Consider the following 40491-nt stretch of genomic DNA (forward strand, 5'->3'; position numbering starts at 1 on the left):
CATACCTCGAGCGAACTACCAAAACCGGACCCTGACCAGCCACCTAACAAAGTCCTACTAGTGGCCCGCTCAAGGATCCGCACACCGCTATCGATCCATCCACGATCCGGCCGGGTGACTACTGGCCCTAGGCGACTGGCGGAGGCGTAATGTTGAAAGTATTGTGCGGCGATTCGGCAGGGGAGTTGGAGCTGTCTGGAACCCGATCCGAGCTGCTGGCCTTGAGTCGAAAGCTGCGGAGTGGCGAGGGAGAAACTCTGCTGTCGAAGGTCTCAAATCCGTTCCCTTACAGCAGATCGTTGTCGCGGATCGCGGTCTGTCAAGCAAGTGGGAAGATTATGATTTCTTCTTCCGGAGACGGTGAATCTCTGGACGTTGAAGGCAAACTGGAGTCCCTTCATCTCCTTGCTGATAATATCGAAGGATTCGCTTTGGAAGCGGATCAGGACGACCATCTTCATGTGGACTACTTTCCGGAACATGACTATCTGGCCGAGGGGTCAGGATCGCTGGTTGTCGCTATCGACAGTGATGCGACGCAGGCGTCCTGAAGTGGCTGGGTGCAACTGGGCCTTGAAGTGAAGTAATTGAGTCTCCATGAATTACCCAGCGGCCTCGCCGGATCTGTTTCCGGTGGGGCCGCTGGAGTGTCTGGCAGCCGTAGTTGACGGCAAAGTCAGTGCGGCACCAAACAGGCGGGTCGTCACCGTCGTCGGGCTTGGTGGCGGCCTAGGAGGGGTTGCCGAGCGTGCGGCTGAGGACGTCGATGCCGTCGCGCTGGAGGTGGAGCCGAACGTGGGCGTACACGGTCGTGGTGACCCCGACGTGAGCGCGGCCGAGGAGTTCCTTGATGACGGCGAGGTCGGTCGACACCCTGTGCCAGGAGGAGAGTCGCGGTTGAGTTGCGGAGGCCGTGGAATCGGATCTGACGGAGTTACGCAAGGCGGATGAGTGCCCTGAAGTGTCGGGTGCGGGTGCGGGTGGCGGGCTGGTCGGCGGGCCGGGGTGGATGCCCGCCCCCGGGGCGCCCAGTCACACCAGCCCCGCCGCCACCAGGAGCAGGCCGCCGCTCAGTACCGTGCACAGCGACAGACCTGCCTGGACCGGGCGGCCCGCCACCAGCGGGAACGCAACCGGGGCCGTAAGCAGCAGCGTCGTCAAGCCCGCGCCGCTGCCCGCGAGGCCGTTCGCGACGCAGGTGGGGTCGGGCCAGGGCCGCAGGGGGACTCCGGAGCCAACAGGGTGTGTTTCCCGGCCAGTTGGAGCCAGATCGCCGCCGACTCCGGTCGGTCGCTTCGAGAGTTCGGAAGGTACAGAGAGCGCCCAGGGTGGCGAGGACGCCCCCGGCCCGGACGCGCTCGCCTCGCTCGTCGTCGACACTCTGCTGGGCGGGCTCGGCCCCCGGGGCTGAGCCCGCGCGACGTCACGTGATCGCGCTGCCAGCCGTCCACTGCGCCCACGGCAGGTTCCAGCCGTTGAGGCCGTTGTCCGGGGCGACCGTGCCGCCGCCCGTCGAGTTGCGGACGATCACCACGTCGCCGAGCAGCGAGTTCGCGTAGAACCAGGCGCCGGAGGAGTCGGGGTCGCCGCCGCCCTGGGCGTCCTGGAGGCCTATGCAGCCGTGGCTGCTTGCGGTGGCGCCGAAGGTCGAGGGCGCGGCCCAGTAGTTGCCGTGGATGAACGTGCCCGAGTTGGTGAGCCGCTGGGCGTGCGGCACGTCGGGGATGTCGTACTCGTCGCCGAGGCCCACCGTGGTGCTGTTCATCTTCGTCTGCCGGTCCTGCTCGCTGATGACCATCGTGCCGTTGTACGTGGCGTACTTGGGCTGACCGGTGGAGACGGGCACCCGCTTCACCGTGGCGCCGCCGCGCTCCACGGTCATCTCCTGGGTGGCCGCGTCCACCGTGGAGATCTGCTCGCGGCCCACCGTGAAGGAGAAGGACTTGTCCTGAACTCCGTATATTCCCTTGGCCAGTTCGAGCCCGTCGAAGTCGAAGGCGACCGTGACCCTGGAGTCCGGCTTCCAGTAGTCCTGCGGGCGGAAGTCGATGCGGCGGTCGCCGAACCAGTGGCCCGCCGCCTGCTGGCCGCTGCTCGACGTGATCTTCACGGCGGACTCCGCGGCCCTGCGGTCGGTCACCGCCTTGTCGAACCTGAAGGAGATCTCCATGCCGACCCCGACCGTGGAGGCGTCCTCGGGGGTGTAGAACGCGACCGCCGAGTTGCTCTCGGAGACCGTCGTGAAGCGCGTGGTCGTGGTCGCCGCCCGCCCGTCCGGGTCCTTCGCCTCGGCGGTCAGCGTGTACGCCGTGCCGCGGGCCAGGTTCGCCGAGGGATGCCAGGCGGTGCGGGCCGGGGTCAGCGCGCCGGGTATCGCCTTGCCGCCTTGGGCCATGAGGGTGACCGAGGTGAAGGTGCCGTCCGTGACGCTCGCCCCGACGTCCTTGACGGTGATGCCGACATGGTCCGCGCCGTCCTTCGGCGTGGTGGTGATCCGCGCCTTCGACACCGTCGGGCTGGGGCTCGGGGACGCGTCCTTGCCGCCGCCCGAGGAGCAGCCGCCGAGCGCCAGCACGGCCGCCGCGAACAGGGCCAGGAGCGGTGCGAATCCGGGGCGGCGGGCCCGTATGCGCCCGCCGGCCGACGCGGATGCCGATGCGGAGGTCGCGGCGGATGCCGTCGCGGACCTCGGTGTGGGCTTCACCTTGGACGTCTCCCCTCCGGCAGCTGCCAGCCTGGGTGCCCGTTATGCGGGGTTATGCACCTTTCTTGTAGTGTGCGATAACGCCCTGTTTGTACGCATGCGGAACTCGGGGTCGTCGACGGACGGAGTCGAAGGATGACGTACGGACCCCGTTGGGGGCGAATACCCCGGATGGGCCGGCCCACCCGTCGGCGGGCCACCCATATACGCATGGTGCTCTGCTCGCTCGCCGGGGTGCTCCTGCTCGTGGGCGCCGCCGCCGCGTACACCTGGCACCGGCTGAGCGGCAACATCAACAGCGTCGAGCTCGGCTCGCTGCTCACCCCGGAGGCCTCGGCCACCTCCGACCTCAACATCCTGGTCGTCGGCTCCGATTCGCGGGCCGGGAAGAACGCCGCGCGGGCGGGCGGGGGCGAGGACGCCGGGCGCTCCGACACCACCCTGCTGCTCCACGTGTACGGCGGCCGCAAGAAGGCGGCGCTCGTCAGCATCCCGCGCGACACCATCGTCAACCGCCCCGCCTGCGCCACCGCATCCGGCCAGAACGTGCCGGGACGTGATCGGGTCATGTTCAACGCCGTGTACGAGATGGGCGGAGCCCCCTGCACGGTCGCCGCGGTCGAGGCGCTGAGCGGCGGGCTGCGGATCAACCACTACGTCGAGGTCGGCTTCAACGGCTTCGCCGAGCTGGTGGACGCGCTCGGCGGGGCCGACATCACCCTGGCCAAGCCCATCGACGACAAGCTGAGCGGGGTCCATCTCGGAGTCGGCAAACACCACTTGAACGGCCAGCAGTCCCTCGATCTCGTCCGCACCCGGCACGGCGTCGGAAACGGCAGCGACCTCGGCCGGATCCAGCTCCAGCACCAGTTCCTGACGGCGCTGATCGGCAGGATGGCCGGCCAGGACCTGCTCACCGACCCGGTCAGGCTCTTCGCCGTCGCCGACGCCGCGACGAAGTCCCTCACCACCGACTCCTCCCTCGCCCACGTCGACAGCCTCGCCTCGCTGGCGTACTCGATGAAGGGGATCGGCGCGAAGGACGTCCAGATGGTCACGCTTCCGGCCCAACTGGAGCAGGGCGACGAGGACCGCCTCGTGCCGGACGCCGCCCGGGGCAGGATGCTCTGGGAAGCCCTGGAGGCCGACCGCCCGGTCCCGGAGGGCGCGCTCACCGGCACGGCGTCGGAACCGAACGGAATCGGCCAGGTGGTGACGCCGGGCTGACCCAGGGGTCCGTTGTGTTTTACACCGACCTTGACCGGGGCGGGGCAGCGGCATAGCGTCGTGGCCACGGAGACTGAGCAGGCGCTTAGGAGGGCGATCCGGTGGCGACGACTGGGGCGACGGGAGCGACGGGAGCGACGGGGGCGTCGGAGGAGCCAGGGGCTCGGGGGGCGCGAGGCGGTGGGACGCGACCGGCCGGGGCGCACATCGAGCCCGCTCGCGCCGAGGCGCTGCTCACCGCGCCCGGGGCGCCGTTCGCCGTTGTCCGCGGGGAGGCGGGCGCGCTCGAGTACGCCTCCGGGCCTCGCACCCTGCGGGAGTTCGTCGAGACGGTCTGGGCCTTCGGGGAGCAGCCCTTCCTGATCGCCGAGAGCGGCACGTACACCTACGCCGGATTCCTCGCCGCCTCCTGCGCGCTGGCCCGGCGCCTCACCGACGACTACGGGCTGCGCCCCGGCGACCGGGCCGTCATCGGCATGCGCAACCACCCCGAGTGGCAAGTCGCCTTCTGGGCAGTGCAGTTGGCGGGCCTGGTGGCCGTGCCGCTGAACGCGTGGTGGACCGCGGAGGAGTTCGCGTACGCCCTCGACGACTGCGCCCCGCGCGTGCTGCTCGTCGACGGCGAGCGCCTTGAGCGGGTGGCGGGCTGGGCCGCCACGCACGGCGTGCGCGGCATGGTCTTCCACGGCGAGGGTGAGCTGCCCGGCGGATTCGAGCGGTTCGACGACCTCTCCGAGCTCACCTCGCCCGACCCTTCCGCGGGGCCGCCCGACGTCGACATCGCGCCGGACGCCGACGCCACCATCATCTACACCTCCGGCACCACCGGCCGCCCCAAGGGGGCCGTCGCGACGCAGCTCGCGCAGTCCGGGGCGGTCATGAACCCCCGCTTCCAGGCGGCCATGTCGATGCTCGGCCGCGGCATCGTCCCAGGTCAGGGGCCCACCCCTGTCACCCTCATGACCTTCCCCTTCTTCCATGTCGCCGCCTTCACCTCGCTGTACGCGGCGATGGCCGCGGGCGGCACGCTCGTCCTGATGCGGAAGTGGGACGCGGGGCGGGCGCTCGGACTGATCCGGGAGCACGGGATCACGCATTACGCGGGGGTGCCTGCCACCGCCCTTCAGCTGCTTGCCGCCGCGGACGAGGCGGGGGATTCGCTGGAGAGCCTGACCGCGCTCAACACCGGGGGCGCGGCGGCTCCGCCCGGGCTCGTGGGCGGGCTCACCGCGCGGTACGGGTCCCGGATCGAGCCGCGCAACGGGTACGGGCTGACCGAGACCAGCGGGGGTGTCCTCGCCAACTTCGGTGCCGAGTACCGGAGTTGGCCCGACAGTGCAGGGCGGCCCACCCCCGTCACCGAGGTGCGGATCGCCGGGGCGGACGGTTCCGCGCTCGCCGACGGTGAGGTCGGGGAGCTGTGGCTGCGCGGGCAGTCGCTGGTCCGGGGGTACTGGGGTGATCCCGACGCCACTCGACTCGCCTTCCAGGACGGGTGGTTCAGGACGGGGGACCTCGCGGTGCTGTGCGACGGGCGGGTCGCGATCGTCGACCGGATCAAGGACATGGTGATCCGGGGTGGCGAGAACGTGTACTGCGTGGAGGTCGAGGGGGTCCTTCACGATCACCCCGAGGTGCTGGACGCGGCGGTGGTCGGGGTGCCGCATCCCGTGCTGGGGGAGGAGGTGGGGGCGGTGGTTCAGGTGCGGGGCGGGTCCGGGGTGACCGCGGATGCCCTGCGGGCGCATGTCGGGGCGGTGCTGGCCGGGTTCAAGGTGCCGGCGCGCATTGTCCTGCGCGAGGGGGCGTTGCCGCGGAACGCCACGGGGAAGGTGTTGAAGCGGGAGCTCCGGGGCGTTTTCCCCGCCCCGCCCCTTCCCTAGAGCCTCCGGCGGTTGGAGGGTGGGTTGCTCGCCGTTCCCGGGGGCTCCGCCCCCGGACCCCCGGTCGCGCCTTGAGGGCGCTCGTCCTCAAACGCCGGACGGGCTGGGGCGGGCTGAAGAGCTCTCAGGATCTCGTCACCCGTACGTGATAGTTCCCCATCCCGTCGACCCCCGTCACGGCTATCCGCACCCCGTTCTCCCGGTCCACGAACGTTTCTCCTGTCGTGTACGGGGCGTCCGACAGTTCCGCGTTGACGTTCGGGCTGCGGGTGCAGCCTCCTGTGGTGGGGTGGCTGTCCGAGACGTTCACCGGGCCCCTGCCCGTGTCGACCTTTGCGTCCACGCGGTAGATCAGGACCCCGGGTCTGCAGACCGCCTCGTCGTTGCCGGCCCGGGTGCGTACCTCTATCGCGTACCCGTTGTCCTTCGTCACCGGGACGAAGACCAGCTTCGGGCCGCCCTCCGTGGCCAGCGGGGTCAGGGCGTACTGGCTCGCGCCGCTGCCCGTCGCGCAGGACACCTGGCTGTTGTCGAGCCAGCCCAGCTTCCACTTGTGCCAGCCCAGCATGTCGTTGTTGGCACCCCAGTCCTCGGACATGATGTCCCAGTGCCCGACGGCCCCGCCGCCCTGCGGGGTGTAGAGGTCGGGCAGTCCGAAGACGTGGCCGTTCTCGTGCGGCAGCACCCGGTAGCCGGTCTCCCCGTACGAGCCGGACCCGTCGTCCTGGCGGCTGTAGACGAAGGAGGTGTTGGAGAGAGGGACGCCGTCCGCGTAGGGGGCGTCCTCGTTTCCCGAGAACGTCACCGAGAGGACGGTGTCGAGCGCCGACGGACCGGCGTTCGGGGTCACCAGCACGTTCACCAGGTCGTACTTCGAGAAGTTCACCCTCGAACCGGCCGCCGCGATCACGTCCTGGACCAGGCGGTGATAGCCGGGTTCATAGGGGGAGCCGCGCTCGATCCCGTACGCCGTGAAGGCCTTCGGCATCCTCAGCCAGTCCGGGATCGGGGCCTCGGGGCGGTAGTCGAGGCGGCCGTAGGAGGCGTTGCGGAACCAGTCGCTGGTCTGCGGGAAGAACTCCTTGTACCGGCTGAGCGCGGAGCCGGGGCCCACCGCGTCCGGGAAGTCGATCATGAGGGTGAGGGCCCGGACGATGCCGGTGGAGTGCGCGTAGCCGGGCGGGGTCGGAAGGCCTTCCGACATCTGCACGCCCAGTGCGGCCGGGATCCGGCAGGGGTCGAGCACGGACTCGCCGGGGGCGGCCACCGGGCCCGCGGAGGCGCGGGTGGCGAACGACAGCGTGGTGGAACCGGTGGTCAGCGTGGCGAGCGCGACCGAGGCGAGGGCGGCGCCGAGGAAGGTGGTCCGGCGCCGGCGGGGTATCCGGCGGCCTGGCGCCCGAGCCGGGCGGGACTGGCTGTCGTCCATGCGCACGCGCTCGCCTTCAGGGACGCGACAGCAGGCCGGATCCTGACTGTGCTCGTCTGATCACCCTGTGTCGGGCGTGTCGCGTGCGCGCGCTGAGTGGGCCAAATGTGGGTTTTTCCGCATATCTATGTGTGTGACTCAGGTCACATCCGTGTCGGGAAATAACCGGGGAAGGTTTCCCCGTTTGAACCTTCGTCCCCGCTAAACGGGGAATGCTTCCCCGCTTGGGTTCAGGTCCCCGGCGGACACGTACGACCAGCACGTCCGATCACTGACGACCAGCAAGTCACCGACGACCAGCAAGAAGGAGCAGAGCCGTGCAGACTGCCGCCGCCCCCGTCGCCGCAGCGCCGCGCCGTGCCCCGCGTCCGCGGGCCGACGCCCTGCGCAACCGGGAGCGGATCATCGCCGCCGCGCGCGAGATCTTCGTCGAGTGCGGTGCCGAGGTGCCGCTGGACGAGATCGCCCGCCGGGCCGGGGTCGGCAACGCCACGATCTACCGCCACTTCGCCGACCGCTCGGAGCTCATCACCAGCGTGGTGCTCCACGTCATGGACCGGGTCTCGGACCGGGCCGAGACGGCGGCCGCCGAGGAGGCGGATCCCTTCGAGGCCCTGCGCCGTTTCGTGCACGCGGCGGCCGACGAGCGGATCGGGGCGCTCTGCCCGATGCTCTCCGAGACCTTCGACCAGGACCAGGCGGAGCTGAACGCGGCCCGCGAGCGCCTCGAACGCGATGTCGAGGGGCTCATGGGGCGGGCCCGTGCGGCCGGCCGGCTCCGCACCGATGTCGCCGTCGGCGACCTCATGGTCGCCCTCTCCCAGCTGACCAGGCCGCTGCCCGGCACGCCCTGCCCGAACATCGACCAGTTCGTCCACCGCCACCTGCAGCTGTTCCTCGACGGGCTTCAGGCCCCGGCGCGGTCCGAGCTGCCGGGCAGTGCGGCGACCCTCGACGACCTCCGGCGGAGTTGATCGCCTCCCACTCTCAACTTCCCGTTCACGCCCTCAACTCACCGCTCGCCAAACCTGGTTGAGGCATCGTGCACACGTAGATCAAGCTAGTTTCCACACTTATCTCGGTAAATCCGCGTCCCAAGGTGGCTACCCCCATGTCAAAAACAGTCGGTCTGGACAAGACAGACCAGCTCTCCCTCGCTCCCGACCCCAGTCGCTGGAAGGCGCTCGCCTTCATAGCCCTGGCCCAGCTGATGGTCGTCCTCGACGCGACCATCGTGAACATCGCGCTGCCCTCCGCCCAGCACGCGCTGCACATCAGTGACGCCAACAAGCAGTGGGTCATCACGGCCTACGCCCTCGCGTTCGGCGGGCTGCTCCTGTTCGGCGGGCGCATCGCCGACCTGTGGGGCCGCAAGCGGACCTTCGTCGTCGGCCTGCTCGGCTTCGCCGCGGCCTCCGCGCTCGGCGGCGCCGCCACCGGCGAGGCCATGCTGCTCGGCTCGCGCGCGCTCCAGGGCGCCTTCGGCGCACTGCTCGCGCCGGCCGCCCTGTCGCTGCTCGCGGTGATGTTCACCGACGCCAAGGAGCGCGCCAAGGCGTTCGGCATCTACGGTGCGATCGCCGGTGGCGGTGGCGCGGTGGGCCTGATCCTCGGCGGCTTCCTCACCGAGTACCTGAACTGGCGCTGGACCTTCTTCGTGAACATCCCGTTCGCGATCGTCGCGGCCCTCGGCGCCTACCTCGTCATCCGTGAGCCCTCGGGCACCCGCAACCGCTCGCCGCTGGACGTGCCCGGCGTGATCCTGTCGACCACCGGTCTGGTCGCGCTCGTCTACGGCTTCACCCGCGCCGAGTCGGCCGGCTGGTCGGACGCGCTGACCATCTCGATGTTCGTCGCCTCGGCGGTGCTGCTCGCGGCCTTCGTGACCGTCGAGGCCAAGGTGCGCCACCCGCTGCTGCCCCTGCGCGTGGTCACCAACCGCAACCGCGGCGGCGTCTACCTCTCGCTCGGCCTCGCGGTCATCGCGATGTTCGGCCTGTTCCTCTTCCTGACCTACTACCTCCAGGTCGTGAAGGGCTTCTCGCCGGTCAAGACGGGCTTCGCGTTCCTGCCCATGATCGCGGGCATGATCACCGGCTCCACCCAGATCGGCGCCCGTCTGATGACCCGGGTCCCGCCGCGCCTGCTGATGGCCCCCGGCTTCCTGACCGCCGCCGTCGGCATGCTGCTCCTGACCCAGCTGGACATCGACACGTCGTACGCCGGCGTGATCCTGCCCGCGCAGATCCTGCTCGGCCTCGGCATGGGTACGGCGTTCATGCCCGCCATGTCGCTCGCCACCATCGGGGTCGAGCCCCGGGATGCCGGTGTCGCCTCCGCGATGGTCAACACCTCGCAGCAGGTCGGCGGCGCGATCGGCACCGCCCTGCTCAACACCATCGCCGCCTCGGCGACCACGGCCTACGTCACCGGCCACATGGCGCTCGGCGCCTCCAACCCGGAGCTCCTGAAGCTCCAGGCCATGGTGCACGGCTTCACCGCCGCCATCTGGTGGGCGGTCGGCATCCTGGCGGTCGCCGCCGCCATCGCCGCCACCCTCATCAACACCGGCCGCCCCGGCGGCAGTTCGGTCTCCGGTCTTGGCACCGGTGAGGACATCGAGGACGAGGTGCGCATCCCGGTGGTCGCCCACTGACCCCCCGGTAGCACCCCGGACGCACGACCTGCCCTGGCCCCGCTGATCTCAGCGGAGCCAGGGCAGGTCCGCTTTCGCGTCCGTGGGCTGGAGGCCCTGTGCCATCACCCGCATGATCTCGCCGAGCTGGTCCGCCTGCTCCGGGGTCAGCCGGTCGAACATCGCCTGCCGTACGGCGGCCACATGCCCCGGCGCGGTCCGCTCCAGGACCTCGTGACCCGCGTCCGTCAGGATCGCGAGCTGGCCCCGCTTGTCGGAGGGGCAGTCCTCGCGCTTGACCCAGCCGTTGTTCTCCAGGCGCGCGACGGCGTGCGAGAGCCGGGACCGGGTGATCTTCGAGTTCTTGGCCAGCTCGGTCATCCGCATCCGGTGCCGCGGGGCCTGTGAGAGCTGGACGAGCAGCCCGTAATAGATGTGCGGCATCCCGGCGTCGCGCTGGAGCTGTCGGTCGAGGTGGTCTTCGAGGAGGCGGGTGGCGTGGAGATAGGCGCGCCAGGTGCGCTGCTCCTCGTCGCTGAGCCAATGGGGTGCCGAGGTCATACATCTACTGTACGGACACTTCTTGAAAGTTGAACTAGATCGCGTTAGGGTGAGCAGCAGAGCTTGAGACTTCAAGCATGTCTGTCCGTCCCGTGCCCGGTCTCCGGGCCGGCCGACCGGACCGTCAGTGAGTGAGCCGGAGAGTCGTCATGACCGTCGCCCGCGCCGAGCGCATGCCCGCCCTGTACCTCTCCCACGGCGCCCCGCCGCTCGCCGACGACCCGCTGTGGCCGGGCGAGCTCGCGGCCTGGTCCGGCTCTCTGCCCCGGCCGACGTCGATCCTGATGGTCTCCGCCCACTGGGAAGAGGCCCCGCTCGCGCTCGGCGCCACCGAGACCGTGCCGCTCGTCCACGACTTCTGGGGCTTCCCCGAGCACTACTACCGGGTGCGGTACGCGGCGCCCGGCGCCCCTGGACTCGCCGACTCCGTACGCAAGTTGCTGCGCGCCCCCGGCATGCCCGTGCAGGACATCCCGGACCGCGGGCTCGATCACGGCGCCTACGTCCCGCTCGTCGAGATGTTCCCCGCCGCCGACATCCCGGTCCTCCAGGTCTCCCTGCCGACCCTCGACCCGCGCAAGCTGTACGACATCGGCCGCAAGCTCGCGCCGCTGCGCGACGAGGGCGTGCTGATCGTCGGCAGCGGCTTCTTCACCCACAACCTGGCGGCCCTGCGGCACCCCGGCGGCCAAGTGCCCGCCTGGTCGGCCGAGTTCGACGACTGGGGCGCCCGGGCGCTGGCCGCCGGCGACCTCGACGCGCTGCTCGACTTCGAGCACAAGGCACCCGCCGGGCAGCTCGCCCACCCCCGCACCGAGCACTTCGCCCCGCTGTTCGTGACGATGGGTGCGAGCGAGGGCGAGCCGGGCGGGGCTCGCAGCGTCATCGACGGGTTCTGGATGGGGCTCGCCAAGCGGTCGGTGCAGTACGGCTGAACGGGCGTGCGGGGCAAGGGAGTTGACCGCCACCGGACCCCTACGCCTCCCCGAGCTCCTTCTCGTACCAGGCCACGTCCCAGTAGCGGCCGAACTTGCGGCCCACCTCCCGGTACGTGCCGATGTGGGTGAAGCCGAAGCGTTCGTGCAGCCGGAGGGAGGCCTCGTTCGGCAGGGCGACCCCGGCGTACGCCCGGTGCACGTCCTCGCCCGCGAGCGCCTCGAAGAGCGAGCGGTACAGGAGGGTGCCCACGCCGCGGCCGGTCGCCTCCGGCGCGCAGTAGACGCTGACCTCCACGGAGGTCGCGTACGCGGGCTTCGGGCGGAACGGGCTGCTCGTCGCGTAGCCCAGGATGCCGTCCCGGCCGACAAAACGGTCATCGTGAGCAACCAGAAGGCGGTGCGGGCCGTCTTCAGGGTGGGAGTGCAGCCACGGACGGCGCTGTTCGGTGGTGAAGGCGGCCGTGTCGAATGTGATGGCGGTCTCACGGATGAAGTGGTTGTAAAGGTCCGTGAGGGCCTCCAGATCGGCTTCCACACCAGGCCTGACCTGCACCTCTGTACGTTCCTGCGGCACCTGAACCCCTCCCGTGGCGGCACAGGGTACTGCATGATCACGAAAATCGATGGGCGGGACGGGAATTCTGTCCGGATTCCAGCCGTTGTTTCCATCGGATGCAGGGCACCCGGGAGGGTGTCGCGACCCACTCAGTAAGGGAGCACGCATGGCAACCCGCGCCGTCGCCCGCCGACAGTCCGCCTCTGGCGGTTCGGAGTCGGGAAGCAGGGTCCGCGCAGTCAGCGGTGAGATCGCCGACCGCGACCTGGTCGGTATGTACCTCGACGAAATCGCGCGTACGCCGCTGCTCGACGCCGCCAAGGAGGTCGAGCTCTCGCAGACCATCGAGGCCGGTGTGTACGCACGCCAGATCCTCGACGCAGAGGTCGAGAGCAAGGCGGCCGGAGCCTCGCGCGAGGAGCTGGAGGCGCTGTACGCCGCCGGTGAGCGCGCCAAGGACCTCTTCATCCGATCCAACCTCCGCCTCGTCGTGGCCGTCGCCCGCCGCTACCCGAGGGCCGGCCTGCCGCTGCTCGACCTCATCCAGGAGGGCAACGCCGGCCTGGTGCGCGCGGTCGAGAAGTTCGACTACGCCAAGGGCTTCAAGTTCTCCACGTACGCGACCTGGTGGATCCGCCAGGCCATCACCCGCTCGATCGCCGACCAGTCCCGCACCATCCGCCTGCCCGTCCACCTGGTGGAGGAGCTGGGCCGCATCCGCCGGGTCCAGCGCGAGTTCAACCGGGAGAACGGGCGCGACCCCGAGCACACGGAGATCGCCGTCGAGCTGGGCACCACGCCCGAGCGAGTCGGTGACGTCCTGGACTGGGCGCGCGACCCGGTCTCGCTGAACATGCCGGTCGACGACCAGGGCGAGACCCAGTTCGGCGACCTGCTCGAAGACACCTCCGCCGTCTCCCCCGAGCAGTCCGTGCTCACGCTCCTTCGCAGCGAGGAGCTGGACGACCTGATCTGCAAGCTCGACGAGCGCACCGCCTCCATCATCAAGATGCGGTACGGCATCGACGACGGCCGCGAGCGTACGCTGACAGAGGTGGGCAAGGAGCACGGTCTGACCCGCGAGCGGATCCGCCAGATCGAGAAGCACGCCCTGCTCGAACTGAAGAAGATGGCCCGCGACACGGGCTTCGACGCGGCGGCCTAGGCCCCGCCCCCCCCAAGACGAGCTCCGGCACCTTCCCCCCCTGGTGCCGTGAGCTCCCGGCCCCGGCACCTCTCCCCCCCCTGGTGTCGGGGCCCCTCTCGTTCCCCTCATTCCCCCGGACCGGGCGCGGTCGCCCGCGTGAGGCGCTCGCCCAGATCGCGCAGATAGCCGGTCATCGCCTGCGGCCCGTTGACGGTGAACTCGCAGTCCACCAGGGCAAGCCGCAGCGCCACCCACTCGAGCGAGTCGGTGCACGAGGTGCGCAGCCGGCAGCGCCCGCCGTCCAGCGGCTCGGGAGCCCCCATCGACGAGGGCAGCCGGGCGGTCACGAAGTCGGCGGGCGCCTCGAAGGTGACGTCGACGTCCAGGACGGGCTGCAGCCGGTTCATCGAGTTGCGCACGAACTCGGCCGCGTTCGCCTCGGGCAGCTCGCGCGGCGCGAACCGGGCGCCGGTCGCGAACGGCTCGGCGACCCGGTCGACCCGGAACGTACGCCAGTCGCCGCGCTCCACGTCGTACGCCACCAAGTACCACCGGCGGCCTGTCGACACCAGGCGGTACGGCTCGACCAGGCGCTTGGTGGCCGTGCCGTCGCCGGAGACGTAGTCGAAGCGGAGGCGTTCCTGGCCGGTGACGGCCGAGGCGAGCGTGGTCAGGGTGCGCGGGTCGACGGTGGCGCCGTCGCCGCGCCAGGGCCCGGCCAGCGGCATCGTCGCCGCCTGGAGGCTCGCGACGCGGTGGCGCAGGCGCGAGGGCAGGACCTGCTCCAGCTTCGCCAGGGCCCTCACCGATGCCTCGTCCACGCCGTCCACCGCGTGGCCCGCGCCCGCGCGCAGGCCGACCGCGATGGCCACCGCCTCCTCGTCGTCCAGGACCAGCGGCGGCATCGCCTTGCCCGCGACGAGCCGGTAGCCGCCCTCGGCGCCGCGCGCCGCCTGCACCGGATAGCCGAGTTCGCGCAGCCGGTCGATGTCGCGCCGCACCGTGCGCCGGGAGACCCCGAGCCGGTCGGCGAGCTCGCCGCCGGGCCACTCGCGCGGGGTCTGGAGCAGGGAGAGCAGTTGCAGCAGCCGTGCCGGGGTATCGGTCATGTCATCCAGGATGCCCGGCCAAAGAGGACACGCTTTGACCTATAGGGGGTCTAACTTTCTTCTCATGACCTCCACCACGACCAGTAGCACCACCCCAGAGTCCGCGGCCACAGCCGCAGCAGACCGCCGCCGGTGGTTCGCCCTGGCCATCGTGATGACCGCGGCCTTCATGGACCTGGTCGACGTCACGATCGTCAACATCGCCATTCCGTCCATCCAGAAGGACACCGGGGCGAGCTTCTCCTCGATCCAGTGGATAACGGCCGGCTACGCGCTCGCGTTCGCCGCGGGCCTGATCACCGGCGGCCGCCTCGGCGACATCCACGGCCGCAAGAAGCTCTTCCTCATCGGCATCGGCGGCTTCACGCTCGCCTCCGCCCTGTGCGGCTTCGCCGCCAACCCCGAGATGCTGGTCGCCTCCCGCATCCTGCAGGGCGCGATGGCCGCCATGATGGTGCCGCAGGTCCTCTCGATCGTCCACGCCACCTTCCCGGCGCACGAACGCGGCAAGGTCTTCGGCCTGTTCGGCGCGGTCGTCGGGCTCGGCGCGGTCTCCGGGCCGCTGCTCGGCGCGCTGCTCACCGAGTGGAACCTGTTCGGCCTCGAATGGCGCCCGATCTTCCTGATCAACCTGCCGGTCGGCATCGCGGGCCTGGTCCTCGGCATCAAGTTCATCAGCGAGTCCAAGGCGCCCAAGGCCCTCAAGCTCGACCTCGTCGGCATGGTCCTGGTCACGCTCGGCCTCCTGATGCTGCTCTACCCGCTGACCCGCGGCCGTGAGCTCGGCTGGCCGCTGTGGGGCTACCTGTCGATGGCCGGCAGCGTCCTGGTCTTCGCCGGTCTCGTCGCGTACGAGCGGATGAAGGCGCGGCGCGACGGCTCCCCGCTCATAGAGCTGTCGCTGTTCAAGGTGAAGAGCTTCGCGGCGGGCATCGCCGTGCAGGCCACCTTCGGTGTCGGCCTCGGCATCTTCTTCCTCGTGTGGACGCTCTACATGCAGATCGGCCTCGGCTGGAGCGCCCTGCGCGCGGGCCTGACCGGTGTGCCGTTCTCGATCGCGGTGTCGGTCGCGGCCGGTATGTCCGTGCAGAAGCTCGTCCCGCGCTTCGGCCGCAAGGTCCTCCAGGCGGGCGCCCTGACCATGGTCGCCGGGCTCCTGATCTACATCTGGGAGGCCGACCGCTACGGCATGGGCATCGCCTCCTGGCAGATGGCGCTCCCGCTGGTCGTGATGGGTCTCGGCATGGGCCTGATCGTCGCCCCGCTCACCGACGCGGTGCTCTCCGAGGTCCCCAAGGAGCACTCGGGTTCCGCGTCCGGGCTGATCAACACGGTGCAGCAGATGGGCAACGCGCTCGGCCTCGGCCTGGTCTCCGTCGTGTTCTTCGGTTCGATCGGCGACGACCTCGTACCGCCGCAGCTGAACCGGGCCTTCGTGGACGGCTTCCAGCACTCGCTCTGGTACGTCGCCGGGGTTCTCGCGGTGATCTTCCTGGTCATGTTCGCGCTGCCCGCCAAGCCCCAGCAGCACGTCGAGGGCGCGGTGGACGAGGCCGAGCTCCTCGACCTGACGAAGGACGCGCAGCCGGTCGGCTGAGCCCGCCGAACGCCGCGATGGCCCGCACCCCTGGAGGGTGCGGGCCATCGTGCTGCCCGGGCCCGGGCCAGGTGGCTCCCGCACGCCGGGACCAAAGTCCGTTTGTGTCCGCCGAATGCCCGAATTGATTTACATGGCCGAGAACTGGCCGTACCGTGGCGGTGTAACCGCAGGTTCGGGCACGGAAACGGACGTAAACAGACATGTATGCACCGGAGCGGCAGCAGGAGATCCTGCGCATCGCGCGGGAGAGCGGACGCGTGGACGTGCTCTCGCTCGCCGAGACCTTCCAGGTCACCGCCGAGACCGTACGGCGCGATCTGAAGGCCCTCGACCGGGCCGGTCTGGTGCGCCGCGTGCACGGCGGGGCCATCCCGGCCGGGCGGCTCGACTTCGAGCCCGACCTCGCCGAGCGCGAGTCCACCGCCGCCGACGAGAAGGACCGCATCGCGCGGGCCGCGCTCGCCGAACTGCCCGCCGAGGGCAGCGTCATCCTCGACGCCGGATCCACCATCGCGCGCCTGGCCGCCGAGCTGCCCCTGGACAGCGGGCTCACCCTCGTCACCCACGCCCTGCCCGTCGCCGCCCGGCTCGCCGACCACCCCGCCATCGACCTCCACCTCGTCGGCGGCCGGGTCCGCCACCGCACCCGGGCCGCCGTGGACGCCTGGGCGCTGCGCGCCTACGGCGAGATCCGCGCCGACGTCGTCTTCCTCGGCACCAACGGGTTCTCCGCCGACCACGGCCTCACCACCCCCGACCTCGCCGAGGCCGCCGTCAAGCGGGCCGCGATCGGCGCCGCCCGGCGCGTGGTGCTGCTCGCAGACTCCGCCAAGCACGGCCAGGAGCACTTCGCCCGCTTCGGCGACATGGCCGACGTCGACCTCCTCATCACCGACCGCGGGCTCGCCCCCGACGACATCGCCGCCATCGAGGCCGCCGGCACGGACGTGATCACCGTATGAACATCCTCACCGTCACCCCCAACCCCAGCCTCGACCGCACCTACGAGGTCCCCGGGCTCGTGCGCGGCGAAGTGCTGCGCGCCACCGGCGAGCGCGTCGACCCCGGCGGCAAGGGCGTCAACGTCTCCCGCGCCGTGGCCGCCGCCGGACACCGCACGGTCGCCGTCATGCCGCTCGGCGGCGCCCCGGGCGCCCTTGTCCAGGAACTCCTCGGCGCCGAGGGCATCGAGGTCGCCCCCGTCCCCGTCGCGGGCCACACCCGCTCCAACATCTCGGTCGCCGAACCCGACGGCACCCTCACCAAGATCAACGCGCCGGGGCCCCAACTGACCGCCGCCGAGAGCGAGTCGCTGCTCGACACCGTGCGCAAGCACTCCGGCCGTGCCGACTGGATCGCCTGCTGCGGCAGCCTCCCGCGCGGCCTCGCACCCCAGTGGTACGCCGACCTCGTCGCCCGCGCGCACGCCGCCGGAGCCAAGGTCGCCCTCGACACCTCGGGCCCCTCCCTCATCGCCGCGCTGCGCGAACGCCCCGACGTGGTCAAGCCCAACGCCGAGGAACTCGCCCAGGCCGTCGGCCGCCCCCTCGCCACCGTCGGCGACGCGGTCAAGGCGGCCGAGGAAGTACGGGAGCTGGGGGCGGCGGCCGTCCTCGCCAGCCTCGGCGCCGACGGCCAGCTCCTGGTCACCGCGTCCGGTACGTACTTCGCCTCCGCGCCCGTCGCGACCGTACGCAGCAACGTGGGAGCCGGTGACGCCTCGCTCGCCGGGTTCCTCGCGGCGGGCGGCGAAGGCCCCCGGGCGCTGGCCGCCGCCGTCGCCCACGGCGCGGCCGCGGTCCAGCTGCCCGGCAGCGTGATGCCGACCCCCGGCGACCTCGACCCGGCGGCCGTCACCGTCACCGACGCCGTCCCGCTGGACCGCCCGCTCACGGAACCGGCGCCATGACCCCCGTCCCCGCCCCTCACCGCCCGCAAAGGAGCCCGCGATGAGCCAGATGATCACCGCGGAACTGGTCGACCTCCACCTCGACCTGGCCGCCGACTCCAAGGAAGCCGCCGCCCGCACGCTCGCCGAGCGGATGGCCGCCCTCGGCCGCATCACCGACCTCGACGGCTTCCTCGCCGACGTGGCGGCCCGCGAGGCCCAGATGCCGACCGGCCTCGACGGCGGCATCGGCATCCCGCACTGCCGCAGCGCCCACGTCACCGAGCCGACCCTCGCCTTCGGGCGCAGCGCGGCCGGGATCGACTTCGGCGCGCCGGACGGCCCGGCCGACCTGATCTTCCTCATCGCGGCCCCGGCGGGCGCGGACGACGCCCACCTCTCGATCCTGTCCTCCCTGGCCCGCCAGCTCATGGACGGGGAGTTCACCGCGGCGCTGCGGGCGGCGACGACGGCGGGGGAGGCGGCGGCGCTGATCGCGGGCGAGGAGGCGGCGCCCGAGCCGCAGGCCGAAGCGGCCCCGGAGCCCGAGGCCCAGCCGCACGAGACGGAGCCCTTCCGCATCGTGGCCGTCACCTCCTGCCCCACCGGCATCGCCCACACGTACATGGCGGCGGAGTCCCTGGAGCGGGCCGGGCGGGCCGAGGGCGTCGAGATCGCCGTCGAGACGCAGGGATCGTCCGGGTTCACCCGGCTCGACCCGGCCGTCATCGCCGCCGCCGACGGCGTGATCTTCGCGCACGACGTGCCCGTACGGGACAAGGAGCGCTTCGCCGGGAAGCCCACCGTGGACGTCGGCGTGAAAGCGGGCGTCAACCGCCCCGCCGAACTGATCGCGGAGGTCCGCGACAAGGCGGACCGCGGCGACATCACCGAGCCGGGCGGCGCCAAGCCGTCCCCGGTGGAGGCGGCGGGCGAGCCGGGCGAGGGATACGGCACCAAGCTGCGCAAGTGGCTGATGTCGGGCGTCAGTTACATGGTGCCGTTCGTCGCGGCGGGCGGCCTGCTCATCGCGCTGGGCTTCGCGATCGGCGGCTACAAGGTGAGCGATGCGCCTTCCGTCATGGACCACTTCGTCTGGACCGACACCACCAGCTGGGCCGCGCTGCTCTTCCAGGTCGGCGGCGTCGCGTTCAAGTTCCTCGTCCCGGTCCTGGCGGGCTACATCGCGTACGGAATGGCCGACCGGCCGGGTCTGGTGCCCGGCTTCGTGGGCGGCGCGATCGCCCTCGACATCAAGGCGGGCTTCCTCGGCGGCCTCGCGGCCGGTCTGATCGCGGGCGCCGTGGTCATGGCGATCCAGAAGGCCAGGATCCCCGCACCACTGCGCGGCATCATGCCGGTGGTGGTGATCCCGCTGATCTCCTCGGCGGTCGTCGGCTTCCTGATGTTCCTGGTCATAGGCGAGCCGATCTCCAAGCTCCAGTCCGCGCTGACCAGTTGGCTCAACGGCCTCTCCGGCGCCAACGTGATCGTCCTCGGCGTGGTCCTGGGCCTGATGATGTGCTTCGACCTGGGCGGACCTATGAAGTCCAGAAGCACATCACGACGAGATCAAAATGAGACCCCGCCCAAGTGGAGGCGGGGTCTTTGGGTTTGGCGGTCAGTCTTCGGCGCGTGCCAACTCCACGAGCCCGGCAAAGGCTCCGCCGGAGAGCATGAGGATGGGACCGTTGGGGTTCTTGCTGTCGCGCACGGGGACGACACCAGTAGCCGCCGCGTACTCAGGTGCCCACTGAAGACAGTTGCCACCTTCCGGCCCGCTGTAGGAGGACACAACCCATTCGTGCGGTGCCGGAGCAGGGTAGTTACTCACGTCATCTTCTCCATCTGATCTCTGATGAGTTGCGCGGTGCCCCGTCTGGTGAGCGCTTCACCCGTGATCTCATCGTAGGCATGTTCAGCCGCTCGCACGTGCTCGGGATCATCGACGATTCCGGCAGTACGGTAAGCCTCAACACAGACCACAGTCACATGGTTTGGGGCGGTCAGGAAGGATGCCGAACCCTCCAGTAGAAGATGTGCGTCTGCATCGAGGGGCAGCACGCGAACGCTAGTAGTCGGCCGAGCACTGTGGGCAAGGAGGGTCTCGAACTGGGCCCTCATGACCTCCCGAGGGGCCAGCAGTCGGCGCAGCACGGACTCACACAGCACCACCCGAAGAACGGGGGGTGACGCTCCGTTGAGGACTGCTTGGCGCGCCATGCGAAGATGCACGGCTTTGGCGATCTCAGCATCACTAGCTCTTGGGTCGCCCTTGCGCAGAATGGCACCCGCGTACTCCGGGGTCTGCAACAAGCCCGGCACGACTGTCTGAGACCACTCCCGGATCTCTACTGCCGAGCGTTCTAGCGTCATCCGGCGCTGATAGAGCGCGGGGAAAGTGGCTGCTACCACTTCCTCGTACAGGCGCTTGAATTTCCCGTCTGTTCCGAAGAGTTGATCGAGTCCGGCTGGGAGCTCGGCGGGAATGGAACCAGTACCCGACTCGACACGGCTAATGGTGCTCTTCGAGGTGCGCGTTTGCCTGCCGACTGCCGTCTGTGTCATCGGGCCATCTGGGTGCAGCTCGCGGGCGCTCTTGAGTTCCTCGGCGAATCGCCGGCGTGCGTCCTGGTTCTCTTCTTGTTCGGTGGTCATTTTCCGTTCCCACTCAGTTGGGCACTGTCGGCAGCTGGCAGTCAGCGCAGGTCGGGCCGTGCGGCATATGCCGTCGTGCCCAAGTCCCAGGTCGGGCGTCGAAACCCTTTGATGGTAGCGGCGTGCGCGCAAGTCTGGCCCCAGTAAAGGAAGTTGAGGCACACGTAGACGCGACGCCGGAGGCTCAGAGATGGACGGCCCGGAGTATGCAGTGGACACCGCGAACGCGGACAAGATCGGCGTAGTTCAGGATCGCTACGCAGGGAGCGTGTACCTGCGACCGCCGGGCGGTGGAGTCGAGTGGGCAACCCCGCCGGAAGCGCTCAGGCACCTGACGGACGACGAGCTGCGGCAGGCCCACATTCTTGACACCCCGATTGGTGGTCAGCGCCGGTGAATCCCGCGATCTATGCGCCCGGACTTGAGCCCGTTCCGCACCCTGGGTGCGAGGACTGCCAGGCAGCCAGTAAGGCCCGTGCTGCTGCCCACATGGCGGGCCGTACGGCAGACGTCAGACGCGCGACGGACATCATTCGACAGCACACCAAGGGGCATGGTGCTTGATCTCGCAGCGCTGGACGCCATGGATTTTTCAGCGTCACGGCCCGGAGGTGTTGATCCGGATTCGTGCCCAGCGTGCGCCATGGTCGTCAAGATCGCGATTGAAGCCGCAGCGACCAAAGACGAGGAACTTGCGCTTCAGTCGCTTGAACTGGGAACGATCCACGCCATGGTGAGCCACCGTGTGACAGTCGGGTGCCCCTGAAATGATCCCTTCGCGGATTTCTTGAGGAGTCCTTTCCTACGCGCGGTATAGCCGCCCTTAATCCCTTCTTTTGATCCGAGGGGAGGCGGACCAGCGACGGGCCCGGGTGCGGTCCACGGCAGGACTGTCACACGGGGGCCCGTTGTCAACACAGACTCCGTCTCTGCCGAGACGCCCCACTCATCGTGATCCCAGGGTGGCTCGGACTCGGTAAGGGGCGGTCAGCGAACTGCAACTCATCCATTGGAGGTAGAGCTATGTCCGTTCTCGCGGACGCCCCAGTACAGCTCAAGCCAAGTGCCCGGGACTTAATCTCGGAAGCGAGCCTCACGACTGCCGTGCACCTGGTGCAGCGCTGCAACCCTGGCCTTCATGACGACATGGCGAGCCGCATCGTCGACGAGGCGCTGAAGTTCATGGCTGCGGCAGCCACCAACCGGACGCCGGGGCTCGCTCTTCGTCCGTCGCGCATCGTAGACGAGGGATGGCACGCGCTTCTGTGGGACACGAAGACGTACGAGGGGCTGTGTGCCTTCCTCGGGCGGTTCGTTCACCACGTGCCGGAAAGTCCAGCGACCAAGAAGCACGACACCGCCACTGTTGAGCGGACGCTCGAAGCCATCCGGGCCGCCGGGTATCAGCCGGACTCCTACCTGTGGAGCCCGGAAGCTCAAGGCTCGGTACTCGTCTCTGCCGACTGCATGCATAGCGAGTGCACCGATGGCGGGTCCAACTGCACAGGTCCGGGGATCGCTTGACGCCCTCGCCCCAAATCGGCACCAGAGTCCTAGAGTTGGCTGCATGAGCGAGAACAGCCCGGCCGAATGGACTGACCCCCGTTACCGAGAGGTAGTGGAGGCTTTCCGCAGGGAGCGTCTTGGCCGAAAGACTCACTGCCCTACCTGCCAAGGCATCCGTAGGTGCGTGATCTTCAACTCAGGCACTGGCGAGATTCACAACCTGCGTACGTGCTCTTGTGCGCCCAGCGCGCCCAAAGGACGTCGCACCGCATAGAGCCCCGACCGGACAAGCCAAGAGCAGGGGCAGATGGTGACGACGCCTGCCAGTGGGCCTGTTCAGTGGTTCAAGTGTCGTCTGTGCGGGCCGAACGTGAAGCGTCGTCGCCCGCCTGTGTAGCCGCTCCAACTACGGCCCCGCCCACCTGCCTATCCCCCCTGGCAGGTGGGCGGGGCTTTTTCCATGCCCATGGGCGGCCCCGACGGCTACTTGTTTACTCATGGCCATAAGTAGTTGACCTCACGCCCCGGGGTGGCGCATGCTGGCCACTCATTCGCATCAGTGGATGAGTGGTCGGCCAGTGGTCGCATTGCCGACTGCTGGCCTCGTGACTGAGAGGTCATCAGATATGGGTATGAGCAAGGGGCTTCGGTCTGCTGTGGCTTCGGGTGTGGCAGTGCTGAGCCTGGGCGTGGTGGGGGTGTCGTCGGCCTCGGCGATGCCGGATCCGGGGCCGGGCGCCGGGCGGGACGTGCCGTCGTATCAGAATCCCTGGTCTCAGGAGGTGCGGGGCCCTGTAAGGGTCACGCCGATGACGCGGACGGTTACGGCGAGTGCGCTGCGGGTGCGGTCGGGTCCGGGGACGGACCGGCGGGTGCGTGGGCTGGTGTTCGCGGGAGATCGGGTCGAGGTGCTGGACCAGGCGCGCAACGGCGGCCCGTACATGTGGTCCCACGTGAAGATCACTCGGAGCTCGGATGGTCTGCCGCGTGGCTACGTCGGGTGGGTGGCTGATCGCTACCTGGGGTGAGCCGCTGGCGTGAGTTGCGGTGAGTGAGGCGGCCCCCTTCCTGCTGCATCAGGAAGGGGGCCGCTGCTCATGGCGGGGTACGGCGGTGGGATGAGCTGGGCTTTGTGAGCCTGGCTTAACACCCGGGATTTGGCCGATAGTTGCGCAGGCAATTAGCTGATGTGGGTGTGAATGGCTGTTCTTCCTGGGTTTGGTGGGGAGAAAGATTGCCGTTGGCATACACAAGCGGTTGGGCCTGTACCAGACTGGAGCGCCTGTTCGGGACGTGCCCTTCCGAGCGGAACCAACTCAGCGTGTGCGGGGCTGGGTTGGCAACGGGGATTGGCGGCCTTGGCCGTGTGAGGAGAGTGGTATGGGCGATGAACGACACACGGGGCGGAGAGAGCGACCCGGAGCGCGGTGGGGATGCGGAAGAGTCGTTGTGGTCGCGGGAGGTCGATTACGTGCGGTCGTGGCGTGAGGCGGACGCTGCGGCGCGGGAGTTGAACGCTGCGGCGGGTGCGCTGGGCATGGGTGAGGATGTGCGCGCTGTGGCGCACACGGGCCCGGAGGGGGAACCTTGGGTACGCATGCGGCCGAACGCGGCGCGGAAGGTCGCGGCGGTCTTGGCGACGCTGGCACGGGTGGCGCAGTGTGAGGGAGGGGACGGGGACGTGCGGGACGACTGGCGTACGGCGAGTGGTGAGCGGGTGCGGATCCGGAAGGATCGGCGCGGTGAGTACATCGAGTGCACAGGCTGTCGGCGCCCCATCAAGATCACAGGGTTGGGGACGGCTGCGGCTGCGGCGCGTCAGCACGCGCGGGAGTGCCGGAAGTGACGGCGTGAGCTGCCCCCGGGCCCGGTTTGCGACCTGAGGTGACGAAAGCCAGCCACGGCGGCGGGTCGGCCGAGTGACGGCCGCAAGCTGGTCCCGTCAACCCCCACCGGTCTCAGCCACGCTAGCTCTGTTCTTGGTGCCATAGCGTGGCGGTCGCCGACGGTGGCGCGGCCCCCGTCGGAGACCCGTGGGCGCACGGTCCTGATGATTCGGCCGGCGACCGACCCCGGCGCTCTGTGGGGCGGGGATGTTGGGGCCCTGCGCCGCTGGGCGGCTCCTCGGCACGTGATGAGCGACGGTGACAAGCCCTTGCGGGCGATCCGCGGGGGCTTGTCGCACGTTCCACAGCAGGGTGGCTGCGAGCCGCGCGGTGCCGCCGGGCGGGACCGGCCGGAGGCCGCACGCCCGACCGAGCGGCTTGGCCGCGCGGGCGCGCCGAAGGCGCGCCCTGCTTGAGGAAGTAGAGACAAGTTACGCCGGTGGGCTCGCCCGTTCAGGGGCGCGCGGCTCCGGCGTGCTCGTTGGGCGTGAGCGGGAAGCGCAACCGCATGGTGCCGGGGGCCTTCAGCTCCTCGCAGAGCAACGGGCGGCCGGTGTCGGCGGCGGACGTGATGCGGTAGGTAACGAGCAGGGGACTGGAGTCCCGGAGTTCCAGGGCGGCGCGCTCGTCCGGCAAGGGAGCACGGGCGGTGACCTCTTCGTAGAACGCCAACGGTCCTACGGACTCGGCTAGTTGTGCGTACGCCTCCGTGACGGGCGCGTCTGGGGTGCGCGCGAGGCTCGGCGTGTCGGCGGCCGTGGCCATCGGGATGAACAGGCGGTGCGCGATACGGGCGCCGCTGGACGGGTCAAACAACAGGCGGTCGACGCTGAGCGCGTCCTGGTCCTGCTGGCCCAGCAGAGAGGCAACAAGTCCGTCCAGCGTCGTGCGGGACACGGTGGGAGCCTCGGCCTCGGGGAGTTCCGGGATGCTCCACACGGACGCGGTGCGACTGATCGAGCGGTTAACGGCCTGGGCTGGCGCGGGCGCTGTCTGTGCGCGGACGATGGATCCCTTGCCCTGGCGGACGTCAATGAGTCCCAGGGAGCGCAGTTCGGCGATAGCGGCCCGGACGGTCGCTTTGCCGACTCCGTAAGCCTCCACCATGTCGTTCTCGGACGGCAGGCGCGTACCCGGTGCGTACTCGCCGCTGTTGATCTGTTCGGCGAGAAGCTGGGCCAGTTGCAGGTAGCGGCGTCCGGTGCGGGCTTCGGCGCTGGCGGCCGGTGTGACGCGGCGGCCGGAGGGTCGCTTTCGCACGGTCGACGGCTTGCCCTGCTGTACATCGATGATCCCTCGGTCGCGTAGCTCGGCGAGAGCCTTGCGCACAGTGGTGCGGCCGACGTCGTAGGCCTCGACCATGTCCGCCTCGGATGGCAGGCGTTCGCCGGTCTTGTAGTGGCCGGTTCGGATCTGCTCCGCGATGCGGTCGGCCACCTGTTCGTGCATGTGCCGGGGACGTCCGATGGGCTCAGAGGCTGGCATAGGGCGGGCTCCTAAGTCGCGTATCGGGTCGAAGTTGCACGGGCCGGTGGAAATCGATGCGTGCTGTTGTCAGTGCCGCGTGCTAGTGCACCACAGGTTAGCCACTCATGAGAATAAGTGGTTGACCTTCTCCTGGGGTCCGCGCACCATGGATCACCCATCCACTCATCCTCATGAGTGGATGAATGGACGGGAGAGGAGTGAGCTATGCCCATGCAACGCAAGCCCATCGATCTGACGCGGCTGGGCACCCTGCGGTGTGCGATCGCGCCTGAGCCCCGGCTGGATATGGACGGGGAAGTGCGCCGCGACCGCGACGGCAACCCGCTGTGGGTCACGTCGGTTGCAGTCCGACAGTTGGAGTCGCGCACGGTCGACACTCTCGACGTGGTGACGCCTCTCAAGCCCACGGGCCTGGTCGAGGGCGGAGAGGTCAAGATCACAAATCTGTGGGCGAACGACTGGGAGATAGACGGCCGCAAGGGCGTCTCCTTTCGGGCGGACGCCATTACTCCGGCTCCGGTCTCGGTGCCTGCGGGCCCGGCGCGCGGCAGCAAGGGCGATGCTGCATGAGCGGGGAGCGGGAGTTCTGGCACCTGTCGCAGGAGCAGGCGGACGGCACGGCGTGCGTGGTGTGCGGCGTCGACTACCGCACGCATAAGGCACGGCATGTGCCGGTCGGCCGTTCAGCGGAGACACGGTCACAGGTGTTCGCCTGTGCGGGGCCGTGTGCGCTGCACGTCGTACGGGAGGCGGAGGACCAGGCTCGGGAAATGATCGAACTTGCCGGGCTGGACGACTTCATTGCGGACGGCGGGGACGGCGCGAGCCTGGGGCAGGACGGGGAGTTTGGCTACCTGCTGCGGGATCTGCGGATCCTGGTCGGGGTGGAAGCCCTGCTGACTGCCTCTAGCTCGGTGGCGGTAGTCCGCTTCCTCCTGAGCCTGGCGGGCATTCATGGCGAACTGGCCTCACAGCGAGCCCGATTGCTGGTGCTCCGCCTGGAGCAGGGCGACGGGGGCACGTGATGCCCGCCTCGCTGATCGTCTGGATCCTTACCGCGCTCATCCTGACGGCGGTGCTGACCCAACGCTGGTGGGAACCGCGCCTGGCGGCCCGGGGCGTGGACGTGAACGGCTGGCCGCTGCGCTGGTGGATCGGCGGCTATCCGCGCGTGGTGCTGCGTATGTGGTTCACCTGGCGGCGCGTGTGCCTACTCAACGGGCTCTCGATCTCCAACCGGGGCAACATGCGCAGAGTCGGTGACATCGCCGTGACGGGCATGGTCCTGCGGCCGAAGCCGCCCCGGATGACGTTCCCGATGCCGACCCGGGGCGGGCTCACGGTGCGCGTGTACATGCACCCGGGGCAGACCCCATCGCCCTATCTGAGCGCCGCTCACGCCCTGGAGCACGCCTGGCGCGTCTACGGCGTGCGGGTCTCCTCTCCGGCCCGGGGACAGGTCCTGTTCAAGGTCACCGCACTGGACCCGCTGACCGGAGAACGGCCCGCACACGGGGGCGAAGAACTGCGGCTGTTGCAAGCGAACGTGGGCCGCACCGAGGAAGACGATATCTGGCTGATCGACTTCCGTAAGGTGCCTCACTGGCTCGTGACCGGTGCCACCCAAAGTGGGAAGTCCACACTTCTGGCGGCGCTGATCCGCGCACTGTCCGTCCAGCGGGTGGCGCTCGTCGGTATCGACTGCAAAGGCGGGATGGAACTCGGGCTGTTTCAGAACCGGTTCCACCTGCTGGCGACCAGCCGCACCGAAGCGCTCGGCGTGCTCGGCACTCTGGTGACCGAGATCGAGACCAGAATGCGGGCCTGCCGCACGGCGGGCGTGCGCTCGATCTGGGACCTCCACGAGATCGACCGCCCTGCACCCGTCGTCGTGATCGTCGATGAACTGGCAGAGCTGTTCCTGTCGGACGGCTCCCGTGAGGCACGCGACGAAACCGAACAGTGCGCCGTGAATCTGCTGCGGCTGGCTCAACTCGGTGCCGCCCTCGGCGTGCACCTGGTGTTGGCCGGACAGCGCGTCGGTTCCGATCTCGGGCCCCGAGTCACCGCGCTGCGCTCACAGCTCGGCGGCCGGATCGCGCACCGTTCCCACGACGAAGCATCGGCAGTGATGACGCTGGGCGACGTCAACGAGGACGCCGTGATCGTCGCGCAGACGATCAGCGAGGACGAGCGCGGGGTTGCGGTCGTGGTCTCGGGCGGCCGGTGGAAGCGGGCCCGTTCCGATCTCGTCGGCGCGGCGGACATTGCGCAGATCGCCAACACGCGCGGCCCACAGTGGCCGTTCCTGTCCGGCCCGGTCCTCGAAAAGGAAGAAGGGCAAGCGGGTGGATAAGAGCTGGATCTATATGTGGGACGGCTTCTTGTGGCTGTTCGCCGTCATGCTCGCCCGGTCCCGGGAGATTAAGGCGTATCAGGTAATGGGTATTGCACTCGCTGGATACCTGTTCGCCATGACACCTCTGAGCTATCCGGTCTGGTGGACGATCGTCTATTTCTTCGGGACGAAATAGGCCGCCAGAAATCCGGCCGAGTATCTGCCCAATCCATCAACGGCGCCCCACACGTTCTTTTCTATCGTGCGGGGCGCCGCTTTTTATCTCCGCCCTGCGTAAAGGGCCATGTCCGTAAGGAGTCCCGCTATGCCCGCAGTCCGTGAGTACCCGTCCACTCATGAGGCCCGGCGCGCTGCGTTGGCCATTGCTGCATATGAGCGCACGCTGTCGCTGACCGAACGCGACTTGATCCGCATGATTACCGATCCGGGATTCGCCCGATGGCGCGAGCAGATCGAAGGCGTCGGCGGCTGCTCGCACCCGATCTATCTCGCCGGACACACCACCACCCGCAACAATGCGGGGGAGGTGCTGCACCACTACGACACCCGGGGCGAACCGGGAGAGCGCCTTGCCGTGCGGTGCCGCAACCGGCGCGCGACAGTCTGCGAACCCTGCTCACGCCTGCACTCCGGCGACACCTTTCACCTGGTCCGCTCCGGCCTGCTCGGCGGCAAAGGCGTCCAGGAGCGCGTACAGCTGCACCCGCGTCTGTTCGTGACCCTCACGGCTCCCTCGTTCGGTGCAGTACACCGCGCAACCGGTGACACAGACCAGGTGTGCCGCCCCCGCCGCGCCTCTGAGCAATGCGAGCACGGACGGCCCCGGGGGTGCTCCCACCGTCACCCTGACTCGGATACTGCGGTAGGTCAGCCGCTGTGCCCGGACTGCTACGACTACCCCGGACACGTCCTCTGGCACGCCAGCGCGGGACGGCTGTGGAACCGCTATTGCCACACCGTGCGCCGCCACCTGGCCACGGCGGCCGGCGTACCCCAGACCCGGCTCAAAGACCATCTGACCTTGGCGTTTGCCAAAGTCGCCGAATACCAGAAGCGGGGCGCCGTGCACTTCCACGCTGTCGTGCGCCTCGACGGACCGGACGGCCCCGACAGCCCTCCGCCCTCCTGGGCAACGGCCGAACTCCTGGACGCGGCGGTGCGCTCGGCCGCTGATGCGGTGGAAGTGCGCACCCCGTATGCGGACGCGGTGGGGGAACGCGTGGTGCGCTTCGGTACGCAGCTCGACGCCCACCCAATCCGCTCAACAGCGTTCGCTGACGAGAGCGTTGTCACCGATGATGCGGTGGCCGCGTACGTCGCCAAATACGTGTCCAAGTCGGTCGGCGACGCTGGCGGCATCGATCACCGGATACGGCACTACAGCGCTATTACCTGCGCCCCGGTCAACGCCCATGTACGCGCCCTCATGGCCACCTGCTGGCGCCTCGGCTTCCTGCCGGAACTCGAAGAACTCCGCCTTCAAGCCTGGGCGCACACCCTTGGCTACCGGGGCCACATCATCACCAAATCGCGGCACTACTCGACCACGTACGGCGCTCTTCGGCTGGCCCGTGCTGTTCACAACAGGGGCGGCACCCTGGCCGACTGGGACGGCGATCCAGGCGTGATCACGGAATCGGCCTGGCATTACGTCGGCTCCGGCTACACCCTCGCCGAAGCCGAATGCGCGGCAGGCATCGCCACAGAACAAGCCCTCTACCGCGAACTCATCGACGAGATACGGGCGGTCGGGGAGTGGCGGCAATGACGGAATGCCAAAAGTGCCAGGCCCGCATAGAACGCTGGGGGAGAAAGATGCTAGAGAAGGAGGCGTGGATAGAGAAGCAATTGGAGAAAATGCCCGACTATAGCGACGAGTTCAGGAGAAGGCTTCTCCGGGGCTGGGGACTTGAGCTGTAGAAGGATGGGAGCCCCTGGCGCTCCAGGGGCTCCCAGTCCTCAGTCTTCCTGTTCCCATGCAATATCAACACTCTCGGGGTCAAAGTGCCTACCGCGAGGGGCCTTCTCCACGATGATTGCCTTAATGAGCTTGGTCATTTCGTGTCGCTTCTTGTCCGGCGTGTAATCCTCCCACTCCTTCAGGAGGGCCGGGTTCGTCTTCCTATGATCCTCGATCTTTGCTGACAGGTCGCGCACGCGATGCCTGAGTATCCCTCGCTCCTCTTCGAGTTCGGCAATGAGGTCCATGGCTGTGCTCGTAGAGATCCTGCTCACTGCTCCGGGCTTTCTCCGCTCCATTACTGATTCAATCTCTGCTGAGATCTCCTCTAGGCGGGCTTCGTCGGAGGCGATTTGAGTGCTCTCAGCGGTGCTCGACCGCTTGGCCTGGCGCGCAATCTTCTTCGCGAAGGCGTCGAGGTAGAGTTCCTCTACGTGATCTTCCAAGGTTGCTGCTGAACGCGTGATACCTCCGCATCCGTTATTGGTAGTGGGGCACCTGTAGAACGGAACCTTTTTTCCTTTGATCGTGCGAGCGGATGCCGTAAGACGCGTGCCGCACTTTCCGCACCGAACGAGGCCAGACAGCAAGTGCGTTCTGTGGCCTGGCCTGGTGCCGCCTGTTTGTCCCTTTGCCTTGGCGACCTCCTTCCTTTCTTCGAGAACCCGGATGGCTCGCCAATACTCCTCGGGCGTGACTAGCGGCGCCCATCTTCCGATGACGGGCTTGCCTTTTGAGTCGTAGACGATGATGTCGGGCCCCCACGGGTGAGGGTTTTCCCGACGTTCGCGCGTAGGCATGTACGCCTTGTATCCACAGTTGCGAGGGTGTGTAATTCGCAAGACTACGGTTTTGTAGAGAACTGGCCTTCCGTCCTTCCCGGTGACTCCGGCTTCGGCCCAATCGGCCTGAACCTGGCTAATAGTGGCTCCATCGCCAATGTCGAGAATTGCTTTCTTGCGTAGATCTGCGTGGGGCTGGACCAAATTCCCCTCAGCGTCCCACCCCCACGCGCGACGGCCGATGTGGTCCTTTCCGTCAATGGCTTTGTGGCGGTTGGCATCTGCCTTGCGGCGGCGGATTGATGATGCCTCGACGCCACCCATCACAGCTTGCATGACAAACATTGCGCGGCCATTGTCGGTACTGAGGTCGGTGCCGCCGGTTACGGCTCGGCCGACCAACTTCCCGTTGCGCTCGAATATCTGGCAAACGCGGGCCGCGTCGAACGCCTGGCGGGCCACACGGTCGGAGTGCTTGAACACGAACCCGTCAATAACGCCTGCGGCTAGATCCTTGAGGAGCGCCTCGAAGTCCTTGCGCACGATGTACGGGTCCGATGCTGACGTGTCGTTGTCGTCGTAGACCTTGACGACTTCGCCCCCCAACTGGACGGCGAGCGCGTGGCAGTCCTTGAGCTGGTTGGTGACGCCCTGGCGACTGAGCTCCCCCGTCACGGGGTCGCGGTCGTCATCGGAGATCCGTAGATAAGCACCTAACTGGAGCACGTGCGAGCCCTCCTCCTCAACGTCCTTGAGGGGGAGGGTAGTTACGTCCTGGCTGGTCAGTGGATGGTTTGCCGACACTGGTGGGGTCCTCTCTGCCTTGATGTGCTTTCAAGGTAGCTAGGTGGCCCGCTCAACAAGGTCGCGTACACCTTCGCGATCGGCGGGCTCGCCGACGGGGGCGACGGCAGCTTCAAGGTGATGGCGGCCGTGATGGCCGCGGGCATGGTCCCGCCGCTGGCGATGGCCCTGGCCACCACCGTACGGGGCCGCCTGTTCACCCGTGCCGAGCGCGAGAACGGCAAGGCGGCGTGGGTGCTCGGGGCCTCGTTCGTCACCGAGGGAGCGATCCCGTTCGCGGCGGCCGACCCGCTGCGGGTCATTCCCTCCGCGATGGCGGGCGGCGCGGTCACCGGCGCCCTGTCGATGGCCTTCGGCTGCACCCTGCGGGCACCGCACGGCGGGATCTTCGTGGTCCCGCTGATCGGCAACGCCTTCCTGTACCTGCTCGCCATCGCCGCCGGCACAGCGGTCGGCGCGGGCCTGGTCATCCTGCTCAAGGGCCTGCGCAAGCAACAGCCCGAGAACCCGGCCCCGGAGCCCGCCGAGGAGAGGGTGGCGGTCGCCGCCTGAGTGGTTCGGCCCGATATGCCCGGTCCCTGCCGTGGGGCCGGGCACCTTCGGCCGTCATGACGTGACATGTACCACTTGAGGACCAAAGTCCTTGCATCTCCCTGCCACAAGTCCCGGCCCGTGTTGTCTACTGGGGCGCGTGGCTCAGAACATCACGATCATTCAGCAGATAGGCCTTTCCGTCCTCGCTGCGGCGAGTGTCGCCTGGGTCGTCGGCCTGGTCCGCATACTGCGCCGGGAGCGCGCCGACCGGGCCGAGTGGCATGCGCTGCGCACCCTGCGCGCGGTGGGCCGACAGGCCGGGCCGCCCGCCCAGGAGGAGGTGGCGCTCACCGAGGCGGAGCGGGCCGCCTTCGCGGGCCTGATCCGCCAGCTCGATCCGCGCAGCTCCTGAACGTACGGCCGCGACGTGCGGCCGCGACGTACGGCCGCGACGTGCGGCCGTGAGGTGAGGGTCCGCAGGTCCTCCGGGGTGCCCGTGCGGCCCTCAACTCACATGGGCGCGGCGCTCCATGGCGGCTCTGGCCGCCTGCTCCGTCGCGTACACCTCGCACATGTGGCGGCCGTCCGGGGTCGCCGTGTGCTCGACCTCCCACAGGCTCAGCTCGCCGCCGTCGTGCAGCAGGAACGCGTGCTCGTACAGCGTGAACGCGGCGTCCCGGCCGGGCGTGCGGCAGTGGCTGCCGAAGGCCTGGGTGATCCGGTGCGCGTGCGCGGCCCGCAGCCTCAGCGCGGTCCGCCGGCCGGGCCGGTCCGGGTTCTCGGCGCGGCGAAGGAGCCGGCGCGCGTGGTCGGCGGAGTCGTCCGGCGCGTACGGGTGGGGGCGCGGCGCCGCACCGTCCCGCCCGGCGAGGGCGTCGGGGCCGAAGCCGGCCTCCCAGCAGTCCTCCGCGTACGGGTCGAGGGCGCCGATCCCGTACCCGGCCAACTCGGCCTCCAGCGCGCCGAGTTCGTCGTCCAGGTGGCGGGTCTCGGGGGGAAGGGCCCTGCGGCGCAGCCGGGCGGCGGCGATGCGGGCGTCCTCCTCGGCCGCGTACACCTCGTGCGCGTACTCGCGGCCGTCGTGATGGGCCAGCTCCCACAGGGTGACGGTGGTGCCGTCCAGGAGCAGATAGCAGTGCCGGTACGTCTCGCGGCTCAGGCGGTGGCCGCCGGGGCCCGCCGCCGATGTGTGCAGCGAGGAGTGCAGCGAAGTGGTGTGCGCCATCGCCAGGGCGAGGCGCTCGACGATCTCGTCCGGCAGATCGAAGGAGTTCAGGGCCCGCCCCAGGAGTGCGGCCACGTGTTCCGGGGCCGAGTCGTCGCCGGGGCCGCGCTCGCCGTCGAGCGGGTGGGGCACATGGAGCACCAAGGCTTCTCCTGGCCGTCGCTGTTGGTCACGTAGAAGGTGCTCAACGTAGCCCCTGAGGGCGGATCGCGCAGCGGGCATGGCCGAAACTTTTCCGGCCGGCACCCCGTAAAAGGGTTACCGGCCGGTCAAGTAGCCTGGTGCGGAAGGGGGTTGGTCAGGAGGCGCTGTCCGCCGTCCACTGGGACCAGGGCATGTTCCAGCCGTTGAGGCCGTTGTCCGGGGCGATGGTCTTGTCGGGCGAGCCCTTCACCACGACGACGTCACCGATGAGGCTGTGGTCGAACATCCACTTGGCCGTGGTGTCACCGGCAGCGCCCTTCACGTCCCGCATGCCGACGCAGCCGTGGCTGGTGCCCTCGTTGCCGAACACCGACGGGTCGCCCCAGTAGTTGCCGTGGATGAACGTGCCCGAGGTGGACAGGCGCATCGCGTGCGGCACGTCCTTGATGTCGTACTCGCCGCCGAAGCCCACGCTGTCACCGTTCATACGGGTCTGCGTGAACTTCTCGGAGATCACCATCTGCCCGTTGTAGGTGGGGTGTTCGGAGCTTCCGGTCGACACCGGAATCGTCTTGATGGTCTTGCCGTCCTCCTGGACCGTCATCTCCTGCGTCTTCACGTCGACGGTGGAGACCTGGTTGCGGCCGATGGTGAAGGTGACTTCCTTCGACTGCACGCCGTAGACGCCCTTGGAGCCCTCGACCTTGTCCAGGTTGATCTTCATGGTGACCTTGGAGCCGGCCTTCCAGTACTCCTCGGGCCGGAAGTCCAGGCGCTGGGAGCCGAACCAGTGCCCCACGACCTGCTGGCCGCTGCTGCTGGTCACCGTGATGTGGGAGAGGACGTCCTTCTTGTTGGTGATCTCCTTGTTGAAGTCGAAGGACACCGGCATGCCGACGCCGACCGTGGAGCCGTCGTCGGGGGTGTAGTTGGCGATGAAGCTGTCCTTGGCTGAAACGGTGGAGAACTGCGAGTTCTCCGTCGCGGCCCGGCCCTTGTCGTCCTTGCCGTTCGCGGCGATCTTGTACTGGGTGCCGCGCTCCACCTTGCCGGTCGGCTTCCAGGAGAGCCCGTCGGCGGCGAGCGTGCCGGGCACGGCCTTGCCGCCCTGCACCTCGGTCATCGTCACGTCGGACAGCTTGCCGCCCTCGGCCTTGACGGTGACGTCGTTGATGGAGGCGTTGGTCGAGCCGTTCTTCGCCGAGATGGTGATCTTCAGCGTCGAGGCGTCCTTGGCGGCCGAGGCGTCCGCGCCCTTGTCGCCCTTGCCGTCGTCGTTCGCCTTGGCGTCGCCGCCGCAGGCGGTCAGCGCGAGCGCGCCGACCAGGAGGCCCGCGGCCCCGGCGACGAGCCTGGCCCGGCGCCGGGCAAACGGACGCGCGGGGCGCGGGGTGCTGCTGAACTGCTGAGGCTGCGCTGCGTTGTCCGACGCCGGCGGTGTCACGGGCTGCTCCATGTCTGCGTGGTGTACTGCGTAATGAATCCAGTACGGACATAGAGAACCCAAATGGCCCAATGGTTGCGAGATCCGATGGTGACGGCGGTCACAATCAGGGCTCTCCAGGGGCTCAACTCCCGTACAGATCCCCATAAGAGGGAAAAGTCCCGCCGGGCCCCTCGACGCTGCCTGCGGCCCGCACGCCCCGCACGATCGCCCGCGCGACGACGTCGGCCCCGGCGGCGAGGACATGGTTCAACTCCTCGGGGCCGAGGACCTTGTCCGTATCGTCCGGGCCGGAACCGTGCGATCCGGTGGCGAGGGCGAAGATCGTGTCCCCGTCGTGCATCAGATGTACGGGGCGAATGGCGCGGGCGAGCCCGTCGTGCGAGGTCCCGGCGAGCTTCTGCGTCTGCGGCCGGGTGAGCCGGGCGTCGGTGGCGACGACGGCGAGGGTGGTGTTGAGCGGCGGCATCCCGGTACGGACCGCGTCGAGCCGCGCCTGGGCGGCCAAGTGCCTTTCGGAACTCGGTAGTTGGGTATCGGTGGCGTATCCGTACTCTCCGTACAGGGCGCCGTTGCGGGGGTCGACGGGGGAGCCGACGGCGTTGACGACGGCGAGGGCGGCCACCGTCGCTCCGGAGGCGAGGGTGACGCTCGCGGTGCCGACGCCGCCCTTCAGGCCGCCGACCACGGCGCCGGTCCCGGCGCCCACGCTGCCTTCGGCGACCTCGGTCCCGGCCGCCTCGACGGCCGCCCGGCCCACCGCCGCGTCGGGCCTGGCCCGCCAGTCGCCGCCGCGCCCCAGGTCGAACAGGCAGGCCGCGGGCACGACCGGGACCACCTGGTGCGGCTCGGGCCCCACCCGCACCCCGCGCTGCTGTTCCTCCAGCCAGGCCATCACCCCGGCCGCCGCGTCGAGCCCGTACGCGCTGCCGCCGGTCAGTACGACGGCGTCGATGCGCTCGACGACGTTCTGCGGGTCGAGCGCGTCGGTCTCCCGGGTGCCGGGGCCGCCCCCGCGCACGGCGACGCCGGCGACCGCGCCGCCGGGCGGGGCGAGAACGACGGTCGTGCCGCTCAGGGCGTTCGGTCCGGGCACGGAGGCGTGCCCGACGAGGAACCCGGCCACGTCGGTGAGGGAATTGTTCATGGCCCCCTCCCTACCACGGCAGTTGGGCCACCGCGATAGTTGGCCCACCACGGCAGTTGGGCCACCGCGGTAGTTGGGCCACCACGGCAGTTGGACCCCCACACCAGTCGCGTACCGGCTCTCAGAGCTTCGGCCCCAGGTAGGTCCCGCCCGAGGCGTCGAGGACGTGCCCGGTGATCCAGCGCGCGTCCTCCGAGGCGAGGAAGGCGACCGGGTCCGCGATGTCGGCGGGCTGCCCGATCCACGGCAGCGCCTGCCCCTGGAGCATCATCGCCTCCATCTGGGGCGAGGACCGGAAGAAGGCACGGGTCCGGTCGGTCTCGGTCGGCCCCGGCGCGACGAGGTTCACCGTGATCCGCCGCGCCCCGGCCTCGTTGGCGAGGGTCCGGGTGTACGCCTCCATCGCGCCCTTCGTCATCGTGTACGCCAACTCGTCGCCGAGCGCGATACGGGTCACGGCGGAGCCGATGGTGATGATGCGGCCGCCGTCGCGCAGAGCGGGCAGCAGGCGCTGGGCGAGGAAGAAGGGGGCCCGCACGTTCACCGCGAAGAGGCGGTCGAAGAGGTCGGGGGTCGTCTCCGCGTACGGCAGGTGCCCGGTGACGGCGGCGTTGTTGACGAGGATGTCGAGGAACTCCTCGCCGGTGTGGGCGCGCAGCCCGCTGCGGACGGCATCGGCGAGCTGCTCGACGCCGTCGACGGTGTCGAGCTCGGCTCCGACGGCGAAGGCGCGGCCGCCGGCCTCGACGATGGAGTCGACGGTCTCCTGGGCGGCGGGCCCGTCGGTGCCGTAGTGGACGACGACGAGGGCCCCTTGGGCGGCGAGCCGCTGGGCGATGGCGCGGCCGATGCCGCGGGAGGCTCCGGTGACGAGGGCGGTCTTGCGGGCGAGGGTGCGCGCGGGGAGGCCTTGCGGGCCCTGGCCGTGCCGACCCTGCTGGCCCTGGTGCTGCTGGCCCTGCGGGTCCTGGTGCTGCTGGTGGTGCGACATGGTGTGCTCCCAGTTCTGGCCCTGCGGGCGGGGCCCGGAGGGGTTCGTTGCCGGGGGCGGCTCCCTCCGGCAGGGACGACTCTGGGTGCGCCCGCTCACCGGGCGCGCACGGGGCGCTGACGGGGTGGGGGTGGGGCGGTGAGCGCGGGCCGGGGGCAGCCGGTCGCGCAGTTCCCCGCGGCTCTTGAGGGGTGGGGTGTTGGGTGCGGGTGGTGGGTGGTTGCTCGCGCAGCTCCCCGCGCCCCTGAGACCGGCTTTCGGCTGTGGGCCGTGGGTGGTTGGCCGCGCAGTTCCTCGCGCTCCTGGCGGTGTGAGTGCGGGGCACCCTCGGGCTGTGCCCGGGACTCCCTTGCCGCCTTCGTCCGCGGACCGTGCGTGGTGCTCGCGCAGTTCCCCGCGCCCCTGTAGGGCACCCAGTACCGCCCCGTTGCTCCCACGCGGCGGAGCCGCACGTGTCACAGCCCCGCGCCCCCGGCGGGACGAGCGCTGTTCAGGCGCGAACGGGGTCTGGGGCGGAGCCCCAGGGAACCTGGCCTCACCCCCTTCAACCCCCGGAGGCCACGCGGCGGAGCCGCAGAGTGTTACAGCGGGGAGGGGTGGGGTGGGGGGCTTCCGGGGTCTGGGGCGGAGCCCCAGGTCAGCCCGTTGGGCAGGAGGACAGGGCCGATCGGGCGGCCGCCAGGGCCGCAGGGGTGCCGGCCCGCCGAGCCGCCACGAGCGCCCGCTCGAAATCGGCCCGGGCGGACGCCAACCGCCCAGCCCCGCGCAGCAGTTCCGCCCGCTCACGCAACAGGTCCGCGACGTCCTCCCAGCACCCCAGCTCCTCGAAGAGCACCAGCGCCTCGTCGGCGCACGCCAACGCCGCCGCTGTTTCGCCGAGCGCCCCCGACACCCCGGCAAGGCCGGCGAGCGTCGTCGCCGTCCCCCAGCGTTCGCCCAGCGAGCGAAACGCCGCGAGGGCCGCCGACAGGTCGCGGGCGGCCTCCTCCACCCGGCCGTGGAAGAGGTGCAGATGCCCCGCCCCCGCCCGGGCGAGCGCCCGGGTCCAGGGGTCGGGGCCAGTCAGCTCGGGCCGCTCGGCCCCCGCGGACGGCCCCGCCGAGATCGCCCACAGGAACGCCGTGAACGGCTGCCGGAACGGCCGGTCCCGCTCGGCCACGATGCGCGCCGCCCGCGCCCGTTCCGCGCCGGGAACCGCCCCGCCCACCCCCGCCGCGAGCACGCACAACACGTACGCCTCGTCGAAGTCGAAGTCGGAGCTGAAATCGGAGCCGAAGTCGACCCCCTCCATTCCACCGGGCACGTCCCCGTCGAGCGAGGCCAGCAACTCGGCCGCCACAGGCGCCACATCGGCCCGCAGCCCCCGCAGCCACCAGAAGGACGAGAGCGCCGTCAGCAGGCGCAGGGCCGACGGACGGTCCTCGCGGGTAGCCCGTACCAGCGCCGCCCGCAGGTTCGCGTGCTCCGCCGAGAGCCGCTCCAGCCAGCGGAGCTGGTCCGCCGAACGGAGCTCGGGATCGGCCGCCTCGGCGAGTTCGAGGAAGTACGCGGTGTGAGCTGCGTCCACCAACTCGCGTGATGACAACGGCAGTTGTTCGGAGGCGTATGCCCGGATCGTCTCCAGCATGCGGTACCGCCCTGCCTCCGCCTCCACGAGCGACTTGTCGGTGAGCGAGGCGAGCAGGTCCTCCGCGTCGGGGCCCGCGCCGCACACCCGCCCGGCCGCCTCCGCCGTGGCGCCGCCCGCGAAGACGGTCAGCCGCGCCGCGAACTCCCGCTCCTCGTCGCCGAGCAGCGACCAGCTCCACTCGACCACCGCCCGCAGTGTCCGGTGCCGCTCCGGCTTGGTGCGGTCGCCGCGCGACAGGAGCCGGAAGCGGTCGTCCAGCCGGTCGGCGATCTCCGCGAGCGGAAGCTGCCTCAGCCGGGCGGCGGCCAGCTCGACGGCGAGCGGGAGCCCGTCGAGGGAGTCGCAAATGCCTTGCACCGTACGGGAGTTGGAGTCGTCCAGTTCGAAGTCGGGGCGTACGGCGACCGCCCGGTCGGCGAAGAGGCGTACGGCCGCGTCCGTGTCCAGCGGTCCCACCGGCCGCAGGGACTCGCCCGTGATGCCGAGGGCCTCGCGGCTGGTGGCCAGGACGCGCAGGCCGGGGCAGTGGGACAGGAGGCGGTGGGTGAGAGCGGCGGCGTCCTCGACGATCTGCTCGCAGTTGTCGAGGATCAGCAGTACGGCACGGTCCCGCAGGGCCTCGACGAGTGCCGCCTCGGGGTCGTCGGCGCCGCTGTCGCGCAGGCCGAGGGCGCCGCGCACGGCCAGGGCGGTCCGGGTCGCGGCCGACAGGTCGACGAAGCACACCTCGCCGGGCAGGCGCGCGGCCGCCTCCAGGGCGAGCCGCGTCTTGCCGGTCCCGCCCGTGCCGATCAGTGTGACGAGGCGCGAGGACCCCAATAGGCGTACAAGAACGGCCAGTTCGGAATCCCGGCCCACGAAGGAGGTCAGCTGGGCGGGCAGCCGCGATGCCGGGGCGGTCCGGGCCTCCTCGCCGCGCAGGATCGACAGGTGCACCGCCGCCAGCTCGGGGGAGGGGTCGGTGCCGAGCTCCTCGGCCAGGAGCGTACGGGCCGTCTCGTACTCGGCGAGCGCCTCCGCGCCCCGCCCGCCGCGACGCAGCGCCCGCATCAACTGGCCGCGCAGCCGCTCGCGCAGAGGGTGTGCCGCGACCGCCTCGCGCAGCCAGGGCAGCAGCTCGGACGGGTCGCCGCCGAGGGCGAGTTCGGCCTCGGCGAGCTCCTCGACGGCGCCCGCGCGCAGCTCCTCCAGGCGCGCGGACTGCGCGGCGGCGAAGGGGGCGTGGGCGAGGTCGGCGAGCGCCGGGCCGCGCCACAGCCCCAGCGCCTCACGCAGCAGCACGGCCGCGCGCCCGGGATCGCCCGCCTCGCGGGCCCGCGCGCCGTCCCTGGCCAGCTGCTCGAAGCGGAGCACGTCGACATCCTCGGGGTCGGCCACGAGGCGGTAGCCGGCCGGCCCGTACTCGATGGCGACGCTCTTGCGCAGCCGGGACACCTGCGACTGAAGCGCGCCCGGGGCTCCGGCGGGCGGCTCGTCCCCGTACAGCGCGTCGACGAGGCGCTCGGCGGGGACGGTGTGGCCGGCGTTCAGTGCGAGGAAGGCGAGCAGGGAGCGCAGCCGGGGCCCCGCGGGGGCGGTTTCGGCACCGTCTATGCCCATCGGGCCGAGCAGGAGGTAGCGCATGCCCCGATTCTCGCGGAGTTCCCCGCGCCCCTTGAGGGGGGCGCCCCCATTCCTGGGCTGCGCCCCGAACCCCCTGGGCTGCGCCTCGAACCCCCTGGGCTGCGCCTCGAACCCCCTGGGCTGCGCCTCGAACCCCCTTGGCGCCTTCGTCCTGCGGGCGGAGGGTGGCTGGTCGCGCAGTTCCCCGCGCCCCTGGCGGCGTGAGTGCGGGGCACCCTCGGGCTGTGCCCGGGACTCCCTTGCTGCCTTTCGTCCGCGGACCTTGCGTGGTGCTCGCGCAGTTCCCCGCGCCCCTGTAGGGCACCCAATACCGCCCGGTCGCGCCCGGGTGCGGGTCCCAGCGCTGTTGACCCTGGCAGGGAGCATTTCAGCCTGTCCTGGGGGTCCCCCGGCCCTTGAGGCCTTGGGGGAGTCTGAGGACGATCGCCCTTCAGTCGCGAACGGGGGCTGGGGCAGAGCCCCAGGGAACCGGGCTTCACCCATCCACACCCCCGGCGGGTCCGGGGAAGGGCGGGGTGGGGAAAAGGTCCCCCCGGAACGGGACTTTGGCGGGGCCGGGCCCGCCCCCCCACCGCGCTAGCTGTATTGATCACGAGCGTTGTTAACGCTGGTTGGTCTTGATCATGGCGAAGA

The 40491-nt window shown here is 69.7% G+C and carries 34 protein-coding genes and 3 pseudogenes; 21 read left to right on the top strand and 16 right to left on the bottom strand.

Features of this window, described 5'->3' with window-relative positions:
- The first annotated feature begins 149 nt into the window (after positions 1 to 149).
- On the top strand, positions 150 to 551 hold the full coding sequence (locus tag ABD346_RS36620) for an Imm32 family immunity protein (RefSeq protein WP_344380637.1): 402 nt from the start codon (positions 150 to 152) through the stop codon (positions 549 to 551).
- Positions 552 to 729: 178 nt separating this feature from the next.
- On the opposite strand, the pseudogene ABD346_RS36625 reads toward ABD346_RS36620, so the two are convergent.
- The 3 genes and pseudogenes from ABD346_RS36625 to ABD346_RS36635 all read right to left on the bottom strand — a co-directional run.
- Positions 730 to 973, bottom strand: a pseudogene (locus ABD346_RS36625) (tyrosine-type recombinase/integrase); the annotation flags it as partial.
- Positions 974 to 1032: 59 nt separating this feature from the next.
- On the bottom strand, positions 1033 to 1161 hold the full coding sequence (locus ABD346_RS36630; RefSeq protein ID WP_344380638.1) for a hypothetical protein: 129 nt from the start codon (positions 1159 to 1161) through the stop codon (positions 1033 to 1035).
- 262 nt (positions 1162 to 1423) lie between these two features.
- Positions 1424 to 2704: a L,D-transpeptidase gene (locus ABD346_RS36635; RefSeq protein WP_344380639.1), complete on the bottom strand. Its 1281-nt coding sequence runs from the start codon at positions 2702 to 2704 to the stop codon at positions 1424 to 1426.
- A gap of 135 nt (positions 2705 to 2839) precedes the next feature.
- Here ABD346_RS36635 and ABD346_RS36640 point away from each other — a divergent pair, with 135 nt between their 5' ends.
- Both ABD346_RS36640 and ABD346_RS36645 read left to right on the top strand, forming a co-directional pair.
- The gene (locus ABD346_RS36640; protein ID WP_344380640.1) at positions 2840 to 3931 is read left to right on the top strand and encodes an LCP family protein; all 1092 of its coding nucleotides are present in this window, start codon (positions 2840 to 2842) and stop codon (positions 3929 to 3931) included.
- Positions 3932 to 4137: 206 nt separating this feature from the next.
- Positions 4138 to 5814 (top strand): class I adenylate-forming enzyme family protein, encoded by a 1677-nt coding sequence (locus ABD346_RS36645; protein ID WP_344380666.1) that lies wholly within the window; start codon positions 4138 to 4140, stop codon positions 5812 to 5814.
- Between the two features lie 124 nt (positions 5815 to 5938).
- Here the strand turns inward: ABD346_RS36645 and ABD346_RS36650 are convergent, their stop codons facing one another.
- The gene (locus ABD346_RS36650) at positions 5939 to 7243 is read right to left on the bottom strand and encodes a M6 family metalloprotease domain-containing protein (protein WP_344380641.1); all 1305 of its coding nucleotides are present in this window, start codon (positions 7241 to 7243) and stop codon (positions 5939 to 5941) included.
- A gap of 317 nt (positions 7244 to 7560) precedes the next feature.
- Between ABD346_RS36650 and ABD346_RS36655 the strand changes: the two genes are divergently transcribed.
- Together ABD346_RS36655 and ABD346_RS36660 are read left to right on the top strand one after the other, a co-directional pair.
- Positions 7561 to 8217, top strand: a complete 657-nt coding sequence (locus ABD346_RS36655; RefSeq protein ID WP_344380642.1) for a TetR/AcrR family transcriptional regulator — start codon at positions 7561 to 7563, stop codon at positions 8215 to 8217.
- 137 nt (positions 8218 to 8354) lie between these two features.
- Positions 8355 to 9899, top strand: coding sequence for an MFS transporter (locus ABD346_RS36660; protein ID WP_344380643.1), 1545 nt, complete (start codon positions 8355 to 8357; stop codon positions 9897 to 9899).
- A gap of 48 nt (positions 9900 to 9947) precedes the next feature.
- Here ABD346_RS36660 and ABD346_RS36665 read toward each other — a convergent pair whose 3' ends face one another.
- Entirely contained in the window at positions 9948 to 10439 is a 492-nt protein-coding gene (locus ABD346_RS36665; RefSeq protein ID WP_344380644.1) for a MarR family winged helix-turn-helix transcriptional regulator, read from the bottom strand.
- A gap of 149 nt (positions 10440 to 10588) precedes the next feature.
- Here ABD346_RS36665 and ABD346_RS36670 point away from each other — a divergent pair, with 149 nt between their 5' ends.
- Entirely contained in the window at positions 10589 to 11374 is a 786-nt protein-coding gene (locus ABD346_RS36670; RefSeq protein ID WP_344380645.1) for a dioxygenase family protein, read from the top strand.
- Between the two features lie 40 nt (positions 11375 to 11414).
- On the opposite strand, the gene ABD346_RS36675 is transcribed toward ABD346_RS36670, so the two are convergent.
- Positions 11415 to 11951 carry a GNAT family N-acetyltransferase gene (locus ABD346_RS36675; RefSeq protein ID WP_344380646.1) on the bottom strand — a complete coding sequence of 179 codons (537 nt, stop codon included), beginning with the start codon at positions 11949 to 11951 and terminating at the stop codon, positions 11415 to 11417.
- A gap of 148 nt (positions 11952 to 12099) precedes the next feature.
- Between ABD346_RS36675 and ABD346_RS36680 the strand changes: the two genes are divergently transcribed.
- Complete coding sequence (locus tag ABD346_RS36680) at positions 12100 to 13098, top strand: sigma-70 family RNA polymerase sigma factor (RefSeq protein WP_344380647.1); 999 nt, start codon at positions 12100 to 12102, stop codon at positions 13096 to 13098.
- 107 nt (positions 13099 to 13205) lie between these two features.
- Here the strand turns inward: ABD346_RS36680 and ABD346_RS36685 are convergent, their stop codons facing one another.
- A complete protein-coding gene (locus tag ABD346_RS36685) occupies positions 13206 to 14189 on the bottom strand; it encodes a helix-turn-helix transcriptional regulator (protein ID WP_344380648.1) in 984 nt (327 codons plus the stop codon).
- A 64-nt stretch (positions 14190 to 14253) separates the two neighbouring features.
- Here ABD346_RS36685 and ABD346_RS36690 point away from each other — a divergent pair, with 64 nt between their 5' ends.
- From ABD346_RS36690 to ABD346_RS36705, 4 genes and pseudogenes are all read left to right on the top strand, one after another.
- A complete protein-coding gene (locus tag ABD346_RS36690) occupies positions 14254 to 15786 on the top strand; it encodes an MFS transporter (RefSeq protein WP_344380649.1) in 1533 nt (510 codons plus the stop codon).
- Positions 15787 to 15989: 203 nt separating this feature from the next.
- Entirely contained in the window at positions 15990 to 16751 is a 762-nt protein-coding gene (locus ABD346_RS36695; protein WP_344380650.1) for a DeoR/GlpR family DNA-binding transcription regulator, read from the top strand.
- The gene (gene pfkB / locus ABD346_RS36700) at positions 16748 to 17698 is read left to right on the top strand and encodes a 1-phosphofructokinase (protein WP_344380651.1); all 951 of its coding nucleotides are present in this window, start codon (positions 16748 to 16750) and stop codon (positions 17696 to 17698) included. Before ABD346_RS36695 ends, pfkB begins: the two co-directional genes overlap by 4 nt.
- A 40-nt stretch (positions 17699 to 17738) precedes the next feature.
- Positions 17739 to 19223: pseudogene (locus ABD346_RS36705) on the top strand (fructose-specific PTS transporter subunit EIIC); the annotation flags it as partial.
- A 75-nt stretch (positions 19224 to 19298) separates the two neighbouring features.
- On the opposite strand, the gene ABD346_RS36710 reads toward ABD346_RS36705, so the two are convergent.
- Both ABD346_RS36710 and ABD346_RS36715 read right to left on the bottom strand, forming a co-directional pair.
- Positions 19299 to 19511 carry a DUF397 domain-containing protein gene (locus tag ABD346_RS36710; protein WP_344380667.1) on the bottom strand — a complete coding sequence of 71 codons (213 nt, stop codon included), beginning with the start codon at positions 19509 to 19511 and terminating at the stop codon, positions 19299 to 19301.
- Positions 19508 to 20335, bottom strand: a complete 828-nt coding sequence (locus tag ABD346_RS36715) for a Scr1 family TA system antitoxin-like transcriptional regulator (protein WP_344380652.1) — start codon at positions 20333 to 20335, stop codon at positions 19508 to 19510. The genes ABD346_RS36710 and ABD346_RS36715 overlap by 4 nt, the downstream gene beginning before the upstream one ends.
- 553 nt (positions 20336 to 20888) lie before the next feature.
- Here ABD346_RS36715 and ABD346_RS36720 point away from each other — a divergent pair.
- From ABD346_RS36720 to ABD346_RS38730, 3 genes are all read left to right on the top strand, one after another.
- Positions 20889 to 21101 carry a hypothetical protein gene (locus ABD346_RS36720; RefSeq protein ID WP_344380653.1) on the top strand — a complete coding sequence of 71 codons (213 nt, stop codon included), beginning with the start codon at positions 20889 to 20891 and terminating at the stop codon, positions 21099 to 21101.
- A 257-nt stretch (positions 21102 to 21358) separates the two neighbouring features.
- Entirely contained in the window at positions 21359 to 21859 is a 501-nt protein-coding gene (locus ABD346_RS36725; protein ID WP_344380654.1) for a glycine-rich domain-containing protein, read from the top strand.
- Positions 21860 to 22650: 791 nt separating this feature from the next.
- Complete coding sequence (locus ABD346_RS38730; protein ID WP_425583054.1) at positions 22651 to 22869, top strand: SH3 domain-containing protein; 219 nt, start codon at positions 22651 to 22653, stop codon at positions 22867 to 22869.
- A gap of 1311 nt (positions 22870 to 24180) precedes the next feature.
- On the opposite strand, the gene ABD346_RS36730 is transcribed toward ABD346_RS38730, so the two are convergent.
- Positions 24181 to 25212, bottom strand: a complete 1032-nt coding sequence (locus ABD346_RS36730; RefSeq protein WP_344380655.1) for a GntR family transcriptional regulator — start codon at positions 25210 to 25212, stop codon at positions 24181 to 24183.
- Between the two features lie 207 nt (positions 25213 to 25419).
- On the opposite strand from ABD346_RS36730, the gene ABD346_RS36735 reads away from it, so the two are divergent.
- From ABD346_RS36735 to ABD346_RS36755, 5 genes are all read left to right on the top strand, one after another.
- Entirely contained in the window at positions 25420 to 25785 is a 366-nt protein-coding gene (locus ABD346_RS36735; protein WP_344380656.1) for a hypothetical protein, read from the top strand.
- Positions 25782 to 26240, top strand: a complete 459-nt coding sequence (locus ABD346_RS36740) for a hypothetical protein (RefSeq protein ID WP_344380657.1) — start codon at positions 25782 to 25784, stop codon at positions 26238 to 26240. The genes ABD346_RS36735 and ABD346_RS36740 overlap by 4 nt, the downstream gene beginning before the upstream one ends.
- The gene (locus ABD346_RS36745; RefSeq protein ID WP_344380658.1) at positions 26240 to 27571 is read left to right on the top strand and encodes an FtsK/SpoIIIE domain-containing protein; all 1332 of its coding nucleotides are present in this window, start codon (positions 26240 to 26242) and stop codon (positions 27569 to 27571) included. The genes ABD346_RS36740 and ABD346_RS36745 overlap by 1 nt, the downstream gene beginning before the upstream one ends.
- Positions 27564 to 27749 carry a hypothetical protein gene (locus ABD346_RS36750; RefSeq protein ID WP_344380659.1) on the top strand — a complete coding sequence of 62 codons (186 nt, stop codon included), beginning with the start codon at positions 27564 to 27566 and terminating at the stop codon, positions 27747 to 27749. Before ABD346_RS36745 ends, ABD346_RS36750 begins: the two co-directional genes overlap by 8 nt.
- Positions 27750 to 27878: 129 nt before the next feature.
- Entirely contained in the window at positions 27879 to 29342 is a 1464-nt protein-coding gene (locus ABD346_RS36755; RefSeq protein WP_381226571.1) for a replication initiator, read from the top strand.
- 191 nt (positions 29343 to 29533) lie between these two features.
- On the opposite strand, the gene ABD346_RS36760 is transcribed toward ABD346_RS36755, so the two are convergent.
- The gene (locus tag ABD346_RS36760; protein WP_344380660.1) at positions 29534 to 31120 is read right to left on the bottom strand and encodes a recombinase family protein; all 1587 of its coding nucleotides are present in this window, start codon (positions 31118 to 31120) and stop codon (positions 29534 to 29536) included.
- Between the two features lie 39 nt (positions 31121 to 31159).
- On the opposite strand from ABD346_RS36760, the pseudogene ABD346_RS36765 reads away from it, so the two are divergent.
- A pseudogene (locus ABD346_RS36765) lies at positions 31160 to 31672 on the top strand (fructose-specific PTS transporter subunit EIIC); the annotation flags it as partial.
- A gap of 139 nt (positions 31673 to 31811) precedes the next feature.
- Complete coding sequence (locus ABD346_RS36770; protein WP_344380661.1) at positions 31812 to 32066, top strand: hypothetical protein; 255 nt, start codon at positions 31812 to 31814, stop codon at positions 32064 to 32066.
- 93 nt (positions 32067 to 32159) lie between these two features.
- Here the strand turns inward: ABD346_RS36770 and ABD346_RS36775 are convergent, their stop codons facing one another.
- The 5 genes from ABD346_RS36775 to ABD346_RS36795 form a co-directional block, all read right to left on the bottom strand.
- Positions 32160 to 33011 carry a DUF6227 family protein gene (locus tag ABD346_RS36775; protein ID WP_344380669.1) on the bottom strand — a complete coding sequence of 284 codons (852 nt, stop codon included), beginning with the start codon at positions 33009 to 33011 and terminating at the stop codon, positions 32160 to 32162.
- Between the two features lie 166 nt (positions 33012 to 33177).
- On the bottom strand, positions 33178 to 34479 hold the full coding sequence (locus tag ABD346_RS36780; protein ID WP_344380662.1) for a L,D-transpeptidase: 1302 nt from the start codon (positions 34477 to 34479) through the stop codon (positions 33178 to 33180).
- A gap of 112 nt (positions 34480 to 34591) precedes the next feature.
- Complete coding sequence (locus ABD346_RS36785; RefSeq protein ID WP_344380663.1) at positions 34592 to 35614, bottom strand: P1 family peptidase; 1023 nt, start codon at positions 35612 to 35614, stop codon at positions 34592 to 34594.
- 121 nt (positions 35615 to 35735) lie between these two features.
- Positions 35736 to 36605, bottom strand: coding sequence for an SDR family oxidoreductase (locus ABD346_RS36790; protein WP_344380664.1), 870 nt, complete (start codon positions 36603 to 36605; stop codon positions 35736 to 35738).
- 637 nt (positions 36606 to 37242) lie between these two features.
- Positions 37243 to 39858, bottom strand: coding sequence for an AfsR/SARP family transcriptional regulator (locus tag ABD346_RS36795; RefSeq protein ID WP_344380665.1), 2616 nt, complete (start codon positions 39856 to 39858; stop codon positions 37243 to 37245).
- Between the last annotated feature and the right edge of the window lie 633 nt (positions 39859 to 40491).

Source organism: Streptomyces mauvecolor (genome assembly GCF_039532965.1).
In the GTDB taxonomy this organism is placed as follows: domain Bacteria; phylum Actinomycetota; class Actinomycetes; order Streptomycetales; family Streptomycetaceae; genus Streptomyces; species Streptomyces violascens.

Bases quoted from the DNA above. Each gene is read 5' to 3' on its own strand.
- ABD346_RS36790 (WP_344380664.1), bottom strand. From the start codon at position 36,605: ATGTCGCACCACCAGCAGCACCAGGACCCGCAGGGCCAGCAGCACCAG.
- ABD346_RS36755 (WP_381226571.1), top strand. From the start codon at position 27,879: ATGCCCGCAGTCCGTGAGTACCCGTCCACTCATGAGGCCCGGCGCGCT.
- ABD346_RS36650 (WP_344380641.1), bottom strand. From the start codon at position 7,243: ATGGACGACAGCCAGTCCCGCCCGGCTCGGGCGCCAGGCCGCCGGATA.
- ABD346_RS36725 (WP_344380654.1), top strand. From the start codon at position 21,359: ATGTCCGTTCTCGCGGACGCCCCAGTACAGCTCAAGCCAAGTGCCCGG.
- ABD346_RS36620 (WP_344380637.1), top strand. From the start codon at position 150: ATGTTGAAAGTATTGTGCGGCGATTCGGCAGGGGAGTTGGAGCTGTCT.
- ABD346_RS36780 (WP_344380662.1), bottom strand. From the start codon at position 34,479: ATGGAGCAGCCCGTGACACCGCCGGCGTCGGACAACGCAGCGCAGCCT.
- ABD346_RS36680 (WP_344380647.1), top strand. From the start codon at position 12,100: ATGGCAACCCGCGCCGTCGCCCGCCGACAGTCCGCCTCTGGCGGTTCG.
- ABD346_RS36665 (WP_344380644.1), bottom strand. From the start codon at position 10,439: ATGACCTCGGCACCCCATTGGCTCAGCGACGAGGAGCAGCGCACCTGG.
- ABD346_RS36740 (WP_344380657.1), top strand. From the start codon at position 25,782: ATGAGCGGGGAGCGGGAGTTCTGGCACCTGTCGCAGGAGCAGGCGGAC.
- pfkB (WP_344380651.1), top strand. From the start codon at position 16,748: ATGAACATCCTCACCGTCACCCCCAACCCCAGCCTCGACCGCACCTAC.
- ABD346_RS36785 (WP_344380663.1), bottom strand. From the start codon at position 35,614: ATGAACAATTCCCTCACCGACGTGGCCGGGTTCCTCGTCGGGCACGCC.
- ABD346_RS36670 (WP_344380645.1), top strand. From the start codon at position 10,589: ATGACCGTCGCCCGCGCCGAGCGCATGCCCGCCCTGTACCTCTCCCAC.
- ABD346_RS36735 (WP_344380656.1), top strand. From the start codon at position 25,420: ATGCCCATGCAACGCAAGCCCATCGATCTGACGCGGCTGGGCACCCTG.
- ABD346_RS36685 (WP_344380648.1), bottom strand. From the start codon at position 14,189: ATGACCGATACCCCGGCACGGCTGCTGCAACTGCTCTCCCTGCTCCAG.
- ABD346_RS36690 (WP_344380649.1), top strand. From the start codon at position 14,254: ATGACCTCCACCACGACCAGTAGCACCACCCCAGAGTCCGCGGCCACA.
- ABD346_RS36715 (WP_344380652.1), bottom strand. From the start codon at position 20,335: ATGACCACCGAACAAGAAGAGAACCAGGACGCACGCCGGCGATTCGCC.
- ABD346_RS36720 (WP_344380653.1), top strand. From the start codon at position 20,889: ATGGTGCTTGATCTCGCAGCGCTGGACGCCATGGATTTTTCAGCGTCA.
- ABD346_RS36695 (WP_344380650.1), top strand. From the start codon at position 15,990: ATGTATGCACCGGAGCGGCAGCAGGAGATCCTGCGCATCGCGCGGGAG.
- ABD346_RS36745 (WP_344380658.1), top strand. From the start codon at position 26,240: ATGCCCGCCTCGCTGATCGTCTGGATCCTTACCGCGCTCATCCTGACG.
- ABD346_RS36730 (WP_344380655.1), bottom strand. From the start codon at position 25,212: ATGCCAGCCTCTGAGCCCATCGGACGTCCCCGGCACATGCACGAACAG.
- ABD346_RS36795 (WP_344380665.1), bottom strand. From the start codon at position 39,858: ATGCGCTACCTCCTGCTCGGCCCGATGGGCATAGACGGTGCCGAAACC.
- ABD346_RS36640 (WP_344380640.1), top strand. From the start codon at position 2,840: ATGACGTACGGACCCCGTTGGGGGCGAATACCCCGGATGGGCCGGCCC.
- ABD346_RS38730 (WP_425583054.1), top strand. From the start codon at position 22,651: ATGACGCGGACGGTTACGGCGAGTGCGCTGCGGGTGCGGTCGGGTCCG.
- ABD346_RS36660 (WP_344380643.1), top strand. From the start codon at position 8,355: ATGTCAAAAACAGTCGGTCTGGACAAGACAGACCAGCTCTCCCTCGCT.